This is a genomic window from Mycolicibacterium sp. CBM1, assembly GCF_054073305.1.
This window is the reverse complement of record NZ_JBSXPP010000011.1, coordinates 111809-167981: the sequence shown is the minus strand read 5'-3', so window position 1 is coordinate 167981 and position 56173 is coordinate 111809. Positions and strand designations below refer to the sequence as shown.

Genomic DNA, 56173 nt, shown 5'->3' with positions numbered 1-56173 from the left:
GGCCCGCCCAACGCCGAAGCGACGATCCAGCGGATGACGAACCAGGATGCCCGCGGCGAGGTGGCCTGCGCGGTAGTGCGCGCCGTACCCCACACCATCAACAGCACCGGCAGCAACGGCAGCACCGCCAGCTGGTGGCCGGCGATCGAAATCGGCACCTGGTGAACAGCCAGCCAGATGCTGGCAACGGCGCCCAACGTGCCGGTCATGTCGCTGTTGGCGATCACCAACTGCATCAACGTCACCGCGGCGATCACGCCCAGCGCGACGACCGACGGGCCGAAGGCGACCCGCACCAGGTCACGCGCCTGCCGGGCGCCGACGGGCCGCGTGTTCTCCATCCGTGTCACTCGACGCGCCAGCTAGGCGAGTTGCGCGAAGAGCGTCGGGTCAGGACGGGTTGGGGCCAGCCGACGGCGACGATGACGGCGCCTGCGACTGATGTTCCGGCTGTCCGGACGGCTGCTGGCCCGATCCGACCGAGGGTGGCGGGCTGAAGCTCGGGAATCCGGTCGGCGGGGTGGGCGGACCGCTCTGGGGTCCGTGGCCGCCGAAGCCGCCGGTGGACGGGCCTGAGGAGTACCCACCGCCGTACTGAGAGGGATAGCCCGGTCGCTGCGGCGGGCCTTGGGACGGGCCCGGCTGACCTGGCTGACCCTGCTGGCCGTAGTAACCACCCGGCGGGGGCCCGTACTGCCCGAACTGTTCGTAGCGGGGCCGCGGCGCCGGCGCGGTGATGATGCCGGCCTCCAACAACAAAGCCGCGACCGCGACGACGGCCTGGAACAGGACGAACGCCAGCACCAGCCACAGCGCCCAGCCGATCGAGAACCCGGCGGGCTTGCTCACCACCTGGGCGATGACCAGCAGGACCGCGAGCACCGACGCCGTGGCGACGATGCCGTCGTAGTTCTTCGCTTTCGGCAGCAGGCTGACAGCTGCCAGCAATGCCGCGATGAGCGCGGCGATCACCGGGTAGCCGCCACCGCTTCCGGTGAGTTCGGCGCCGCCGAACGGCCCCATCTCGGCGCTGACGGTGAACACCGGGCCGAAGCTGGCCAGGTACGCGGCCAGGCCGAGGACGACGACGGCGATCGTCAGGTACTGGGGCAGCTTGCTCGGTCCAGCCTCGGCCGGTGCGTACGACGGCCCGGGAGCGCCATAGGAGCCGGGTGGCTGCGACGGTGGGTAGCCCGGATTGGTGGGCGGGTAAGTCATGGCCTCTCCTTCAGCCTTGTCACGCCGCGCATCCCCGCGGCGCTGCGTCGGTTGTGGCGCGCGAACGGACCCGCAGGCCCGGTTCGCTCACCACGCTAGCGCACCGCGCCGCGGGGATGATGACCATCGGCGTGTCACACCGGCGGTCGGCGACCGGCGGTGTCGGCTCAAGCAGAAGCCAGCAGCGGCGCCCCCACCGAATCGCTTTCGGCTGACTCGATCTCGCGCACCAGGGGCAGCACCTTGGCACCGAAGTACTCGATCTCCTCCTGGAAGTGCAGGAAGCCGCCGAGAATGAGGTCCACCCCGCGCTTGCGATAGGTGGCGATGCGTTCGGCGATCTGTTCGGGGGTGCCGATGAGCTGGGTGCGGAATCCGTCGTTGTACTGAACCAGGTCCTCGAATGCGGAGCCGGCCCACATGCCGCGCTTGTCGCCGGTGGAGCTGCCGGCCTGCTGCACCGCCGCGTGAAAGCCTTCGACGGCGGGCCGGTCGGCCTTGGCGATGATCTCGCGCAGGACTTTCTTTGCCTCCTTCTCGGTGTCCCTGGCGATGATGAAGCCGTTGAGGCCGAACTTGACCTCGCGCCCCACGCCGCGGGCGTGCTCGCGCACGTCGACCAGCTGCTCGGTGACTCCGTCGAAGTCCTTGCCGTTGGAGAAGTACCAGTCCGCATACAGCCCGCCGTTACGGCGCGCCGCGGTGGAGTTGCCGCCCTGGAAGATCTCCGGGTTCGGGCGCTCGGCGGTGTTCAGCGGCTTGGGCTTGAGGGTGAAGTCGTGGATGCGGTAGAAGTCGCCGCGGAAGTCCACGTCGTCCTCGGTCCAGATCTTGCGCAGCACCTGCAGGAACTCGGCACTTCGCCGGTAGCGCTCGTCGTGCTCCAGCCAGGGTTCGCCCAGGTGGGTGAATTCGTCCTTGAACCAGCCGGAGACGACGTTGACGGCGAATCGTCCACCGGAGAGGTGGTCGGCGGTGGAGCCCAGCTTGGCCAATACCGCCGGTTGCCAGAGTCCGGGATGTACGGCGGCGATGAGCTTGAGCCGTTGCGTCGCCAGCAACAGCGCCAGCGAGAAGCTGGTGGACTCGTGCTGGTATTCCGCGCCGTAGCTCGCCTCGTAACGCACTTGGCTCAGCGCGTATTCGAAGCCGTTGTTCTCGGCGGTCTGCGCGAGCTTGACGTTGTAGTCGTAGTTCCAGTCGGTGCGCTGCTCGATGGTGCTGGTCACCAGGCCGCCACTGACGTTGGGCACCCAGTATGCGAATTTCACCTGATCGGCGATGCGTTCGGTCGTCATGGTGTTGCATCGTGACGACACCGCGCCTGCCGGTCACCCCTTTAACTCGCCGAGAGTGCAGGTGTTGCCCGAACGTCGCCTGTTGTCCGGACGTCGCCGCTGGTGGCGTGAGCGCGCCTCGGGTCTCGGCGAATGAAACGCTTCCTTGCCCGGGTCATTGCCACACGTTCTAATGCACCGCATGGACTACGGGCTCGTTCTGTTCACCAGTGATCGGGGCATCACCCCGGCCGCGGCGGCCAAACTCGCCGACGATCACGGGTTCACCACGTTCTACGTGCCCGAGCACACCCACATCCCGGTCAAGCGCGAAGCCGCCCACCCGACCACCGGCGACGAGTCGCTGCCCGACGACCGCTACATGCGCACCCTGGATCCGTGGGTCAGCCTGGGTACCGCGTGCGCAGTCACCTCCAGAGTCCGGCTCTCGACCGCGGTGGCGTTGCCGGTGGAGCACGATCCGATCACGCTGGCGAAGTCCATCGCCACCCTCGACCACCTCTCCGGCGGACGGGTCAGCCTCGGAGTCGGATTCGGTTGGAACACAGACGAGTTGACCGATCACAACGTACCGCCGGGCCGCCGCCGCACGATGCTGCGCGAGTACATCGAGGCCATGCGTGAACTGTGGACCAAGGAAGAGGCGTCGTTCGACGGCGAGTTCGTCAAGTTCGGCCCGAGCTGGGCGTGGCCCAAGCCGATCCAGCCGCACATCCCCGTTCTTGTCGGGGCGGCCGGCACCGAGAAAAACTTCAAGTGGATCGCCCGCAGCGCCGATGGCTGGATCACGACGCCGCGCGACTTCGACATCGACGCACCGGTGAAGTTGCTGCAGGACACCTGGGCGGGCGCCGGCCGGGACGGTACTCCGCAGATCGTGGCGCTGGACTTCAAGCCGGTTCCCGAGAAGCTGGCGCACTGGCGTGAAATCGGCGTCACCGAGGTGCTTTTCGGGCTGCCCGATAAGCCGGCCGACGAGGTCGCCGGCTATGTGGAGCGGCTGGCTGGCAAGCTCGCCGCGATGGACCTCTAGACCCCTGGCGTTGTTCTGCGCGATCAGGCCAGTGTCGCGCGGTTGATCCCATCCTCACCGGCGGTGACGGCGATGCCCACACCCAGCGGGTCGCCGTCTGTCATCAGGCTCAGCAGATCCTCGTCGGTGCTGATGGCCATGAAACGGCTTTCGTCGGCGTCCAGGCGGCCGACAATGACGCCGGTGCGCTCCGGCCAGTCATAGCGCACCGAGTACGTCTCGATCACCCCGGTACCGTCTGCATTGCGGGTGACGGGTACCTTCGGCAGTGCGGCGATGTCCGCCTGCAACACCTTGCTGCGATCCGGCGCCCAATCGACGGGGGTGGTCGAGTAGACGCCCACCGAGTACTTGCTCATGATGCCACCGTTGGCGCCGACAAGACCGAATACACCTGGCTTGTACCGCATTTCGGCGACGGTCTCGGCGATCGCGTGCAACGAGTAGCTGTTGCCGGGACCGCCGAAATACGGCAGGCCGCCGGTCAGGGTGAGCCCGCGCGGGTCGTCGGCGGCCAACCCGAAGTCGTCGCACACCGCGAAGACCGGGAACGGGAAGCAGCTGTACAGGTCGAGGGTGCTCACCTGGCCCATGTCGATACCCGCGACGCGAAGGGCTTCTGCCACAGCCTGTTGCGCCGAGACGCTGGTGCCGAGATCGACGCGATCGAGCATGTCCTGCTCGATCTGGTCGGCATGCCCGTGCAGGTACACCCACTTTTCCTCGGGCACAGCGAGTTTGCGTGCGGCCCCGACTGACATCACGATTGCTGCGGCCCCTTGGTTGACCGTGTCCCGAGCCACCATCAGCCGCGGATACGGGTCGCAGATCATCCGGTTGTCGGCGGTGACCGTGGCCAGCTCCTCGACCGAACGCTCGGCCAGCGAGGACGAGAAAGGATTCTTGGCAGCCACTTTCGAGAACGGTGCGAACAGTTCGGCCATCTTCAGCCGGTAATCGTCGACGCCCAAGCCCAGCCGGCCACGCCGGGCGTTGTCCAACAGGCCGTACTGCACCGGTGCGCCGGTGAGTCCGTGCTTGGCGGTGTACTCGCTCATGTACTGCTCGAAGCCGTATCCGCGGTCATCGAGCTGCCCGCCTACGGTCTCGCTGTGGTCGGGTGCATTGTCGCGACCGGCGAAGGTCTTCAGCGTCGAGCCGTTCTCCGAGCCGAGGATCAACGCCACCTCGATCTCGCCGGCGGCAATCAACCCGGCGAACTCCGTCACCAGTTTCTGCGGGCCGTTGCCGCCGATCGGCTCGAGCACCGCCCGCGCAGGATCCGAGCCGACCCGCGCCGCCACCGACCGGACGTAATTGTCGGAGGCACCCAGCGGCGGCTTGGTGAACGGCGTGCAGATCTCGAACTGCCGCAGCCCGGCGAACACCTCGATCGCCCGTGCGACAGCGGCAACGTCCGCTGCGGTGTCGGCCAGGGCGGCGCGAACCGCCTCGGTGGCCAGGTCCACCGACGACATCCCGTGGTAGGCCGAATCGCCGAGTCGCTCGGTGAACTGACCGACGCCGACGATGACGGGAGTGCGCGGATCGACCATAGTTCGACAGGCTAATAGAACACGTTACTGTTGCGCCAACTCGCGCCCGCGCTGCGCACCCCGATGGTCGGATATGAGCTGCCCGCCAGACGCAAATGTCCCCGACACGCCGGGGCGTGCGGGGACATTGCGTCTGCTCGCGCAGAGGAGTTGCTACAGGCTCTGCAGGATCTCTCGAGCCAGCTTGGCGGTCTCCGACGGCGTCTTGCCGACCTTGACCCCGGCGGCCTCGAGGGCTTCCTTCTTGCCCTGCGCGGTGCCCGCACCGTCGGAGACGATGGCGCCTGCGTGGCCCATGGTCTTGCCTTCCGGCGCGGTGAACCCGGCGACATATCCGACGACCGGCTTGGAGACGTTGGCCTGGATGTAGGCGCCCGCCTTCTCCTCGGCGTCGCCACCGATCTCGCCGATCATCACGATGATCTTGGTCTCAGGATCCTTCTCGAACGCCTCGATGGCGTCGATGTGGGTGGTGCCGATGACCGGGTCGCCGCCGATGCCGATGGCGGTCGAGAAGCCGAGATCGCGCAGTTCGTACATCATCTGGTAGGTCAGCGTGCCGGACTTCGACACCAGACCGATCGGCCCCTTGCCGGTGATGTTGTTCGGCGTGATGCCGACCAGCGACTCACCGGGGGTGATGATGCCGGGGCAGTTCGGCCCGATGATGCGGGTCTTCTCGCCCTTGTCGACGTTATAGGCCCACGCATAAGCGCTGTCCTGCACCGGAATTCCCTCGGTGATGACGACCAGCAGCGGGATCTCGGCGTCGATGGCCTCGATGATGGCGTCCTTGGAGAACGCCGGCGGCACGAAGGCGATCGACACGTCGGCGCCGGTCTCCTTCATTGCCTCGGCCACCGAACCGAACACCGGTAAATCGACGCTTTGGCCCTCTTTGTTCACATGCGACACCGTGGTGCCGGCCTTGCGCGCGTTGACGCCGCCGACCACCTGAGTGCCGGCCTTGAGCATCAGCGCGGTGTGCTTGGTGCCCTCGCCACCGGTGATGCCCTGGACGATGACCTTGCTGTCCTTGTTCAGAAAAATCGACATCTGTTGTGTCCCTTACTTGTTGGCCAGCTCGGCGGCCTTGTCGGCGCCGGCGTCCATGGTCTCGGCCTGGATGACCAGGGGGTGGTTGGCCTCGGCAAGAATGCGGCGGCCCTCCTCGACGTTGTTGCCGTCCAGGCGGACCACGAGCGGCTTGTTGGCTTCGTCACCGAGGATCTGCAGCGCCTTGACGATGCCGTTGGCCACCGCGTCGCACGCGGTAATGCCGCCGAAGACGTTGACGAAGACGCTCTTGACCTGGCTGTCGCCCAGGATCACGTCGAGGCCGTTGGCCATCACCTCGGCCGAGGCGCCGCCACCGATGTCGAGGAAGTTGGCGGGCTTCACGCCGCCGTGGTTCTCGCCGGCGTAGGCGACGACGTCCAGAGTCGACATGACCAGACCCGCGCCGTTGCCGATGATGCCGACCTCGCCGTCGAGCTTGACGTAGTTGAGGTCGTTCTCCTTGGCCTTCAGCTCGAGCGGGTCGGTGGCGTCGCGGTCCTCGAACTCGGCGTGGCCGGGCTGGCGGAAGTCGGCGTTGGCGTCGAGCGTGACCTTGCCGTCCAGCGCCAGGATCTGATCGTCCGGCGTGCGCACCAGCGGGTTGACCTCCACCAGGGTGGCGTCCTCGCCGACGAAGACTTCCCACAGCTTCTGGATGGTCACCGCGGCGGCGTCGAGCACCTCAGCGGGCAGGTGGCCCTTCTCGGCGATCTCGCGCGCGAAGGCCAGGTCGACCCCCTTGACGGCGTCGACGGGCACCTTGGCCAGCCGCTCGGGCTTGGTCGCGGCGACCTCCTCGATCTCCATGCCGCCCTCGACCGAGCACATGGCCAGGTAGGTGCGGTTGGAACGATCGAGCAGGAAGGAGATGTAGTACTCCTCGGCGATGTCGCTGGCCTCGGCCACCAGCAACTTCTTGACGATGTGTCCCTTGATATCCAGCCCGAGGATGTTCTGGGCGTGGGTGAACGCGTCATCGGGGGTGGCGGCGTACTTCACGCCCCCCGCCTTGCCGCGGCCACCGGCCTTGACCTGGGCCTTGACCATCACGGGCTTACCGATCTCCTCGGCGATGGCCTTCGCGTCCGCTGGGGAGTCGGTGACCCGGCCCGGGGTGGTGGGAACGTTGTGCTTGGCGAACAATTCCTTCGCCTGATATTCGAATAGATCCATGGGCTCACTGTCTGGTCGGCGCTGACTGCTTTTTGATGAGTTGGTTGAGGAAGTCGCTCCGGGGGAACTGTATCGAGAGGGTCCGGAGCCGCCCTCCTCGCCCACCACTCATGTGGCACATCTCACCGTGCGGTGCAAGTGATTCAACTCACAATCCACCGTGGAATAACCGCATGGGTTGCCACCCCCCGCGCATCTTCGTTACCGTCTTCGTGGTCTGAGATAACGCTTTGGTCACGACTAGAGGGACATTAGAGTTTTGACGCAGCATCGGTCGGCAGGATCTCTGTTCGGAGACAACCCGGCCTCGCGTGCCAAGACCGGGTCCTACGACCGCCCAGCGCCATCGAGCCGGGCCGCCGATCCCGACCGAGTCGACGTCACCGACATCATCCCGTTCAACGAATTCGGCGATCTCTGCGACATCGATCTCCGCGAGCACACCGCCTTCGACACCGAGTCCCGGGTCGTGCACTGCCCCGAGCTCGACGACATGCACGACGTCGACGACCTGAAGCCGCTGCGATTGGTGGTTCCCGCCGAGTTCGCCACCCCCGATGCCCGCCGCGACACCCGCCGCGCCGAAATACCGCGCTACAGCAACACCGAGAACACCGATGTGCTGCCCCGGACCCCGCAGCACCGCAGGCAGCCGACCGGCGCCGTCAAGGGCCGCGTGATGATCGCCGCCATGGCAGCCGGGGCCGCCGCTGCGGCCGCCTACACGGCCGTCAAGCCTGCCACCGAGGCCACCACGCAGACCGTGCTGGCCGCCGACATGACCCCGATGGACGGCACCTTCACCACGCCGCGCGGCATGCAGCTCGTCGCGGTCAAGCCCATCGCCGACGCTGCCGTCCACGGCGAAGAACTCGCCAACGGCGTGGCCTACGCCCAGGAACGGGCCGAGCGCGAAGCCCGCCTTGCGCGCCCCTTGTTCGTCATGCCCACCAAGGGGGTCTTCACCTCCGGCTTCGGTTACCGGTGGGGCGCGCTGCACGCCGGGATCGACCTCGCCGCCCCGATCGGCACGCCGATCGTCGCCGCCTCCGACGGTGTCGTCGTCGACGCCGGCCCGACAGCCGGGTACGGCGCCTGGGTCAAGATCCGGCACTCGGACGGCACGGTCACGCTGTACGGCCACGTCAACACCTGGCTGGTCCAGATCGGTCAGCGGGTCTTCGCCGGCGATCAGATCGCCACCGTCGGCAACCGCGGTAACTCCACCGGTCCGCACCTGCACTTCGAAGTCCTGCTGGGCGGCACCAACCGCACCGATCCGGTGCCGTGGCTGGCCAAGCGCGGCCTGGCCGTAGGGCCGTACGTCGGCTGACCCGGTGTCAGAACCGCACGACCCGCAGACCCGCATCATCCGGCGCCAGCCGTCCGGCCCCATTCCCAGGTCCGAAGAGCCCCGCACCAGCATCATCCGTCGCGCCCCGACCGGCCCGGTACCGCAGGCGGCCGAGGCGCAGACCACCAACATGCCGCGCCCGCCCGCCGACGACGTCCCCACCGGGCTGATCCGCCGCGCCGCACCGGTTGCCGTTCCGGCCCGTCCCGCCATCGTCGACATCGGCACCGGAGGCACCGCGATCGCGGCCAGCGCCGTGAGCATCATCGGCGGATGGGCGACCGCGGTGGTGGCCACCGACCTGGTCACCGGCTGGTGGCGTACCGACCGATTGTTCTGTCTCGCAGTCGGTTTCCTGACGGTGCTGTTCGGCGTCACGACGGTGTCGGGAGTGATCCTGCTGCTGCTTCGTCGGTCGGTGGGCCGCTATCTACTCGCGTTCGGCGCCGTCGTCGCGCTGCTCACGTTCGGCAGTGTTTTCGTCGCCGGGGCACGCACTCCCTGGCCGGTGTACCTGATCCCGGTGCTGCCGCTGGCCAGTCTGGCGCTGGCGTTCCACCCGTCGACACTCCGCTGGTGCCGGCTGCGCTGAGGCTAGAGCTTCTGGATCGGCGCGTGGTTGTGCATCAGCTTGACCCGGCCAGCGCTGCCGAAGTCGATCAGCGACATGGCCGATTCGCCAGCGCCGGAGACTTCCTCGACGCGGCCCAGACCGTACTTGTCGTGGTTGACCCGGTCCCCGGGTACCAGTGTGATCGGCGGCCGCTTGCTCCCGCCGGACGCCCGGTTCGGCGACGGTCGGCCGGTGCCACCCACCCCGCCGCCGGCTGAGAAGCCGCCCCCACCCGGCGAGTACCGGCCCGGTGCACTGAACGACGGGGCCGGATCGGTGCGGCGCCAGTCCAGGAGGTGCTCGGGAATCTCACGCAGGAACCGTGATTCGGGGTTGAGCATCGGCTGGCCCCACGAGGAACGGACCTTCGCCCTGGTGAGATAGAGCCGCTGGCGGGCGCGGGTGATGCCGACGTAAGCCAGCCGGCGTTCTTCGGAAAGCTCCCCCGGGTCGCCCAGCGCCCGCATGTGCGGGAACATTCCGTCCTCCCAACCGGTCACGAAGACCACCGGGAACTCCAGTCCCTTGGCGGTGTGCAGGGTCATCATCGTGACCACGCCGTGATCGTGCTCGGGAAGGTCGTCGGAGTCGGCAACCAGTGACACCCGCTCCAGGAATTCGGCGAGGATCCCGGTCTGCGGGACATCCTCGTCGTCGCTGTCGGCGCCTTCGTCCTCATCGGCCAGGGCGGCGGCGTTCGCGCGATCGATGCTGAATTCGTGTGCGACGCTGACCAATTCGTTCAGGTTGTCCAGTCGCGCCAGGTCCTGCGGATCGCCGGAGGACTCCAGTTCGCGGCGGTAGCCGGTGCGGTCGAGCACCGCCTCGACGAGGTCGCCGAGCTCGTCGTCGAGCTTGCCGCGCAAGTCGTCGAGCAGGTTGACGAAACTGGCGATCGCCTTCTCCGAGCGCGTGTTCAGCATCGGCACCTTGCCGGCTGCCGCGGCGGCCAGCGCGTCGGCGAAATTGGAGCCGGTGTTCTCGGCGTACACCGCCACGCACGCCTCGGCGCGATCCCCGATGCCCCGGCGGGGAGTGTTCAGGATGCGCCGCAGGCTCACCGCATCACCGGGGTTGTCCAACACCCGCAGGTAGGCAACGATGTCGCGAATCTCCTTGCGCTCGTAGAACCGAACGCCACCGACGACCTTGTAGGGGATGCCGGCCCGGATGAACACCTCTTCCAGCGAGCGCGACGAGTTGTTGGTCCGGTAGAACACCGCGAAGTCGTTGTAGGAGAACCCACCGCGATCGGCGAGCGCGTCGATCTCGCTCGCGACGAACCGTGCCTCGTCGTGCTCGTTGTCGGCCACGTAGCCGACGATCAGTTCACCCTCGCCCGCATCGGTCCACAGCCGCTTGTCCCTCCGGTTGGCGTTGCGGGAGATCACCGAATTCGCCGCCGACAGGATGTTCTGGGTGGAGCGGTAGTTCTGCTCGAGCAGGATCGTGGTGGCGTTGGGGAAGTCGCGTTCGAAGTCCTCGATGTTGCGGATCGTCGCACCACGGAAGGCATAGATCGACTGGTCGGCGTCGCCGACGACGCACAGCTCGCTGGGCGGCACGGTGTCGGTGTCGGGGGCGGCGGCGCCGACGAGTTCACGCACCAGCACGTACTGGGCGTGGTTGGTGTCCTGGTACTCGTCGACCAGGACGTGCCGAAAGCGCCTGCGGTAGTACTGGGCGATCTGCGGGTAGTTCTGCAGCACCGCGACCGTCTCGCCGATGAGGTCGTCGAAATCCAGAGCATTGGCACCACGCAGCCGGCGCTGGTATTCGCCGTAGACGCTGGCGACCGTTCGGGCCAGTTCGTCGGCGGCGGGCTCCAGCGCGGCGAGTGCGTCCTCGGGGCTGATCAGTTCGTTCTTGAGGTTGGAGATGGCATTGGCCAGCAGCCGCGGCGAATACCGCTTGAGGTCCAGGCCCATGTCCTTGCCGATCATCAGCAGCAGCCGGCGTGAGTCGTCGGCGTCGTAGATCGAGAAGTTGGAGTTCAGCCCGGGCAGCAGGGAGGCCTGGTTACGCAGGATCCGCACGCACGAAGAGTGGAAGGTGGAAATCCACATATTGCGGGCCCGGGGACCGACCAGCGAGACGACCCGCTCGCGCATCTCGGCGGCGGCCTTGTTGGTGAACGTGATGGCCAGCACCTGGCCCGGCCCGACGTCCCGGGCCGCCAGCAGGTAGGCGATGCGGCGAGTCAGCACCGCGGTCTTACCCGAACCGGCGCCGGCCACGATCAGCAGCGGGGACCCCTCGTGTAGCACCGACTGGCGCTGCTGCGGGTTGAGACCGTCGAGGAGTTCGGCTGCTTGGGCTGGGGGCTGGAAGTCCGTTACGTGCACACTCATGTCCGACCCAACTTACCGCTGCACGGCGACAGTTTTTTGCGAAGCCGGGCTTCGAGGTGGCAGACTCTATACGTGCTTTCTCCGCAGCGTCGATTTTTCTACGGGTACCGGTCCGCGGTGCCCGTGGGTGTCTAGCTGCTCAACCCGAGAGCCCCGCGGTCCGCATCCGGATCCGGGGCTCGTCTCTTGTGTGAGGCCCGGAATCGAATGAGACCAGACCCACACACGAGGAGAACGAAGCGATGACTTTGGAAATGGTCCCAGAAGCCGAACCCGACATCGACGCACTGCGCAAGGAGATCGACCGGCTCGACGCCGAGATCCTGGCCGCGGTCAAGCGCCGCACCGAGGTCTCCCAGGCGATCGGTAAGGCGCGGATGGCCTCCGGCGGCACCCGACTGGTGCATAGCCGCGAGATGAAGGTCATCGAGCGTTACGGCCAGCTCGGCCAGGACGGCAAGGACTTGGCGATGCTGCTGCTGCGGATGGGCCGCGGCAGGCTCGGGCACTGAGCCGTTTCTCGCCGCGAGCAGACGCAGAATCGCGCTCAACGCCCGCTGTTGCGGTGAGTTTGTGTCTGCTCGCCAGGCGCTGTCGGCTCAGCGCACGGCGTCGACGAGCCACGGCGCCAGCCAGGTGACCGCGTCCTTGGTCGGGTGCACGCCGTCGCTGCGTACCCGTACCCCGTTGATCTTGTCGGTGTAGACGCCGCCCGGCCCGAGCTTCTTGTTCAGGTCGAGCACCGTCACATCCGGTCGGTCGCCGACGACGTTGCGCAGCATGGTGTTCCAGCGTTTGACCCGGCTCGGCTGATCCTCCGGATACAGGTTGCCGTTCGCCTGTTCGCCGTGCCGGTTGAACGGCTCGGTGGTGACCACCACTCGCGCACCCGTGGACGTCAGGATCTTCAGCGCCCGCCGTAGTTCGCCGGTGAGGTAGTCGTCGTAGTCGGACTGCCCGATGTGGCTCCACTCCCCCCGCCACTTGCGGTCGACCACCTCCCAGCGGCCGACGACGAGCAGCACCACGTCGGGCCGGTCGTGGGCGATCCGCAGCGACCAGCGCTGCGGCCAGTCGTCGCACTCGTGCTTCTGTTCGAGGACCTTCCCGCTGTAGCGGTACGGACCGCCGCGGGCCAGCCCGCAGCCGATCGTGGTGCGGTCCAGAAACGTCATGCCCGGTGTCGGCGGCAGGTAGCGCATCATCGTCCAGGCCACCGAGTCGCCGAACACGGCCACGGTGTGCTGGCGCGGCCCGCGCTGGACCGGCGCCGCCATCCTGACCTGTTCGACCGGGGATGTCATCGCGGCCTGGGAGACGTCCGGGCCGGGCTCTGCGTCGAGCCGCGAACCCACCGGCACGGCGAGCATCGTCACGATGACGGCAGTGGCGACCGTCGCGCCGGCCAGCCGCAACGGTGGTACGTGCACCGGTTGCCAGCGACGCACCGGCTGCTCGATCAACCACCAGGACAGCCCTGCGACCGCGAGCGTGGCCGCACACCGGGCCGCGAACAGCGGATAACCCGCCCATCCGGTGCGCTCACCGTTGAGCAGCAGGAAGATCGGCCAGTGCCAGAGGTAGACGCCGTAGGAGATCAATCCGAGCCACACCAGCGGCGGTGCTGCGAACACGCGGGCCACCGGACCACTCGGGTCCAGCGCCACCGACGTGATCACCGCGGCGGCGGCGAGCGCGACGACAGTGAGCAGACCGTGGCGGAATTCGACGGCGCTGCCGGTGACGAAGTGGGTTGCCGCGGCCAGCACCGCCACCCCAGCCACCGGCAGGATGCGCACCAGCCAGCGGCCCCAGCGGGACCGGATCAACGACCAGCCGGCCATCGCCGCCGGCCAGTCCCGCACGAACAGTGCCGCCGTCGCGGCACCGATCAGCAGCGCCTGCGCGCGGGTGTCGGTACCGAAGTACACCCGGGTCAGTGCATCGTCCGAGGACATCACGACCGCGGCCGCGGCTGACGCGACTGCCGCGACCCCGGCCACCGAGATGACGGCCAGCCGTACCGCCCGAACGCTCACCCCGGTGTGCCGGCGCCGCGCGATCAGGACGAGCAGCAGCACGACGGACACGATCAGCACCGGCCACACCAGGTAGAACTGTTCCTCGACGCCGAGTGACCAGGTGTGTTGCAGCGGTGAGGGGGCGGCGCCCTGACTGAAGTAGTCGGTCTTGTGCGCGACGAAGGCCCAGTTCGACACCCACAGGAACGCCGCCACGGCGTCGGCGCGCAGCGTGCTCACCGAGTCCGGTGCGAACAACGGCCGGATGGCCACCACAGCCAGCCCCAGAAGCAGGGCGGCCGGCAACAGCCGCCTGGCCCGCCGAATCCAGAACGCTCCCAGGTTGATTCGGCCGACGCGGGTCAACTCCTCGAGCAGCAGCGAGGTGATCAGGAATCCGCTGAGCACGAAGAAGATGTCGACGCCGATGAATCCGCCGCCGAGACCGGGGATGCCACCGTGACCGACCAACACCAACGCGACGGCCACGCCGCGGATGCCGTTGAGGGCAGGGATTCCAGCGCCACGACCAGGGTCACGACGACGCGCCGGGCCGTGAGTCGCCGCGCTGGGCACGGCATCGACCCACCGGCGTCGTGCAGACAAACGCACCGGAGCCGCGGTCACCTCGCTCCCTCCAGTCCGGTCTGTGAGTTTAGGGGCAGACCGGCGCGAAGCCCGGTGGGCGCGCGGGTGCGATCAGCAGCGGGTCAGATTTTTGTCGACGATCTTGTAGCGCTGCGGAGGGTGCGGGAGGAGCTGGTCGAGGGCGAGCATGAGGCCGCCCACCGCTCCGGCGAGCTGAGCGACCACCAGTTCGGGCATTCCCCTGCGTTGAGTGCGACTCGCGACGTTCATAGCCGACTAGATACCCCATGCTTGCAATTGCAAGCATGGGGTAGGCCACAGCTAGCGTCAGTTGGTCAGCGCGATGTACTTGGTGTCGAGGTACTCCTCGATGCCCTCGTAGCCGCCTTCACGCCCGAATCCGGACTCCTTCACCCCACCGAACGGGGCTGCCGGGTCGGAGATCACCCCGCGGTTCACGCCCACCATGCCGGACTCGATCGCCTCGGCCACCCGCAGCGCCCGGTCGAGGGACTCGGTGTAGATGTAGGACGCGAGACCGTATTCGGTGTTGTTGGCCGCGGCCACGCCCTCTTCCTCGGTGTCGAAGCCGATGATCGGGGCGACCGGCCCGAAGACCTCTTCGGTGAGGATCCGGGCGTTCGGCGGGACGTCGGTGAGCACCGTGGCCGGGTAGAAGTTGCCCGGCCCACCGGGAGCCTGACCGCCCAAAGCGACCTTCGCTCCCTTATTCACGGCGTCGTCGACGAGTTCCTGGACCTTGGCCAGCTGCTTGGTGTTGACCAGCGGGCCGAGCTTGGCCGAGGGGTCCAGGCCGTTACCCAGATTGACCTCGCCCATGCGCTTGACGAACTTGTCGGTGAACTCCTCGATGACGGCGTTGGCGACGTGCAGGCGATTCGCTGCGGTGCAGGCCTCGCCGCCGTTGCGCATCTTGGCCAGCATCGCGCCTTCCACCGCGGCGTCGACGTCGGCGTCGTCGAAGACGACGAACGGCGCATTGCCGCCGAGTTCCATCGAGGTGCGCAGCAGCTTGTCGGCGGACTGGGCGACCAGGGCCTTGCCGACTCCGGTCGAGCCGGTGAAGGTGAGCTTGCGCAGCCGGCCGTCGTCGATCAGCGCCTTGGTGACGTCGCCGGGATGGCTGGTCGGCAGCACCGAGAGCACACCCTTGGGCAGGCCAGCCTCGTCCATCAGCTTGGCCAGCAGCAGCATGGTCAGCGGCGTCTCCTGGGCCGGCTTGACGATCATGGTGCAGCCGGCGGCGAATGCGGGCCCGATCTTGCGGGTGCCCATCGCCAGGGGGAAGTTCCACGGGGTGATGGCGTAGCAGGGGCCGACGGGCTGCTTGGTGACGATGATGCGGCCCGTGCCGGCCGGCGAGGGCGTGTAGCGGCCGCCGATGCGCACCGCCTCCTCGGCGAACCAGCGGAAGAACTCGGCGCCGTACTTCACCTCGCCCATGCTTTCCGCGACGACCTTGCCCATCTCCAGTGTCATCAGCGTCGCGAGGTCGTCGGCCTTGGCGATGATGGTCTCGAACACCGAGCGCAGGATCTCCCCGCGCTCGCGGGCCGGGGTGGCGGCCCAGCTGGCCTGCACTGCGCACGCGGCGTCGAGTGCGGCGACGGCGTCGGCAGCGGTCGCGTCGGCCACCGTGGTGATGACGGTGTCGTTCGACGGGTCGTAGACCTCGAACGTCGATGAGCCGGCCCGCTCCTCACCACCGATCCACAGTCCGGTCGGAACCGACGACAACAGCCGTTCAATGTCTGGGGTGCTCATGCCTCCATCATGTACACCTTTGGACATCTCGTCACACTAGGGTCGACGGAATGACTGGAGACATTTCCGCCACGCCGGAATGGAACGCACTGCGTCGCCACCATGACCAGATCGCCGGGAAACAGCTCCGCGAACTCTTCGCCGAGGATCCCGCCCGCGGCAGCGAACTCACCCTGACCGTCGGCGACCTCTACATCGACTACAGCAAGCACCGGGTGACCCGCGAGACGCTGGGCCTTCTGGTGGATCTGGCCCGCGCCGCGCACCTTGAGGAGCGCCGCGACGCCATGCTGTCCGGGGAACACATCAACACCTCCGAGAACCGCGCCGTGCTGCACACCGCCCTGCGGCTGCCGCGTGACGCCGAGCTGGAGGTCGACGGTCAGGACGTCGTCGCCGACGTGCACGAGGTGCTCGACGCGATGGGCTCCTTCACCGACAAGCTGCGCAGCGGCGAGTGGACCGGCGCCACCGGCGAACGGATCACAACCGTGGTGAACATCGGCATCGGCGGCTCGGATCTGGGCCCGGTGATGGTGTACCAGGCGCTGCGCCACTACGCCGACGCCGGCATCTCGGCGCGGTTCGTCTCCAACGTCGACCCAGCCGACCTGGTAGCCAAGCTCGACGGACTCGATCCGGCCACAACGCTTTTCATCATCGCTTCCAAGACGTTCTCGACGTTGGAGACACTGACCAACGCCACCGCCGCGCGCCGCTGGCTGACTGACGCCCTCGGTGATGCCGCGGTGGCGAAGCATTTCGTCGCGGTGTCGACCAACGCCAAGCTGGTCGACGGCTTCGGGATCGACACGGCCAACATGTTCGGGTTCTGGGACTGGGTCGGCGGCCGCTACTCGGTGGACTCGGCGATCGGCCTGTCGGTGATGGCGGTGATCGGCAAGGAGGCGTTCGCCGACTTCCTGTCCGGCTTCCACATCGTCGACCGCCACTTCGCGACCGCACCGCTGGAATCCAACGCGCCGGCTCTGCTCGGCCTCATCGGGCTGTGGTACTCCGACTTCTTCGGCGCCGAGACCCGCGCGGTGCTGCCGTATTCCAACGATCTGTCCCGCTTCGCGGCGTATCTGCAGCAGCTGACGATGGAGTCGAACGGAAAGTCGGTGAAGGCCGACGGGACCGCTGTAACAACCCCGACGGGCGAGATCTTCTGGGGCGAGCCGGGAACCAACGGCCAGCACGCCTTCTATCAGTTGCTGCATCAGGGCACCCGGCTGGTGCCGGCGGACTTCATCGGGTTTTCCGAGCCCACCGACGACCTGCCGACGGCCGACGGAACCGGCAGCATGCACGACCTGTTGATGAGTAACTTCTTCGCCCAGACCCAGGTGCTGGCGTTCGGCAAGACGGCCGAGGAGATCGCGGCCGAGGGCACCCCCGCTGATGTGGTGCCGCATAAGGTGATGCCGGGCAACCGGCCGTCCACGTCGATCCTCGCGAACCGGCTGACCCCGTCGGTGGTGGGTCAGCTGATCGCGCTCTATGAACATCAGGTGTTCACCGAGGGCGTGATCTGGGGTATCGACTCGTTCGACCAGTGGGGTGTGGAGCTGGGCAAGACCCAGGCCAAGGCGCTGCTCGGGGTGATCACGAGCGACGGCTCGCCGCCGGAGCAGACCGACAGCTCGACCGACGAGCTGGTGCGCCGCTACCGGCAGGCACGCGGCCGGGTTCGCTGAGCCGCCAGGCGAAGCGAGGCCCGGCCAACAACCGAGCCGGGTTCGCTGAGCCGCCAGGCGAAGCGAGGCCCGGCCAACAACCGAGCCGGGTTCGCTGAGCCGCCAGGCGAAGCGAGGCCCGGCCAACAACCGAGCCGGGTTCGCTGAGCCGCCAGGCGAAGCGAGGCCCGGCCAACAACCGAGCCGGGTTCGCTAGGCGAACGGCTTGGTAAACCGCGGCGGCAGCACCTTGAGCAAGGCCACCAGCGGGATCCACGGCCACCCCGGGACGATGGCCCGACCCTTCTCGCGTTCGATAGCGTCGACGATCTGGCGGACACCGGTCTCGTTGTCGACCATCAGCATGGTGCTGTTCGACTTCGCGGTCATCTCCGACTCGATGTAGCCGGGCTCGATGACGGTGACTTTGATTGGGCCCGAGGAGTATTCGCCCCGCAATGATGCGCCTAGCGACGAGACACCAGCCTTGCTGGCCGCGTAGGCGACCTTGACGCCGGGGACGCCCTTGTTGCCGAGCACGCTGGAGATCAGCACCAGATGCCCGGAGCCGGCCGCTTTGAACATCTCCAGCGCCGTCTCGGTCTGCACCAGCGCGGCGACGAGGTTGGTGTCGATGGTGGCCTTGTTGGCCCACAGCTTGCCCGACCCGAGTGGCGCTCCCTTGCCGATTCCGGCGTTGACGATCACCCGGTCGAGGCCGCCGAGTTCGTCGGCCAGCGCGGCGAACACCTTGGGCACCTGCTCGTGATCGGTGACGTCGAGGACCGCGACGGCGACGGTGATGTGCGGATAGCGCTGCGTGAGTTCGGCCTTGAGCTCATCGAGGCGGTCCCCCCGGCGCGCGCACAGCGCCAGGTCGCGGCCCTTGGCGGCGAACGCGCGGGCCATACCCGCCCCGAGTCCGGAACTCGCACCGGTGATGAGGATCTTCTGCCGGGTCATCCGGGCAGCTTAACGCCAGGCCGGACGGCTACTTCAGCAGCTTCGACATGCGCCGGTCGGCCAGTACCTTGCCGCCGGTCTGGCAGGTGGGGCAGTACTGGAACGACTTGTCGACGAAGGACACCTCGCGCACCGTGTCCCCGCAGACCGGGCACGGCAGTCCGGTGCGGGCGTGTACGCGCAGCCCGGATCGCTTCTCCCCCTTCAGCGTCGCGGCTTGCTGACCCACCGAGCGTTGCACCGCGTCGGAGAGCACCGAGACCATCGCGTCGTGCAGGGCGTCCAGCTGTGCGGCGGTGAGCTTGTTGGCGGTCGCGAACGGCGAGAGTTTCGCCACATGCAGGATCTCGTCGCTGTAGGCGTTGCCGATGCCGGCGATGACCTTCTGGTCGGTGATCACCGTCTTGATGCGTCCGCTGTGCGGTGCGAGGATGTGCGCCAGTTGCCCGGGGGTGATCTCCAGTGCGTCGGGTCCGAGGGTGGCGATGCCGGGCACCTTGGCGGGGTCGTCGACGATCCACACCGCCAGCCGCTTCTGGGTGCCGGCCTCGGTCAGGTCGAAACCTTCGCCACCGCCGAGGTGCACGCGCAAGGCAATGGGCCCCTTGCCGGGTTTGAGTGGGGCGGGGGCGAGTTTGTCCGACCACCGCAGCCAGCCGGCGCGCGACAGATGGGTGATCAGGTACAGGTCTCCCACCTGGAGTCCGAGATATTTGGCCCAGCGGTGCGCGCCGTTGACGGTCACTCCGTGCAGGGCCGACGTCGGCGGGTCGAAGGTCTTGAGTGCCGAGAGTGCGCCGATGTCGACCCGCTCGACGGTTTTCCCGACGGCGTGCCGGCGCAGGTGGTCGGCGAGGGCCTCGACTTCGGGCAGTTCAGGCATGTCCTCAGGCTAGCCGCGCAGCGTCATACCCGGTCGGCACTGCGAAATGCCAATGACAGCACCCAGCTGACGATTGACAGGACGATGGCGGCCCACACCGCGGTCCACCAGAAATTGTCGATCTGCAATCCCCAGTGCGTGGTGCGCTCGGTGATACCCGCCGTAATCCACAGCATCAGCGCATTGATGACGATGTGGATCAGCCCGAGCGTCAGGATGTACAGCGGCAGGGCGAGGAACTGCACGATCGGTTTGATGATCGCGTTCACCACTCCGAAGATGACGGCGACCACCAGGACGATGCCGGCCCGCTGCAGACCTGTCTGGCCCCCGACGAAGCTGATGCCGGGCACGAGCAGGGTGACGACCCAGAGTGCCAGTCCGGTCACCGCGGCACGAAGGAGGAAGGGTCCCATGCCTTGATCCTCCCAGACCGGACGGCGGTCAGGACGGTGACGCGAGCATCTGGTCGAGCCAGTCGAAGATCACCGCGTTGGACAGGGTGAGGTTGGCCAGCTGACAGTGGGTGTCCGCGCCCTCCTCGCCGGTGAAGGTCCGGCCGGTGACGGGTCCGCCGGCGCGACGACAGAACTCCTGGTATTGGCGGATCGGTTCGCTGCCTTCGCCGGTGCCGACGAGCGCCAGCGCCGGGCAGCGGATCTGCACCGGGTCGACGGTGAACTCCCGCAGATAGGCGAATGTTGCCAGAAAGGTGTCCTGGCCGAAACGGCGGATCAGCGAGCGCGACATCTCCTTGATCGTGGGTGGCATCTCCTCGTCGGGAATCTCGTCGATGTCGGCCGCGCTGAAATCGTCCTCCGCTGTCAGCACCTCTTCGGGGTCGCCGCCGAGGCCGGCGACGAACGCCACCATGTAGGCGCGCAGATCGATGACCGGTGAATTAGCCACCAGCGCAGCCACTCTGGTGTCGTGCGCCGCGGCGCGCGACGCGAAGTAGCCACCGAAGCTGATGCCGAGCAGGGCCAGCCTGCGCGGGTCGACGCCGGGTCGGTCGAGCGCCAGGTCGATCCAGGGCGACACCCAGGTCTCGGTGTCACCGACGAAGTGGGTGTCGGCTTCGGTTCGGGTGGTGTCCATCTGGCCGGGCCCGCAGATCAGCATCACGTTCCAGCCGCGCTGCCGGGCCGCCACGCCCACCTGGAAGTAGGTCTCCTCCAGTGTGCCGTCGAATCCGCTTGTCGCGAGCAGAGTTCCACGCGCGTTCGGTGTGCCGAACCAGTAGCCGGGCAGTCGCTGACCGTGCCAGGTCAGCCACAACTGCTCCATCTCGATATCGTCGCGCTCCATCGCTGCCAGGAAGGCGGCCCGGCTGGCCAGGCCGAGCTGCACATGGACCTCCGTTCCGAACGGCGCGAAGTACTCGGCGCTGCGAAAACTGTTGGCCGCGTGCAGGTAACGGTCACGCGCGCTGACGAGGTGGCCGGCTGCCGCGCGCGCGTCGGCGTCGGCACGCTGACGTTCGGCTAGGTCGGCGAACGCCGCACTCCACAGCCGGGCGCCACCATCGCGAATCTGCGCCGCCACCGCCAGGCACTCCCCCACCGACGCGCCACCGTAGACGGCAGAGCCGAGTTGGCGGAGCAACTGGAAGTCGAGCTCGGGATCGTCGAATCCGGCAACTCTGGTTGTGCTGCGTAGTGTTTCACCCACCCGCACGACGGTAGCCGACTACTACTCCCGCAGCAGGTAAGTGTCCATAATCCAGCCGTGGCGCGCGCGAGCGTCGGCCCGCAGCTGCGCGATCCGCTCGCCGACCTCACCGACAGTGCCCGACATCAGCAGCTCGTCGGGCGTTCCGAGGTAGGCACCCCACCAGATCCGGGTCTGCGGCGGGCAACCCAGGAACGAGCAGTCGCCGTCGAGCATGACCACCGCCGTCCCTGTCACGCCGCTGGCCCGCAGTTGACGTCCGGTGGTGATGAGGACCGGCTCGCCGACGTCGTTGAGCGGGATGCGGTGTCGTGCGGTCAGCGCCTGCACCGCGGTGACGCCGGGGATGACGTCGAAGGTGAACTCGACATGCTCGGTCACCTGGTCGAGGATGCGCAGTGTGCTGTCGTACAGCGAGGGATCTCCCCACGCCAGGAAGGCGCCGACACCGTCCGGGCCCAGTTCGGTTTCGATGGCCTGGGCCCACAGCCGAGCGCGGGCGGTGTGCCACTCGGCGACAGCCTGGCCGTAGTCGCCGTCGGCGGCGCGTTTCGGGTCCGGCAGTTCGACGAACCGGTAACCGGGCTCGGCGATGAACTGCCGGCAGATCTGCCGTCGCAGCGCGACGAGGTCGCTCTTGGCTTCGCCCTTGTCCATCGCGAAGAACACATCGGTGTCGTTGAGCGCGCGAACCGCTTGGGCCGTGACGTAATCGGGATCGCCGGCTCCGATGCCGATGACGTGGATGGCGCGCATGCCGGTGAGCCTATCGAGGTCGCCGAATGGCCAATGGAACCAGGAGCACCACCGCGAAGAAGGCGCCCGCCGCACCGGAGATCAGCAGCGGCAGGTGGCCGTCGGCGCCCCACAGCAGTCCCGCCCACACGCCGGCGACCAGAACCGCGATCCCGGTGGCACCCTGGAACACGCCTTGGGCGCCGGCCTGGTGGTCGGTGCCCGCGAGCGAGGAGATCCACGCCTTACCGACTCCGTCGGTGCATGCGGTGAACAATCCGTAGGCCGCCAGCAGCAGCCACGCGGTGACAGTGTCGGTGGTCAGGCCCAGTCCGATGTAGCCGACAGCGAAGAACACCAGCCCGATGCCGAACACGGCCGAGCGGGGCAGTCGGTCGGCCAGCACCCCGGCCGGGAAGCTGCCGAGCGCGTACACCAGGTTGTAGCCGACGTAGGCCAGGATCACCCCGACGACGCTGAAGCCGATCTCGTTGAGCCGCAACAACAACAGCGCATCGGGGAAGTTGACGACACCGAAGGCGACCAGCAGCGCGGTCACCCGCCAGTAGCGTCGTGGCAGTTCCCGCAGCCCGCGGAACACCGGTTGGCGTTCGGGCCGGGGGCCGGTCTTGGGGCGTTCGCGCACCAACACGACCAGCAGCACGGACAGCACCGCGGGGATGATCGCGATGTAAAGCAGCGGCGGGATCCGATGGTCCAGCAGTTCATAGCCGACGAGCCCGAGCAGCGGACCGACCACCGCCCCCAGGGTGTCCATCGCCCGGTGGAAACCGAACACCTTGCCGCGCGCGGACGCATCGATTCCCTCGACCAGCAGCGCGTCGCGGGGTGCGCCGCGGATGCCCTTGCCGAGGCGGTCGACGACCCGGCCGGCGAGCACCCCGGACCATGCGCCCGCGACGGCGATGATGATCTTGCCCAGCGCGGCCATGCCGTAGCCGGTGGCGATCAGCGGACGTTTGGTGAACCGGTCACCGAGTGGCCCGGCCACGAGCTTGGTCAGCGAGGCGGCGCCCTCCGCAGCACCCTCGATGGCGCCCACCACCGACGGCGGCGCGCCGAGTACGGCCGTGAGGTAGATCGGCAGCAGCGGATAGAGCAGCTCGCTGGCGGCGTCCTGCAGGAACGACACCGCCGAGAGCACCCGGACGTTTCGGGTCAGCCAGGACCTCACGTCTGGTCCGTGCCGTCGAGAAAAGCCGGCGCGAGCACGAAGAAGTTCTCCTCCTCCTGCACGAAGTGCAGACGCAACAGGGCATACAGGCCGTAGAGGCAGGCCAGCAGGTCGTCGCTCTGTTCGGGTCGCACCGCGCCGGCGGCGTCGGCCAGTTCCCGATGAGTGTGCAATCGCTGGGCCAGTCGGTGGATCTCGGCGTGCATCCGGCTCATGGTCGCGGTGGCTTCGCCGCTACCCAGCGGCCGGGCCAGCGCCGGATACAGCGCACTGTCTTCGGCCTCCTCGTGCGGCAGCAGAGTGTCCTGGAGGAACGCGTCGGCCGCGCGTAGCGACAACAGCGCACCGTCGAGCGATCCCGAGGCGATCTGGTGTGCGGCATCGCGTAGGACCGCAAGGTCGTCGCGCATCTGATCGTGCTCGGCGGAGAACCGCGCGACCAGCGCTTCGCCGTCTCGGCTCAGCGGCGGCGGCCCGCCGCGGTCGCCGCCGAGTGCGCGCAGGGCGTTGAGGATCACCGCCAGATCGATGCCTTCCTGCAGTAGTGCACCCGCGGCGGGCGGCAACCAGCCGAACGCCGCGAATCCCATGGCGACCAGCGACAGGCTCATCCCTACCACGGCACTCTGGACGGCGATACGCCGCGAGCGGCGCGCGATGAGTTTGGCGTCGGCGATGCGGTCGAGCCGGTCGGCGGTGAGCACGATGTCGGCAGCTTCGGAGCTGGCGGTCGCCCCGCGGGCACCCATCGCGATGCCGACGTCGGCGGCGGCCAGGGCGGGCGCGTCGTTGACGCCGTCGCCGACCATCGCCGTCACGGCCCGCTCGCTTTCGGCACGCACCCGCGCGACTTTGTCGGCGGGGGTCTGTTGGGCTGCCACCTCGTCGAGACCCAGCACGATCCCGATCTGTTGGGCGGGAGCGGGCTGGTCGCCGGTGAGCATCACCAGCCGCGTCATACCGGCCTCCCGCAGCCGGCGCAGGGTGCGGGGAGCGTCCGGCCGCGGCGGGTCGGTCAGCAGGATCGCACCGGCGAGATCGTCGTCGATGCGCACCCAGGCGATCATCGCGCCGTCGAGCGAGGCGCTGGAGACCACCGCGGCCGCCCAGTGCGGCAGCTCACCGCCGAGTGTGAGATTGCCGACGCTGACCCGTTTTCCGTCGACGACCGCCGACACGCCAGTACCGGCCTCCTCGGTGGTCGAGGTCGGTACCGTCAGCGGCAGCCCACGCGCCCGCGCTTCGCGGACGATAGCGGCGGCGAGCACGTGGGGCGAGAGTTGCTCGGCCGATGCGGCCAGGGCCAGGATCTCGTCGACGGTGCGACCCGGCGCCACCACAATGTCCGTGCCGCGGGGCCGCCCGGAGGTCAGGGTTCCGGTCTTGTCCAGCACCAGTGTGGTTGCCCGGCCGAGTGTTTCGAGTGCACCACCGCCACGGACCAGCACGCCGATCCGCGAGGTCCGGGACAGTCCCGACACGATCGCGACAGGGGCCGCCAAGAGCAGCGGACACGGGGTCGCGACCACCAGCACGGCGACCGCACGTTCGGCGGTTCCGCTGAAGATCCAGGCAAGGCCGGCAACGACGAGCGCAACGGGCAGGAACCACGCCGCGACGCGGTCGGCAAGTCGCACCACGGGCGCCGATTCGGCGGCCGCCTGCCGGGCCAGCCGGACGATACCGGCGTAGGTGCTGTCCGCAGCGCTCGCCGAGGCCCGCAGTTCCAGTCCGCCCCCGGCGTTGACGCTTCCGCTGCGGAGCTGGTCGCCGCGCGTGCAGCGGACGGGCACCGATTCTCCGGTCAGTGCCGAGTCGTCGAGCACGGCCGACTCCGAGAGGACGACGCCGTCGACGGGCAACACCTCCCCAGGGCCGACCAGCACGACGTCGTCGACGACGATGTCGTCGACCCCCACCACTTCGACGCCGTCACCCCTGCGTCGGCGCGCGGTCCGCGGGACCCGGTCCAGCAGGGCCCGAAGGTCTTTGGTCGCCCGGCGTTCCGCGGCCGCGTCGAGCGCCTGTCCGGTCGCGAGCATGACGCCGATCAGCGCGCCGGCCAGATACTCCCGCACCGCCAGCGCCCCGCAGAGGGACAGCACCGCGAGGACATCCACGCCGACCCGCCCGCCGCGCACCGCTGCCACCACCCACCACAGGGCTGGCACGACTGCAGCGACCGTCCCGGCGATCCAGCAGGCGTCGGCAACCGTGGCTGCCCCCATCAGCCAGGCGACGCCGCCGGCCAGCAAGGCGGTGAACGTCACCGCCAGGAGCGCCCAGCGCGTGAACCGGCCGAGCGCGTCCGCTTCGCGCGGCGTGGCGGAATCCATATCAGTCATTGTGAACCGGCATGTCTACTACATCGTATGTAGTATTCGCAGCCGAAGCGCTGCTTCCCCGTCAGGCAGGAGTACAAGTGTCGACTTTCAACGGCCTTCCCGCGCATGTGCTGTTCGTCCACTTCATCGTCGTTCTCGCCCCACTCACAGCGATTCTCGCGATCCTGTGCGCGGTGTGGCCGGCAGCTCGGCAGCGGCTGGTGTGGCTGGTGCTGGCGCTCTCGTTGGTCACTGCCGTGCTGACGCCGCTGACCACCGAGGCCGGCGAATGGCTCGAGCACCGCGTCGAGCGCTCACCGCAGTTACACACGCACACCGAGCTGGGTGACACGATGATCTTCTTCTCGGCGGCCCTGCTCGTCGCCGCGGTGCTGCTTGCCGTCATCCACGTCAGCGAGGGACGCGGCAAGTCGGTGTCGAAGGTGCTGTCGGTAATCGTCGCCGTCTTCATCGCCGCGGCCGGAGTCGCGACGATCGTGCAGGTGTACCGCATCGGCGACTCGGGTGCGAAGGCCACCTGGGCGGACGTTCCGATGGTGCCGTCCGGGCCTGGCGGCGACGACGACGATTAGGACGCCGAATAGTCAGCCGAAGATCTGACCGGCCGACTCCCCGGCTTCCGGGGCTATCCGGTCCTGGGTCAGGTCGGCGGCGACGACGACGTTGGTGCCGAGTGCTGCGACCACCGCCGCGGTCGCGATCAACAGCCACACCCGCTGCGGCCGGGGCCGCGGCCCTTGCAGCGCATCGACCCGGCGCACCACCTCGCCGGGCTGCCCGCCGATGCCGGGCCAGCCGGCCGGAGACGCCGCCGAACACAGCAACGCCACCCGTGCGATGGCCCGCAGTGCCGTGGGCCGGTCGTCGTGCGCGGCGCGTTCGTCGGCGGCCCGCTCGGCCGCGAAGCGCACCGCGTCGGTCCACGAGGTCAGGAGTGGATTGAGCTGTGCTGCCAGCGCAACCGCCTGGATGAGCAGCGGATGCCGACCGGCGAGATGGGTCCGCTCGTGGGCGAGCACCGCGCGTAGTTCGCGGGTGTCCAGCGCCGATACCAGGGCGCTGGTGACCACCACAACGCCGCGGCGGCCCGGCACCGCGAAGGCGTCGGGTATGTCGGAGTCGACGTACAGTACGTCACCCACGCGGGCGGGGCTGCGGCGAAACAGCCGGCCAGCTCGCATGTTGAGACCGACGCACACGGCATGCCGAATACAGCTCACCAGCGTCCACGCCAGGTAACCGCCCACGGCGACACCGACGGCGCGCGCTGCAATCGGCCCCGCGTCGACGGCGATGGTCGCCAGTGCCAGCGCCGACGTCCACGTCGCCAGCGCCACCGCCACACCGGTCGCGGCCAGGACTCGGGTCAGCCACTGCGGGGTGAACAGGCCCTGCACCCGCGGCAACCACAGCGTCAACAGCGCTGCCACCGTCCAGGGCGCGACCAGCACCGCCCACAGCATCATGACGTGCTGGAATCGTTGTCGGTCAGCAGCTTTCGCAGCACCGCCTCGTCGGCGGGGTCCAGCGCGGCGACGAAGCTGGCGAGTACTCCGGCCCGGTCCGGTTCGCGCCGGCGGTGCAGCTCGTTGCGCATCCTGATCGCCGAACGAAGAGCAGGCAGTTCCTGGGCGGGTGCGGCCAGGGCATAGACGTAGGCCCGGCCACTCTTGCGCCTGGTCACCAGCTGCTTGTCGGCCAGCCGCACCAGGGCGGTCATCACCGTGGTGTGGGCCAGGTCGCCGTCGAGCTCAGCGCGCACCTCGGCGACGCTGAGCCCGGGGTGGCGCCCCAGGACGGCGATGATGGCGTCTTCGAGACTGCCGGGTTGTCTGCGCACGGGTGATCCTCCATCGACAACAATAGGCAGCCGGCACGGTCCACACCGATTCTGATACGTCACGCCCAGATTCGAAGATCGAGCGCTGATCGGCGGCCAGTCCCTCGAGCATGGAAATCGTCGGCGCGATCTGTCGGGCGTGGGGTGCGCCACCAGGCCGGAGAACGCTCTGGCCGAACCGCGTCCAGCTAGGTAGAACGCGTTCTACTATCGCGGCATGCGATTCACCTACGCCGAGGCGATGACCGATCCGGCGTTCTACATTCCGCTGGCCAAGGCGGCCGAGGCCGCCGGCTATGACGCGATGACCATCCCGGACAGCGTCGCCTATCCGTTCGAGTCCGACTCGACCTATCCCTACACCCCGGACGGGAATCGCGAGTTTCTCGACGGAAAGGCGTTCATCGAGACGTTCGTGCTGACGGCCGCGCTGGGGGCGGTGACCTCGACGCTGAAATTCAACTTCTTCGTCCTCAAACTGCCGATCCGCCCGCCGGCCCTGGTGGCCAAGCAGGCCGGGTCGCTCGCGGCGCTGATCGGCAACCGGGTGGGCCTAGGCGTCGGCACCAGTCCGTGGCCCGAGGACTACGAGTTGATGGGTGTGCCGTTCGCCAAGCGCGGCAAGCGCATGGACGAGTGCATCGACATCATCCGTGGGCTGACCAGCGGTGACTACTTCGAGTACCACGGCGAATTCTTCGACATCCCCAAGACCAAGATGACACCCGCACCGACCGAGCCGATCCCGATTCTGATCGGTGGGCACGCCGACGCGGCGCTGCGCCGGGCCGCGCGCAACGACGGCTGGATGCACGGCGGCGGCAACGAAGACCTCGACGAGCTGCTGGCCAAGCTCAAGCGCTTCCGCGAAGCGGAGGGCACCGCCGACAAAGACTTCCAGATCCACGTCATCTCGATCGACGGGTTCACCGTCGACGGCGTCAAGCGGTTGGAGGACAAGGGCGTCACCGACGTGATCGTCGGATTCCGGGTGCCCTACGTCAAAGGCCCGGACACCGAGCCACTGGACGCCAAGATCCGCAACCTGGAGTGGTTCGCCGAGAACGTCATCGCCAAGACCTAGGTCTCACAGCGGGTCCCACCTCGGCGCGCGCTTCTCGCGGTGGGCCATCGCGGCCTCACGGGGGTTGTTGGTGAACCCCGTCAGCACCTGCGTGCGGTTCTCGATCTCCTTGGCGTGCCGCAGACTCGGGGCGTCCAGCGCGGCGTTCAAGCCGGTCTTGGTCTGCCAGACTCCGAAAGCGTTGTTGGCGGCGATGTTTCGTGCCATCACCAGGGCGGCGTCGGCGAGCTGGTCGTCGGGCACCACCTCGTGCACCAGGCCGATGCGGTAGGCCTCAGCCGCATCGATGATCCGTCCGGTGAGCATCAGCTCTCGGGCGGCACCCGCGCCGACGATCTTCGGCAGTAGGTAGCTGGTCCCCATGTCCATCGAGGAGAAGCCCGCCTTGATGAACACCGACCCGAACCGCGCCGATTCCGAGGCGATCCGGATGTCGCAGTGCAGCGCGTAGGCGAGCCCGCCGCCGACGGCCACCCCGTTGACCGCGGCAATCACCGGGACAGGCAGCTCGTAGAGCCGGGTCATCTGATCGGCCAGCCGCACCTGGGCGTCGTAGGTGGTTTTGAACGGAGCACCGGCCGGTTCGGTCCACGGCTGCCCGGTGCCGCTGAGATCGGCGCCCGCGCAGAACCCGCGGCCGGCGCCGGTCAGGACGGCCACGCGGTACTGCCAGGAGCTCAACGCGTCGAGCGCCTCGTCCAGCCCGTCGAGCAGGGCGCCGTCGATTGCGTTGAGCAGGGCGGGCCGGTTCAGCGTGACCCCGGCGATGCCGTCTTCGAGTTCGGAAAATTCCACAGCGGACATTCGTGCACGTTAGCGGTGGCACGCGATGGGGTATAGGCCGCCCATGGCGACCGTCGACGTATCCGTTCCCTCCGATGTCACGCCGCAGCAAGCCTGGAAGCTGGCCTCGGATCTGGGCCGCTTCGACGAGTGGATGACGATCTTCGGGGGCTGGCGCAGTCCACTGCCCGAGCAGATCGGTGAGGGCACCGAGGTGTCGTCGCTGATCAAGGTCAAGGGCTTCCGCAACACCATCAACTGGCGCGTCACCAGCTACCACGAGCCCCATTCGATCGAGCTGGCCGGCACCGGCTGGCCAGGCATCAAGATCTACATCACCATGAAGGTGAAGGATGCCCGGGATCGCACTTGCTTTCACCTGGTCGCCGACTTCTCCGGTGGGGTGCTCAACGGTCCGGTCGGCCGGCTGGTAGCCAGGATCCTCGAGTCCGACGTCCGCATGTCCGTCACGAATCTGGCAGCGCTGGCCTGACGCGCCGCTTGGCGCAGAACTGCGTGCGTTCGGCGACAAAACCCCCGGGGCTGAGACTTGGGCCACGCCCGCGCGCTACCGTGCTCTCACCCAACGACGGGAAGGAGCCGGTATGGGCGCATATCGCAGACTGTTCGACGCCAGCGTCGCCGATCCCGCGGAGTTCTGGGCGCAGGCCGCCCGCGCGGTGACGTGGACCCGGGCACCGCAGCGGATCCTCGATGACAGCAACCCGCCGTTCTACCGGTGGTTTCCCGACGCCGAGCTGAACACCTGCGCCAACGCGCTTGACCGGCACGTCACAGGGGGTCGCGCCGGTCAAGCCGCGCTGATCTACGACTCCCCGGTAACCGGCACTAAGCGCGCATATACCTACCGCGAATTGCGGGATGAGACAGCATGTTTCGCCGGCGCCCTGCGTGATCTCGGCGTCGGCAAGGGTGACCGCGTGGTGCTCTACATGCCGATGATCCCCGAAGCGGTGATCGCCATGCTGGCATGCGCGCGCCTCGGTGCGGTGCACTCGGTGGTGTTCGGCGGATTCGCCGCTCACGAGCTGGCCACCCGGATCGACGACGCGCAGCCCGTGGTCGTGGTCTCCGCGTCGTGTGGCATCGAGCCGACGCGGGTCGTGCAGTACAAGCCCATGCTCGACCATGCCCTGGAGCTGGCCGCGCACAAGCCCGATGCGTGCGTGATCGTCCAGCGCGAGCAACAGCCGTGCGACCTGGTCGCCGGCCGGGACGTGGCCTGGACCGACGTGATGACGACCGCCTCACCCGTCGACCCGGTGCCGGTCGCCGCGACCGACCCGCTCTATGTGCTCTACACCTCGGGCACGACCGGCAAGCCGAAGGGCATCGTCCGCGACAACGGCGGCCATGCCGTCGCGTTGCTGTGGAGCATGAAGCACATCTACGACATCGAGCCCGGCGACGTGTTCTGGGCGGCCTCCGACGTCGGCTGGGTGGTCGGCCACTCCTACATCGTCTACGCGCCGCTGCTGGCCGGCGCGACGACTGTGCTGTACGAGGGAAAGCCCATCGGCACACCGGATCCCGGCGCGTTCTGGCGGGTTTGTTCCGAGTACGGGGTCAAGGCATTGTTCACTGCGCCGACCGCGATCAGGGCGATCCGCAAGGAGGATCCCGACGGCTCGCACATCGGCCGCTACGACCTGTCGGGGCTGAAGCATCTGTTCCAGGCGGGCGAGCGCCTCGATCCGGACACCTATGCGTGGGCGTCGGCGCAGCTGGGCGTGCCGGTGGTCGACCACTGGTGGCAGACCGAGACCGGCTGGGCGATTGCCGCCAATCCTGTTGGTATCGAGCAGCTTCCGCTCAAGCCCGGCTCACCGACGGTGCCGATGCCCGGGTACGACGTGCAGATTCTGCAGGTCGACGGTTCACCGTGCGCACCGGGCGAGGAAGGTGCGATCTGCATCAGCCTTCCCCTGCCGCCCGGCACGCTCCCAACGTTGTGGGACGACGACGCCCGCTACGAGGCGTCGTATCTGTGTGAGCACCCCGGCTACTACCTGACCGGCGACGGTGGCTACATCGACGACGACGGCTACCTGTTCGTGATGGGCCGCATCGACGACGTGATCAACGTTGCCGGACACCGGCTCTCGACGGGGTCGATCGAGGCGGTGTTGGCCGCGCATCCCGCGGTGGCCGAGTGCGCGGTGATCGGTGTGGCCGACGAGATCAAGGGCCAGGTACCGCGCGGTTTCGTCGTGCTCAAGGCCGGGGCGTCGGCCGAGGGGCTGGCCGAGGAACTGGTGGCCTCGGTGCGCGAGGAGATCGGTGCGGTGGCGTGTTTCCGGCTGGTCGACGTGGTGCCCGCGTTGCCGAAGACCCGGTCGGGCAAGATCCTGCGCAAGACGATGCGCGGGATCGCCCACGGCAAGGACGAGCCGATGCCGTCGACGATCGAGGACCCGGCGGTGCTGGATACGTTGCGGCCGATCCTGCAGGGCTAGTCGACGAGAGGACGGTGGTTGCGGCGATACTCGCGAGGACTCACGCCATAGGTCCGCCGGAAGGCCCAGGCGAAGTTGGACTGGTCGGAAAAGCCCCAGCCGGAAGCGATTTCGGCGATATTCGACGCAAGTACATGCATTCGTTCCCGTCTGGCCACGTCACCGCGTGCGGGACATTGCTCGGGATGATCGCGGTATGCCTCGGCACCGGACGCAGTCGAGTCGCGCAAGCAGCGCTGGCAGTTCCAGCTGTGACCGGAGTCTTGTTCGTCGCCGTCCTGGCCTTGCACAGCCGCGCCCACATCTTCACCGACGTCCTGGGCGCCATGGTTCTTGCCACGGCCATCGTGGCCGCGGGCGCGGCCGCTCTGGGTCCGCCGAAGCCCAGTCGTGTGCGGACATAATTGTCAAAGCTGCTCTGTGCGAGAGCTTTCCACAGATCCTGATTGATCCACAGGGCACCGATTTTAGTCGGTAGGGTGCGATAGCATTCGAACATGCGTTCTATGCTGGCGGTTCTCGACGACCTCGACGCCCTTGTCGCCGAACTCGCTGCCGCTGACCTGGACGCAGTGGAGGCGGTTCAGCGCTACCGGGTCCTCGACCGGCTCGAAATCGCTCGGCGCCGCCAGATCGCAATCAGCCACGATCACCTGGCCCGGTTGGAGCACATTCCGGGCTGCCCGCCGCCACCGATCAGCCTGGCCGACATGCTGCGGATCAGTCGCACCGAAGCCCGCCGACGGCTCAAGGATGCCGAACAGCTCGCGGCGCGCACCACACTGACCGGTGAACCACTACCGGCACTGCTACCCAAGACCTCGGCAGCCTGGCACGACGGCCTGCTCGACGCCGAGCACCTACGGGTAATCCAGAAGTTCTTCCGCGAACTGCCCGACCACGTGGGGTCCGCCGAGATCGAGAAAGCCGAACGATCGTTGGCTGAACACGCCACGAGCCTGCGTCCCGATCAACTGGAGAAAGTGGCTAGCCAACTCGCCCTGATGCTCAACCCCGATGGCAACTTCTCCGACGACGATCGCGCTCGCAAGCGCGGGTTCAGCTGGTGCGGCGGACAGCGCCCCGACGGCATGAGCGTCGGCAAACTCATCGCCAACCCCGAACTGCGCGCCATGCTCGATGCCTGGTTCGCCAAATTCGCCGCCCCCGGCATGTGCAACCCCGACGACCACACCCCCACCGTCACCACCGAACCCCCCGACCAGGTCGCCGAACGCGACGCCCGCAGCCACCCCCAACGCCAACACGACGCCCTCAGCGCCCTGGTCCGCGGACAACTCGGCAACCCCACCCTCGGCCAACACAACGGCCTCCCGGTCACCGTCATCGTCTCAGCCACCCTGCAGGACATCCAAGCCCAGACCGGACACGCCGTCACCGCCGGCGGCACCCTGCTACCGATCCCTGATGTGATCCGGATGGCTACCCACGCCTACCACTACCTCGCGCTGTTCGACAAGGCCACCGGCCAAGCGTTGTGGCTGGGTCGCAGTAAACGCATCGCCACCGGGGATCAACGAATTATGCTGCACGCCAAGGATCGTGGCTGCACGAGGCCCGGCTGCGACGCCCCCGGCTACCGCACCGAAGTCCACCACATCGACGAATGGGCCAAAGGTGGGCTGACCAACATCGACAAACTCACCCAAGCCTGCCCACCCGACCACAAACTGCTCGACGAAGGCTGGAGCACACGACAACGCGCCGACGGCACCACCGAATGGATTCCACCACCCCAACTCCCCTTCCTCGGCAGCGGCATCAACACCTACCACCACCCCGAACGATTGCTCGAAGACCGCGAAGGGCCCTGAGCCTGTCCTGGGTGTGATGATGTCGGCATGACAGTCAGCGTCGATGAGCTTCTGGTCGCCGACCCGGCCGACGCGTGGCGACAAGCAGGGTTCGATGTCGACGCCGACTCGGTATGCCGGGTCGGTGGGGTTCGGCTGCGACTCGTCGGGCGCGACCGCGGCGCCGGCATCATCGGCTGGTTCCTGAGCGGTATCGAACGAACCGGTGACCTCGACGGCATCCCGACGACGACCTCCAACACCGCACCCGCGGACCCGGGCACTCATCCCAACGGTGTCACCGGAATCGACCACGTCGTGCTGCTGTCCCCCGATCTGAGCCGCACCGTCGAGTCGCTGGCCACGATCGGGGTGCTACCCCGCCGGGAACGCGACACGGAGATGGGCGGGCGGCCGATGCGGCAGATCTTCTTCCGCCTCGGCGAGGTGATCGTCGAGGTCGTCGGCTCGCCGGACACGGCGGGTGACGGCCCATCCAGCCTGTGGGGCATCACGTACGTCGTCGACGACATCGACGCGACAGCCGAATTCTTCGGGGACCGGACCCTGCCGGTTAAGGACGCCGTCCAGCCCGGGCGCCGGATCACCACGCTGCGGCACAGCGACCTCGGGATCTCGGTGCGCTCGGCGATGATCTCGGCGCGCCGGTGAGCGACGCACCGCAGTTGATGCCTATTCTCGCGGGCATGCAAGACGACATCGTCGTCATCCACACCGACGGTGGATGCCGCCCCAACCCAGGCCCGGGAGGCTGGGGCGCGGTGCTGCGCATGCGTGAGCACGTCCGGGAGATGTGCGGCGGCGAACCCAGCCAGACCAGCAACAACCGCATGGAGCTGACGGCGCCGATCATGGCGTTGGAAGCGCTCACCCGCACCGTGAGCGTGCACCTCTATACCGACAGCACCTACGTCCGTAACGGCATCACGAAGTGGGTGCACGGCTGGGAGCGCAACGGCTGGCTGACCGCAGCCAAGGAACCGGTCAAGAACGTCGACCTGTGGCAGCGGCTGCAGATCGCCTGCGCGCGCCACCGGGTCGAGTGGTTCTGGGTCAAGGGCCACTCCGGTGTCGGCGACAACGAACTGGCCGACGCCCTGGCGACCCGCGGTCTGCAGGAGGCGCTGGCGCTGAGTTCCACTGGTATCCAAGGCTTCTGAGGGAATTCTAGTTAACGTTCGCATCATCGGCCGATCACCGACTCCCTTGACTTGGCATTGAGCCACTAAGGGATCCTGACGAGACGAGCAGTTGCCGCGACGCTCGGTTCGTTTGGAACGTGACGTCCTCTAGATTCTGCCGAGATATGGGCATTCCAAGCCGAATGGGCAAACCCGCACACCTTGTCGCAATACGTCGGTATTGTCCCGCTCGGAAATAGCCGCCAGGGCATCTGGCCAGGTCATCGGGGAGACGAGAGTATGCCACTTGCTGGTTGGTACCCAGATCCTTGGAGGCATGCCCCCCTACGTTGGTGGGACGGGCATCAGTGGACGTCCGCAACACATGGGGCACACCCGATAGCAGCCGCACCGCAGCATGGTCTCCACCGACTCATGGGCGATGCCGACCGCATAGCGGTCGTAGACGTCGAAGCCACGGGCTTGTACAACAAGGACCGCGTGGTCGAGATCGCTATCGTCACCCTGGACGGTAATGGCACGGTCACGGACGAGTTCGACACCCTCATTAACCCCTCGCGCGACGTGGGTCCGACGTGGATACACCAAATCACCCCGTCGATGGTCAGCAACGCGCCCACATTCGACCAGGTTGTTGGCCACATCGCCGCCCGACTCCATGGTGCTGTTTGCGTCGGTCACAATCTGAAGTTCGACTCTCGCATGATCGGGGGTGAGCTTCAGAGAGCAGGTGTCGAAATCGACTGGGGCTGGGGCCTCGACACGCTGTCGGTCACAGGATGCAAACTCGGCCAAGCATGCAGCGAACATGGAGTGCAACTGGATAACGCGCACCGCGCACTGGCTGACGCTCGAGCTACGGCGCGCCTAATGGTCGCCGTCGCTGATTACTTCAACCAGGAAAGCAGGGCAGCACGCGCCCATCCGATCCAACTCGCTCCGATTCGGATCTGCACACGCGATGGCCACAGCAATGCGGATGCGCCCGCCCCTTATTTAGCGCAGCTCGCCGCGGGCATGCATACTCAGCCTGACATCGCTCCATACGTTGCACTCCTCGACTCTGCACTCGCCGATCTTGCGCTCACCCACGACGAACGAGACGAACTGGCCTCGTTGGCGACGCAACTCGGACTCAATGACCACCAGATCCGTTTAGCACATCGCACTTTCCTCGACGGTCTCGTAAACGCAGCGCTAGAAGATGCGGTTGTAACCGACGATGAGATCGATCAATTGTGCAGAGCCGCAGCACTGCTGGGCCTTGATCTGGAACTTGTCACCAAGCGCACCGACACGTTCCGAACAGTCTCCGACAGCATCCAACTTGAATCAGGGCTAGAGGTCTGCTTCACCGGGTCGGCTGTAGACGAGTACGGGAACGAGCTTGATCGCACTCGGCTCGAGTCTCTTGCTGCTAGCCACGGCCTGATTCCAAAATCTTCGGTAACAGCGAAAGGTTGCCAACTAGTGGTCGCCGCAGACACAGCATCCAGATCCGGCAAAGTGGAACAGGCACGACGCTTCGGCATCCCGATCGCAAGTGTCGGCGACTTCGTGATGGCGATACGGACCAACACTCCTCTCGATGTCATTCGACTCGAGGCCGCCGGCGTTGCCCTGGTATGCGTGAATTGCGGTCATTCGTGGGTTGGCAAGCGCCGCAAGCGTGAACCGCTCTGTACGACTTGCACTACGTAGGCAGATCATCCTTCCCTAACGGGCACACGCAAACTTCTTAGGTCCGAGCCAGTCGGCGTCATAGGTGCAGGAAGATGACCGGAACGCACCGCGCAACGTTGAGCGTGACGCTACTTCTCGACGACTACATCGGCAGGCTCCTTGTCCGGCCGCAGGCCGCGCCAGCTCGGGTGGCGCAACCGGCCGTCCGAAGTCCACTCGCCGTAGCGCACCTCCCCCACCAGTTCCGGTCGCACGTAGGTCACACCTTTGGCGTCGAGCCTGGGAAGTACTGTGGCAAAGGGTGATTCGTCGGTGTGCAGCGGCGCGAGGATCTCCTTCAGCCGCGCCAGCTCCTTGTCGGAGAAACCTGTGCCGACCCGGCCGACGAAACGCAGTCCGCCGTCGTCAGGAATGCCGAGCACCAACGCACCGATACCGCTGGAGCGTTCGCCGTTGCCCGCGCGCCACCCGCCGATCACGACCTCTTGGGTGTTCCAGTTCTTGTCTTTGATCCAGGCGGCCGACCGCCGTCCCGGCTGATAAGTCGAGTCCCACCTCTTGGCGACGACACCCTCCCACTTCCTCTTGCGGGAAAACTCGATCGCATCCGGTCCGTCACCGTCGATCAGCGGTGGCACGATCAAATTGGTTCCCTCGGCGAAGGCGTCCAGCACCTGGCGCCGGTCGCGGTACTTCGCCTTCAGCAACGAGCGGCCGTCGAGCCGCAGGATATCGAACGCCCAGAACTCGATCCTGGTCGCGCGCACCCGGTTCTGCATCTCGCCGAAATTCGGTACCCCGTCGGCGTCGAGCGCCACCACCTCGCCGTCGAGGATGACATCGTGATCGGCGAGATCCGCAGCCAACGACTGCAATTGGGGATAGTCAGCGGTGAAGTCTCGTCCACTGCGCGACTGCAACCGCAACCGACCGTGGTCGGCCTCCAGGAGCAGCCGGTAGCCGTCGAACTTGCCCTCGAACCCGTACTGCGCCGCAGTCAGTTTCTCGACCGAACCCAGTGTCGCCAGCATCGGCGAGTAGTCCGCCAGCCTGGGTCTGGGCTGTTCCTTCATCCGATGCGCCAACCATTGGTCGCCCTTGGTCTGGATCAGCGCGTAACGCCCCGAGATCCGCGCACCGTGCAGATCGACGATCACCTCGCCACCCTTGTCGGCACCGGAGTCCCTGAACTTCTCCGCCTCGTACGTGCCGGAATCCCAGATGGTCACCGTGCCGCCGCCGTACTCGCCCTTCGGGATCTCCCCCTCGAACGTCGCGTACTCCAGCGGGTGATCCTCCGTATGCACGGCCAGATGATTGACCGCTGGGGTGTCCGGCAGGTTCTTGGGCACCGCCCACGACACCAGAACGCCGTCGCGCTCCAGCCGGAAGTCGTAGTGCAGCCGACGGGCGTGGTGCTCCTGGATGACGAAGCGGTCATTGTTGCCGACCACCGGTGGCGGCGTGGGCACCGGTTCAGGCGTCTTGGCCGAATCACGCATGCTGCGGTAGGTACTCAGCCGGTCTTCTCGTGGGACGTCAGCATCCAGGTCGGCCAAGAGATCACCGTGCTCGGCCACCCGCGCCAGCACCTCGGTGTAGTCCAGGTGGCGCAACCCGGGATCGCCGATCTCATCCCACGTGCGCGGCGCCGCAACCGTCGGATGATCCCGGCCCCGCAGCGAGTACGGCGCGATGGTGGTCTTGGATCCGTTGTTCTGGCTCCAGTCCAGGAACACCTTGCCTGCCCGCAGGCTCTTGGTCATCGTCGCGGTCACCAGTGTGGGCATGGTCTGCTCGAGCTGCTGGGCCGCCCGACGGGCCAGCACCACCGCACCCTTGCTGCTGACCGGCTCGGCCAGCGGTGCGTAGAGATGCAAACCCTTGCTACCGCTGGTGAGTGGATACACCGTCAACCCGATGTCCTCCATCAACTCACGCACAGCGTTGGCGACCTCGCACATCTGCGGCATAGTCACCCCTTCACCGGGGTCCAGGTCGAACACCAACCTCGTTGCGGGCCCGGGCTTTCCCGCGGAGGTGAATCGCCATTGCGGCACATGGACTTCCAGCGAAGCCTGCTGCGCGATCCAGGCCAATCCGGTCGACGAGTCGATGATCGGGTAGGTGGTGGTGCCCGATCGGTGCACCACCGTGGCGCGGTTCAGCCAGTCCGGTGCCGAACTGGCAAGCTGTTTTTCGAAGAATGCCGGCTCGGACACGCCGTTGGGCCAGCGCTTGCGGGTGACCGGGCGCCCCGCGATATGCGGCAGCATCACCTCGGCTATTGCGGTGTAGTACCCGAACACGTCGGCCTTGGTGGTGCCGGTCGCCGGGTAGAGCACTTTGTCGGGGTTGGTCAGCGCAACACGGGGTCCGCGCGTCGCTCCCGGCGGCCACACCTCATTCACCATCCCACGGTAGTACCCGCTGCTAGGTTGGACTAGTGACCAAGAGGGTGGTGGCAGCACTGATGGCGCTGCCCGCACTGATCGGCGTGCCGCAGGCCGGCGCCGATCCCGAGGATCACGTGCCCTACTGCTCGGGCGACCAGACGCCGATGAACAGCAACTGTCGGCTCGCGCCGTCGCAGAGCAACGGGGGCAGTGCGCCGGGGGCCAACCCGGACCTACCCGTCGGGGTGAATCCGGGAGTGCAACCCGCCGTCTGACCCCGGTTCGGCCCGTCTCGCCTGCATACTGGACTTATGCGTTCCATCTGGAAAGGCTCGATCGCCTTCGGTCTGGTGAACGTCCCGGTCAAGGTGTACAGCGCCACCGAAGACCACGATCTGAAGTTCCATCAGGTGCACGCCAAGGACAACGGCCGGATCCGCTACAAGCGGGTGTGTGAGGTATGCGGCGAAGTCGTCGAATTCCGCGACATCGCCAAGGCCTTCGAGTCCGACGACGGACAGACCGTCGTGATCACCGACGAGGACATCGCCACCCTGCCCGAGGAACGCAGCCACGAGATCGAGGTGGTCGAGTTCGTGCCGGCCAGCGAGATCGACCCGCTGATGTATGACCGGAGCTACTTCCTCGAGCCCGACGGCAAGTCGCCGAAGTCCTATGTGCTGCTTGCCAAAACACTCGCCGATACCGACCGGGTGGCGATCGTCCACTTCGCACTGCGCAATAAGACACGGTTGGCGGCGCTGCGCGTCAAGGACTTCTCCAAGCGCGACATCATGGTGGTGCACACCCTGTTGTGGCCGGACGAGATCCGCGACCCAGATTTCCCGGTGCTCGACAAAGAGGTGGAAATCAGGCCGGCCGAGTTGAAGATGGCCGGCCAGGTGGTGGAGTCGATGACCGACGACTTCCACCCCGAGCAATTCCGCGACACGTATCAGGAACAGCTCAAGGAATTGGTCGAGGCCAAGCTGGCCGGCGGCGAAGCGTTCACCTCCGAGGACCAGCCCGCCGAACTCGACGAAACCGAAGACGTCTCCGATCTGCTGGCCAAACTCGAAGCCAGCGTCAAACGCCGGCGCGCACAGTCGGGCGCTTCCGAGGACGACTCCGACGACGCCGTGGCGAAGAAAGCCCCCGCCAAGAAGGCACCGGCAAAGAAAGCTCCCGCGAAAAGGGCTCCCGCCAAGAGGGCCGCCACCAAGAAATAACTCGCCCCAAACCCGTTCGTGACCGAATTAGAACGTGTTTCAATTGGCTTCCGAAATCGGGGCCATCCGATCCCCCGGTCTTGTTACGGTGTTCGGCGACAAGGGAAGAGACACACGTGATCCTCGATAAGTTCCGCCTTGACGGTCAAGTTGCAGTAGTCACCGGCGCCGGCCGCGGGCTGGGCGCGGCGATCGCCGTTGCCTTCGCCGAGGTCGGCGCCGACGTGGTCATCGGCTCCCGCACCCAATCCGAGTTGGAGGCCGTCGCCGCTCAGATCGAGGCCGTCGGACGCCGTGCCCACATCGTCGTCGGCGACCTCGCCCACCCGGAGACGACGGCCGAGCTGGCCGGAAAAGCGGTCGAGGCGTTCGGCAAGCTCGACATCGTCGTCAACAACGTCGGCGGCACCATGCCCAACGCACTGATGAACACCAGCGTCAAGGACATGAAAGACGCGTTCACCTTCAACGTCTTGACCGCCCACGCCCTGACGCTCGCGGCTGTGCCGCTGATGCTGGAGCATTCCGGCGGCGGCAACATCATCAACATCACCTCGACCATGGGCCGGCTGGCCGGTCGCGGGTTCGCCGCGTACAGCACTGCCAAAGCCGCGCTGGCGCACTACACCCGGCTCACCTCACTGGATCTGTGTCCGAAGATCCGGGTCAATGCCATCGCCCCGGGATCCATCCTGACCTCGGCGCTTCAGATCGTCGCCTCCAACGACTCACTGCGCGACCCGATGGAGAAGGCCACCCCCATGCGCCGCCTCGGCGATCCGCTCGACATCGCCGCCGCGGCGGTCTACCTGGCGTCACCGGCGGCGAGTTACCTCACCGGCAAGATGCTTGAGGTCGACGGCGGTCTCATCGTTCCCAACCTCGACCTTCCGATCCCCGACCTGTAAGGAGCGCCATGCCCATCCGCGTCGCACAGATCGGCACCGGCAACGTCGGTGTCCACGCCCTGACCGCCCTGATCAGCAACCCCGAGTTCGAGCTGACCGGCGTCTGGGTGTCGTCGGAAGCCAAAGCGGGCAAGGACGCCGCGGAGTTGGTCGGGCTGGCCGGCTCCACTGGCATTACCGCGACCACCGATCTCGACGCGGTACTTGCGACGAAGCCGGATTGTGTCGTCTACAACGCCTTGGCGGACAACCGGCTGCCCGAGTCGCTGGAGGACTACCGGCGCATTCTGGCTGCCGGCGTCAACGTCGTCGGCAGCGGCCCGGTGTTCCTGCAGTGGCCGTGGCAGGTGATTCCCGACGAGATGATCAAGCCGTTGGAAGATGCTGCCCAGCAAGGAAATTCGAGCCTTTTCGTCAACGGCATAGATCCCGGCTTCGCCAACGATCTGCTGCCACTGGCGCTGGCCGGCACCTGCCAGAGCATCGAGCAGATCCGGTGCATGGAGATCGTCGACTACGCCACGTACAACAGTGCCGCGGTGATGTTCGAGGTGATGGGCTTCGGCAAGCCGCTCGACGAGATCCCGATGCTGTTGCAGCCCGGTGTGCTGAGCCTGGCCTGGGGCTCGGTGATCCGTCAGATCGCGGCCGGCCTCGGCCTCGAACTCGACGGCATCGAAGACATGTACGTGCGCGAGCCCGCACCCGAGGACTTCGACATCGCCTCCGGCCATATCGCCAAGGGCACCGCCGCGGCACTGCGATTCGAGGTGATCGGATTGGTCGGCGGCGCCCCCGTCGTCGTCCTCGAACACGTCACCCGGCTGCGCGAAGACTTGTGCCCGGACTGGCCGCAACCCGCGCAGGAGGGCGGCAACTACCGCATCGAGATCACCGGCGAACCTTCGTACGCCGTGGATGTCTGCCTGAGCTCACCCAACGGCGACCACAACCACGCCGGGCTGGTCGCCACCGCTATGCGACTCGTCAACGCCATTCCGGCCGTCGTCGCAGCACCGGCGGGCATCTGCACGACCATCGACTTGCCGCTGGTCACGGGCAAAGGGCTGTACGCTGCTGGGTAGGGGACCAACCAGGAGGGACAGACCTATGCGGCTCACAATCGGCTACGCGTTTGCGATCGTCATCGCGGCCGGTGGCGCAGCGGGCGTTCTCGCTCCGCAGGCACTGGCCGACACCACCCTGATCGCCCCCTCAGTACCCAATTGCGTCGAGACCGGCGGCAGCTCCGTCATCGGTGGCAACTCCACCGAGTGCGGCACCCCCGGCAACGTCCAGCTCAACGCCACCCCGGAAGTGCCCGAAGACTTCGCCTACCCCTGGGGCGACGAGTTCTACGGTCCCGCACTGATTTTTGGCGCCCCCGGCGCTGGAGGCGGCGGCGGCGCCCACGGCGGCGGCGGTCGCTAGCTCCTTCACTGCGCGGCCACTTAGGAGGCCCACCATGCGTGCCACGATCGTTCTCAGCGCCCCGATACTGATTGCCGCGGCTGTTCTGCTCGCTGCCCCGGCAGCAGCGGCACCACCGCAGTGCGTCGACACCGGACCGAACACCACGGTCTGCCAGACTCCGGGCCACTCCCAGATCACCACCTCACCGAACCCCGCCCTGCAGAACCCGCTCGCCGGCTGGGGCTTCGGCGGCATCGGGATCGGGCTGGGCGGAGTGTTCATCGGGCTGTGACGCCGCCCGCCCTCCCCCGGTAGCCGGTCGCCTTCAGGCTCTGGGTAGATTTCGGTAGACCTTACTTTTTACTTCGTCGTCCCGGACAGAAAGCGCGACGGTTGGCATTGGTCACCCGCTTCCCCAAGGTGGGCTGGTCCCTGTTGGGCCCCGCCTTCGTCGCCGCCATCGCCTACGTCGATCCGGGCAATGTCGCCGCCAACGTCAGCGCGGGCGCCCAATTCGGCTTCCTGCTGGTTTGGGTCATCGTGCTGGCCAATGCGATGGCCGCCCTGGTGCAGTACCTGTCGGCGAAACTGGGACTGGTCACCGGCCGTTCGCTGCCCGAAGCCGTTCGCGACCACACCCGCACACCCACCCGCATCGCCTTCTGGCTTCAGGCCGAGCTGGTCGCGGTGGCCACCGACCTCGCCGAGGTGGTCGGCGGCGCGATCGCACTGCACCTGCTCTTCGGGCTGCCCCTGCTGCTCGGCGGCGTGGTGACCGGCGCGGTGTCCCTGGTGCTGCTCGCGATCCAAGACCGCCGCGGGCAACGGGTCTTCGAACGGGTGATCACCGGCCTGCTGTTGGTGATCGCCATCGGATTCCTGTCCAGTCTGTTCGTCCACACACCGCCGGCCCGAGACGTCATCGACGGGCTGGTCCCCCGCTTCGACGGCCCGGAGAGCCTTCTGCTGGCCACCGCAATGCTCGGCGCGACGGTGATGCCGCACGCGGTGTACCTACATTCCGGCCTGGCCCGTGATCGCCACGGGCATCCCGCTGCAGGGGCGGCACGCTCACGGCTGCTGCGCGTGACGCGCTGGGACGTCGGGATCGCCATGCTGGTCGCCGGCGCAGTCAACATGGCGATGCTGCTGGTTGCGGCCACCAATCTGCAGGGTCGTCCCGACACCGACTCGATCGAGGGTGCGCACGCGGCGGTCCGCGACACCCTCGGACCAACCGTCGCACTATTCTTCGCCATCGGGCTGCTGGCCTCCGGCCTGGCGTCGACGTCGGTGGGGGCCTACGCCGGCGCAATGATCATGCAGGGGCTGCTGCGTAAATCCTTCCCCCTGCTGCTGCGCCGGGTGGTCACCCTGATCCCCGCGCTGGTGGTGTTGGGGGCCGGCGTCGACCCGAGCCGCGCGCTGGTCATCTCCCAGGTGGTGCTGTCCTTCGGTATCCCGTTCGCGCTGGTCCCGCTGGTGCGACTGACCAGTAAGCCGACGCTGATGGGCGCCGACGTGAACGCGCGGCTGACGTCGGCCTTCGGCTGGACCGTCGCCGCGGTCATTACGCTGCTGAACGTGGTGTTGATCTATTTGACCCTCGCCCGCTGATCGCGGCCCCGATGTCGCCGGCCCAGTGGCCCCTCCCGAGGCACCCGTACTTCGCTTACGGGTCGAACCTCTGCGTGCAGCAGATGGCCCGGCGCTGTCCCGAAGCCATCGACCCGCGCCCAGCCGTTCTCACCGACCACGACTGGCTGATCAACGAACGCGGGGTGGCCACCGTCGAACCCTTCGCCGGCGGCACCGTGCACGGTGTGCTGTGGTGGGTCTCCGACCACGACCTGGCGACGCTCGACAGCGCCGAAGGCGTCCCGGTCCGCTACCGACGCGACCGGCTGACCGTGCACACCGACAGCGGTCCGGCACCGGCCTGGGTCTACATCGATCACCGGACCGAACCGGGCCCGCCCCGGCCCGGCTACCTCGAGCGCATCGTCGACGGCGCGCTGCACCACGGTCTGCCGCGACGCTGGATCGATTTCCTGCGCCGCTGGGACCCGGCCCACTGGCCCGGCTCCAGAGTCGCGAATGATCATGGCCCGCAGACACTTTCCGAACTCCTCGCCGATCCGGCAGTGACCGAGGTGAGCCGGTTGCGATCCCGGTTCGGGTTTCTGGCCATCCACGGCGGCGGTCTGGAGCAGATGACCGACGCCATCGCCGAGCGCGCCGCCGACGCCGCCGGCGCATCGCTGTACCTGGTGCGCCATCCCGAGGACTACCCCCACCACCTGCCGTCGGCGCGCTACCTGGCCGCCGAATCGGAGCGGCTGGCCGAATTCCTGGACCACGTCGACGCGGCGGTGTCGGTGCACGGATACGGCCGCATCGGACGAAGCACCCAGCTGCTGGCCGGCGGTAGCAACCGGGCGCTGGCCCGGCATCTGGCCGCCACCATCGAACTGCCCGGCTACCAGATCGTCGCCGACCTCGACGACATCCCCGCCGAGCTGCGCGGCCTGCACCCGGACAACCCGGTCAACCGGGTTCGCCACGGCGGAGCACAGCTGGAACTGCCGGCACGGGTGCGGGGCACCAGCCCGCGCAGCCAACCACCCGAGCGCGACGGACTGTCCGCGGCGACGTCGGCGCTGGTCGCAGGGTTGGCCGCGGCCGCGCGATCCTGGCAGTAGAAAACTCCGCACGGCCACCCATCCATCGCGGCGGGTGCTCCGAATACCGGTTGTGGAACCGATGAGCACCCGTGGAGGCCCTCCGATGATGACCCCTGCGCTGTACCGGACCCGGATCACCCACCTGCGCAGGTCGCCGGTGCATCACTACGCCGAACATCGCAGCTACGCCTGGTACGTCGACGTAGACGAGCTGCCCCAGCTGCCCCGGTGGCTGCGACCCTTCGCCCGCTTCGAGGCGGTCGACCACTTCGACGGCGGCCCGCAGGACACCCTGCGGCAGCGCGTCGACAAGGTACTCGCCGAGCACGGCATCCATCTGGCCGGCGGGCGCGTCACCGCTTTGCTCATGCCGCGCGTTCTCGGCCGTGCATTCAATCCGCTGAGCCTGTACTGGTGCCACGACGGCGACGGCACGCTGCGCTGTGCGATTGCCGAAGTCCACAACGACCACGGCGAGCGGCATGCGTATCTGCTTCCCCCCGAAGAAGATTCGCCGGTCATGGTGATGAAGGAGTTCTACGTCTCGCCGTTCACCGGCGTCGACGGCTACTACCTGGTGAAGGCGCCGCGGCCCGACCAGAAATTGGACCTGACGTTGTCGCTACACCGGGAGAACCAGCCCGCGCTGGTGGGCACCGTGCGTGGGACCCGGCGGCCGGCCACGGCCGGTCAGGTCCTGCGCATGCAGTTCAGCGCACCGCTGGCGCCGCAGGTGGCCGCCCTGAGCATGCGCATGCAGAACCTCATCCTGCGGCTGCGTGGGGTACCCGTCGTTCCGCGCCCGGCGCACGACATGCCGCGGGTTCCGCAGTCCGTCAGCGTCCAGCCGGCCACTCCCGGCTGGACCACGCCGAATTGCTCGTGGATGCCATCGTGACCTCCGTGGTTGACGCGCCCGCTACGCTACGGCTCGATGCCAGTGACAACTTGCGGACAGCGGCGTTGACCACTGCCGAACTCGACGTCCTGCTGCGCCGGGTGGCGCAGCGGGACGCGGATGCCTTCGCTGCCCTGTACGACGCCACCCGGTCGCGGGTCTACGGCCTGGTCACCAGGGTGCTGCGGGACCCCGGCTACAGCGAGGAAACCACCCAGGACGTCTACCTGCAGGTGTGGCGGACGGCCGAGAGTTACGACCCCGCATCGGGTAGCGCCCTGGCCTGGCTGCTCACAGTGGCGCACCGTCGCGCCGTCGACCGGGTGCGCTCCGAGCAGGCCGCCACGCAACGGGAGTCCCGCTACGGCGCGGCGACGGTGGAGACACCCTCGGATCACGTTTCCGACGACGTCATCAGTGCGGACGAGCGTCGCCAGGTTGCCACCTGCCTTGACGGCCTGACCGAGGTGCAGCGCGAGTGCATCGACCTCGCCTACTACCAGGGGCTGACCTACGTGCAGGTGTCCGAACGGCTGGCGGCCAATCTGGCCACGGTGAAATCGCGCATGCGCGACGCACTGCGCGGCCTGCGCAATTGTCTGGGCGTGCGATGAGGGTGCTGCGATGACTCGACCACACGGGAGCTCAGGAGGCTCCGACGGCTCCGGCGACTCGGACAGCGGGGACCTGCTGGAACTGGCGGTGCCGTATGCCCTGCATGCGGTGTCCGACGCCGAACGCGACGAGATCGAGAGTCAGCTTGCCCGCGCCGGGCGCGAACAGGCTGACGCGTTCTACGACGAGGTGCGGGCCGTGCGCGAAACCATGGCCGTGGTGTCGTCGGTCAGTGCCACCGAACCGCCGTCGGCTCTGCGCCAGCGGCTGCTGTCCGCTGTCGCCGACGGCAACGTGCGCACGTTGCCGGTCCCCGAGCGGCCATCCCCGGCCGGCCGCAGTCGACGCACAGCGCTGCTGTCGGTCGCGGCGGCGCTGGTGATCGGTCTCGGCGCCGTCGGCGTCGGGCTGTCGCTGCGGCCAGAGCAGGCGGCGCCGTCGACGGCACAACAGGTGTTCGCCGCACCGGACGTGCACACCGTCTCCGGCGCCATCCCGGGTGGCGGCACCGCCACCGTGGTGTTCTCGCGCGAGAAGAACGCCGGCGTGCTGGTGATGAACGACGTGCCGAAGCCCACCCCCGGCACCGTCTATCAGATGTGGCTGGTCAGCGACAAGGGTGACACCTCGGCCGGGACGATGGACGACAAGGCGGTGACGCCGTCGACGACGGCCGTACTGCCCGACCTGGGCAACTCCAAGGCCTTGAAGTTCACCGTCGAGCCGGGCAGCGGCTCCACCCAGCCGACCGGCCAGGTGGTCGCCGAACTGCCGCTGGTCTAGCCGAATTCCAGCGTCGCCGCCGCTGGGGACATTCACGATGTGCGGGCATGCCCGCGCGGGTTGCGCGCCGAACCTGGTACGGCGCGCGATGCCGCAGACCGGGACCGCTGCTGTCGGCGCGTGATGCCGCGGCCCTAGCATTCGCCGATGGGCAGAGACTTTCGCTTCGGTATCGGTGTCCGATCGGTGAAGTCGGCACAACGGTTGCGCGAGACCGTGAAACGGTTCGAAGACCTCGGCTTCGACGTGTTGCACGTGCCCGACCATCTCGGGCGCTTCGGAGTTCCCGCGCCGTTTCCCACCATGGTGGCCGCCGCCGAAGCCGCCAAGACCATGCGGGTCGGCACGTTCGTGATCAACGCGGCCTTCTACAAGCCGGCGCTACTGGCCCGCGACGCGGTGGCCGTCGACGTCCTGACCGACGGCCGCCTGGACTTGGGCCTGGGCACCGGGTATGTCCGCGAGGAGTTCGAGGCCGCCGAGATGCCGTACCCGAGCGCCGGGCAGCGGGTCGACCATCTTCGGCACACCACCGAGTACCTCAAAGCCACCGCGCCGACCATCCCGATCCTGGTCGCCGGCAATGGCGATCGCGTGCTGCGCATCGCCGCGCGGCACGCCGACATCATCGGACTGACCGGTGGCGGGGTGCCCGAACACCCCGGCCACGACCCGCTGGCCGAGCGCATCGAGTTCGTCCGCGCCGCCGCCGGTGACCGGTTCGACGAACTGGAACTGAACATCGCGATCACCGGGGTGCCGACCGATTCGTCGGGAATCCCGGATCTAGCCTTGACCCGTGGCTACGCGCCCGAGGCCACCGAGGACCAGCTAATGGCCCTGCCGACGGTGCTGACCGGAACTCCCCGTGACATCGCCGCCACCCTGCGCGACCGTCGGGATCGCTACGGCATCACCTACTTCACCGTGCAGGATTACCACGCCGAGTACTTCGCGAAGGTCATCGCCGAATTGCGGTGAGCCGCACGTTGTTCAGCGTTGTTGGCGCTCATCTGTATAGTACGGGGCGCGCCCGACGCGCGAGGAGATCAGCGACAGCACCACGCCCGCCAATGCCAGTCCGACCCCGAACGTGAGCTCGATACCGGTCAGCGATCCGGTGGCGATGGCGTAGACGATGACGAACGCCATGAACAGCGCACCCAACCCCGGCAGTAGCCCACCCAACACGAAATCGGTTGCCGAGGCGGTGATTTGACGGCGGTAGCACCAGATCGCGGTGGTGGCTGTCAGCAGGTAGAACATCGCCGCCATCAGCCCCAGGGTGCTGACGATATTGGACAGGGCATCGCCGATCGCGCCGATCAATGTCGAGCCCCACAGGAAGACGATGTTCAGTAGGCCGAACAGAATGGTGGCGTTGAACGGGGTGCGGAACGGCGCTCGCACTCGGCCGAACCACGACGGGATGACTCGGTCGCGGCCCATCGCGTAGCCGATGCGCGAGGCGCTGACGATCGCGGCCAGCAGTGAGGCCAGCGTTCCGCCGAGCACCGCGACGATCATGACCTTGCCCCAGAACGAGCCGCCGAGCCGCTCGCCGATGAAGGCCAGGATGTTGGCCGCATGGTCCTGCATGTCCTGCATCGAGGCGACGCCCTGGAAGGCCAACACCGACACCGAGTAGATGACGAAGAGGATGACGACACTGGTGACGGCGGCGCGCCCGGCCTTCTGTCCGGAGGACTCCTCGCCGACGTAGGCGGCGGTGTCCCAGCCGGAGTAGAGGAACACGGCCAGCAGGATTCCCGAGACCAGTGACTTGAAGCCGCCCGCGCCGCTGATGGTGAACCAGTCCGCGTTGGGGGTGACGACGTCGGGGTGGCCGTGGGCGATGTAGACGATCGCCGCCACGGCGAAGCCGATCAGCAACGCGTATTCGAAGATGGCCCAACCGAGTTGGAAACGCGCCGAGAGCGATGCGCCGAGGGCCGCCACGGTCATCACGACGAGGTTGAAGACGGTGCCCACCGCCGCGACCGCGACGGTGTTGTTGGCGGCGTCGTCAGAGAACAAGCTCAGCAGGTAGCTGCCCAACGGGATGGTCAGGCTGGTGGTGCCGACGGTGTAGTAGAGCAGCATGATCCAGCCGGCGAAGAAGCCCGCGTGAGGGCTGAGGACCCGGCCCACCCACGAGTAGGTGGCTCCGGCGCTGGGTTGCCAGGCGTGCAGTCGCTGGTAGCCCAGCGCGATGCCGAGCATCGGCACGAAGCAGATCAGGATGGGCAGGAAGCCCGCGTAGGCCACCGTCGCGAGGATCGCCGCCATCGAGACGGCCACGCTCTGAATCGGCCCGGAGCTGGCCAGGGCCATGACGACGACGTCGACGCCGCGCAACGCTCCAGACTTGAGGCCGACCGCGTCCTGACCGCCTTCTGCTGTTTCCGCTGACACTGCGCCTCCGCTCGCGATGGATGTGCGCGGCGGGTTCACCGCGATCACCTACTGTGCATACTTTGTATGTTAAGCGTGTTTCACATAGGTCAATTTTGGAGAATCCTTCCTCTTCACAGGTGGTTGGTAGGCGTCAGGGCAGGTGGGTATACAGAGGGGCGTCGACGTCGTTCCCTGATCGCCCTGCGTGGGACGGGTTCATCTCGCCGCGGGGCGGGTATCGATCCCCGATTGTCCGATGCGAGCCTTGGCGAAGGAGGCAGCCATGATTCGACACCCCGTGTCCACGGCGGCCGCGGCAGGCGCTAGCCCCCTGCGCCCCTGCCACCATGGGCGGGCGCCCGGTGCACGGTAAGCTGCCACCCGGGTCAGCCCCCGTAGCTCAGGGGATAGAGCACGGCTCTCCTAAAGCCGGTGTCGCAGGTTCGAATCCTGCCGGGGGCACTTTGTGACTGTTTGACCTCGGCTGATGCTTGACGCGATGAGTTTCGTCGTCCACCGGAGTCTCTCCCAGGGCGACCGACGCAATTCTCAGCCGGATGGAGGCCCCGTGCCCAGAACCAATCTCTCGATGTCGATATCCGCCGACGGCTACGTGGCCGGACCCGATCAGAGCGAAGAACACCCGCTCGGCCGTGGCGGCGAGGCGCTTCATCACTGGCACCTGGGACCCGCCCAAGACCACCCGGTCAACCGCCAGGTGGTCGCCGACATGCTCGACGGGATGGGTGCGACGATCATGGGCCGCAACATGTTCGGGCCGGTCCGTGGCCCATGGGGTGACTCCGACTGGACCGGTTGGTGGGGCGATACCCCGCCGTACCACTGCCCCGTGTTCGTCTTGACCCATCACCCGCACGACCCCATCGAGATGCGGGGCGGCACCACCTTCCACTTCGTCACCGACGGCATCGAATCCGCCTACGCCCAAGCCGAGGAAGCGGCCGCGGGACGGCCCATCTCGATCGCCGGCGGCGCCTCCTGCGCGCGGCAGGCGATCGCCGCGGGCCTGGTCGACGAGATAGATCTGCAGATCAGTCCGGTGCTGCTCGGATCCGGGGAGCGACTCTTCGACGGATTCGACGCGGGCAGGCCCACGCTCGAGCTGGCGCGGGTGCTCGAAGCGCCCGGCGTCGCCCACCTGCGCTACCGCGTCGTGCGCTGACTTCGCAGAAGTGCCGACCCCGTCACCACGCCGCTGCAAAACCCTTCGTGCAGTATAGTTTTCGTCGCCGCAGACAGCCGAAGAAAGTTCTGCACGCAGAACATCTGCGCCAACCGGACCCGGGTGGCTCGCCACTACCGGCGGCACCGCTCCGGCTAGTCCCCGCGGGTCTCGATCACCCGGGTCGCGATGTCCACCAGGCGGGTGTTGGTGGTCTGGGAGAGTTCCCGCAACATCTCGAAGGCCCGCAGCGCGTCGACCTTGAACCGCTCCATGATCACGCCCTTGGCCTGCCCGATGGTGTCGCGCGTACTCAGCGCCGATTCCAGTTGTTCGCCGTGGCGGCTGGCAATGATCGCCGAGGCGGCATGCGCGGCGAGCACCGAACCGATCGCCTCGGACTCCCCGTTGAACGCGTGCGGCCGCAGGCTGAACAGGTTCAGCGCGCCCGCGGTCGTATCGCTGGTATAGAGCTTGAACGACAGCCCGCTGCACACGCCCAGTTCGGCGACCTCGCGACTGTACGAGGGCCAGCGGCGTTCGGTGGTGAAGTCGTCGGTCCGCACGATCAATTCGTCGACGGCAGCCTCGATGCAGGGTCCCTCACCGCACTTCTCCTGCAGTTCGTCGATCCGGTAGATCAGATCCGAGGTGCCGAACAACGATTCGAACTTGCCGCCTTTACCGATCAGCAGGACGCCACACGTATCGGTGCCGGGGATCATCTCGATCGCGGCCGCAGTCACCCCGGCAAGCACCTCGTCGGCCTTGCGGGGCGGCGCGGTCGCTCTGGCCAGCTCGGCCATCCGCACCGCCAGGTCGTGGTTGGGCGAAGACATGTTCCAAGAGTTCCCCACCGGCGGGAAATTAACGCCAGCGCCTTCCCGTCGGCACGTTTGCCGATTCACAGGCGGGGCAATGCTGCGCCCAGGCGGACATGGCTGTCGACAGCTACGCCCGCCGAGGTCCCGTCGGTTCAGACCGCGAGCCGGCGGGACCGCCTGGTTTGGCCAGCTCCTGAAAATCCGGCCCGTCACTCTCTTAGTTGTAGTAATTTCGGCGGGATGGCGCGCAACGACGGCGGGGCAGGCAACGTCTGGATCCTGGGTGGATACCAGAGTGACTTCGCGCGCAATCTCACCCGGGAAGGCGGCGATTTCGCCACCCTGACCGGCGAGGTCGTCGACCTGGCCCTGGCCGACGCGATGATCGACGCCGCCGATATCGAGGTGGTGCACGTTGCCAACGCGTTCGGCGAGATGTTCGCCGCCCAGGGGCACCTCGGGGCGATGCCGGCCACTGTGCACGACGACTTGTGGGATGTCCCGGCCACTCGCCACGAGGCGGCGTGCGCGTCGGGAAGCGTGGCCGCCCTCGCGGCGATGGCCGACCTGCGAGCCGGTAACTACCGCACGGCTCTGGTCGTCGGTCTCGAGCTGGAGAAGACTGTGCCCGGCGACACCGCCGCGGGGTATCTGGGCGCCGCAGCGTGGACCGGTCACGAAGGGGCCGACGCCAGATTCCTGTGGCCGTCGATGTTCGCCGAAGTCGCCGATGAGTACGACCGCCGGTACGGCATCGACGACGCCCATCTGCACGCCATCGCGGCGCTGAACCTGGCCAACGCCCGCCGTAACCCCAATGCCCAGACCCGCGACTGGCAGATCCCCGACCTGGCCACCCGCGGCGGCGACGACGCGGTCAACCCGCCCGTCGAGGGCCGAATCCGCCGATACGACTGCAGCCAAATGACCGACGGAGCGGCCGGCATCGTGTTGGTCGGCGACGACTTCCTGCGCGATCATCCCGGGGTGCGCCCGATCGGTCTGATCGAGGGTTGGGGACACCGCACGGTCGGGCTCGGGCTGCGCCAGAAGCTCGACCGCGACGCCGCCGATCCTTATGTGTTGCCGCATGTGCGTACCGCCGTGCACGACGCATTCGGCCGGGCCGGTGTCGGACTGGCGGATCTGCACGGCTTCGAGGTCCACGACTGCTTCACACCCAGCGAGTACCTCGCCATCGACCACATCGGCCTCACCGGTCCGGGTGAGTCCTGGAAGGCGATCGAGAACGGCGAGATCGAGATCGGGGGCAGGCTGCCGATCAACCCCAGTGGCGGTCTCATCGGCGGCGGTCATCCCGTCGGCGCCTCCGGTATCAGGATGATGCTCGACGCCGCCAAACAGGTCAGCGGCCTCGCCGGTGATTACCAGGTGGACGGCGCCAGCCGCTTCGGCACCCTCAATTTCGGTGGAAGTACTTCCACCACAGTCAGTTTCGTGATCAGATCGGCAGAAGATGAACACTGAGATCGTCGGGAAGTTCCTCTCGACACTACCCGAGGACGACGACCATCCCTACCGCACCGGGCCGTGGCGACCGCAGACCACCGAATGGCGCGCCGACGACATCACCGTCGTCGAAGGTGAACTGCCTACCGACCTCGATGGCGTCTACCTGCGCAACACCGAAAACCCGCTGCACCCGGCTCTGAAGGCCTACCACCCCTTCGACGGCGACGGCATGCTGCACATCGTCGGCTTTCGTGACGGAAAGGCGTTCTACCGCAATCGTTTCGTCCGCACCGACGGGTTCGAGGCCGAAAACGCGGCGGCCGGTCCGTTGTGGCCCGGGCTGGCCGAACCGCTGTCGCTGGCGAAGGTCGACTACGGCTGGGGCGCGCGCACGCTGATGAAGGACGCGTCCAGCACCGACGTGGTGGTGCACCGCGGCACCGCGTTGACGAGCTTCTATCAGTGCGGTGACCTGTACCGCGTCGACCCGTACTCAGGGGAGACGTTGGGCAAGGAGACCTTCAACGGTGCCTTCCCGACCGACTGGGGCGTGTCGGCACATCCCAAGGTCGACGACCGCACCGGCGAGATGCTGTTCTTCAACTATTCGAAGTCCGCGCCCTACATGCACTACGGCGTCGTCGACGACAACAACGACCTGGTGCACTACCGCGACGTGCCGCTACCCGGTCCCCGCCTGCCCCACGACATGGCGTTCACCCGAAACTACGTCATCCTCAACGACTTCCCGCTGTTCTGGGATGCAGATCTGCTGGAGCGCAACGCGCACGTCGCCCGCTTCCACCGCGACATGCCGTCACGTTTCGCGGTGCTGCCGCGCCGCGGAGACGGGCCCATCCGGTGGTTCGAGGCTGAGCCCACGTACGTGTTGCACTTCACCAACGCCTACGAGGACGGCGATGAGATCGTGCTCGACGGCTTCTTCCAGGGCGACCCCGAACCCACGGACAACGGCACCGGCACCAAATGGCAACGCGCGTTTCGGTTCCTGGCGCTGGACCGGATGCAGGCCAGGCTGCACCGCTGGCGACTGAACCTGGTCACTGGCGGACTCACCGAAGAACCGTTGTCCGACAACATCACCGAGTTCGGAATGATCAACTCCGGGTACGCCGGCGAGCCGTATCGCTACACCTATGCGGCGAGCGGCAAGCCCGGCTGGTTCCTGTTCGACGGCCTGGTGCGCCACGACCTCCACACCGGCATCGAACAGCGGCACAGCTTCGGCGAGGGGGTCTACGGCAGCGAGACGGCGATGGCTCCGCGCGTCGGTAGCCGCGCCGAGGACGACGGTTACCTCGTCACCCTCGCCACCGACATGACCGCCGACGCCTCCTACTGCCTGGTGTTCGACGCCGCCCGGGTCGACGACGGTCCGGTGTGCAAACTCCGCCTGCCGGAACGGATCTCGAGCGGTACCCATTCGACGTGGGTGGCTGGCGACGCACTACGCCACTGGCGCACGACCGACTCGGCGGCCGAGGCGATCGGGCTGTAGTGGTTGACGTCATCGATGCCGAGACGCCCACCGTCCTGGCCGCCGACGGCCCGAATGCCATCGGACGGATGTTGGGCTTGCTCGGCGACGAGTGGAACCTGCTGATCGTCCAGCAGGCGCTGCTGGGCGCGAGCCGCTACAGCCAGTTCATGGCGCGCTTGCCGATCTCCAACTCGGTGCTCACCAGTCGGCTACGGACCCTGGTCGCCGAGGGACTGCTGGCCCGCAAGACACACGCCGCGACTCGCGCCCGCACCGAATACCTGATCACCGCGCGCGGCCGGACGCTGTGGCCGACCATGCTGTCCATCTGGAATTGGGAACGCAACTGGGTGACCGACCGCCGCGAGACGCTGCCGGCCATGCGGCACGAGGCGTGCGGGTCTCACTTCGCACCGCTGTTGCGGTGCGGAACCTGCCAGGCCGGGGTGAGCGACACCGAAGTGGCACTGGCGCTGGGACCGAGTGGAACCTGGGAGCGCTCGGCGCCGGCCGCGGCGACGCGGCGGCGCTCGGAGTCGGAGTTCGCCGGCCGCCTGGCGGGCCTGTTCCCAGAGACGATGAGTGTCTTCGGCAACCGGTGGGCCGCCGCTCTGCTGGTCGCGGCGTTCCTGGGCAGCACCCGCTTCACCGACTTCCAGAACCAATTGGGTGCCCCGCCGAGCCTGCTCGCCGAACGGCTCCAGACGTTCTGCACCATCGGGGTGCTCACCACGACGCCGGCCAAGCGCACCGGACCCGAACGCGCCGCCTACCTGTTGACCGACAAGGGCCGTTCGCTGTTCCCGGTGCTCGTCGCCGCCCTGCAATGGGCGCAGTGGTGGTTCCAGGCACCGGAGGGTCCGGCGGTCGTGATCATCCACCGCGGCTGTGGTGCGGAGTTCACCGGGGAGTTGGCGTGTGACGGCTGCGCCGCGCGGCTGACCGGCAGGGAAGTCGCCGTGGTGGCCTAACCGTCCTCACCGAGCCTGCTTCACTTGGGCGGCAGGACCTGGAAACCCTTGATGATCGTCGCGGAATCGGCGGCGTAGGTGGGGTTGTCGGCGTTGATCGCCTGGACGGTCAGGGTCGTGACGTAGTTGACGTCGCCGGCTTGGTAGACCGCGGCCACCGATACCGCCTTGCGGGCGGGAATCTTGCCCATCGCGGGCGCAGTGTAGGAACTGGTCTGCGCGGGCGAGCCGCACACCTGCGCCGGAGTGGTCTTGAGGTCGGTCACCTTCAGCTTGGCCTTCAACTGCTGGTTCTGGGCGTCGAAGATCTGCTGCGACTTGCCCATGTCGGCCCCGACCTTCTGCAAGGTCACCACCGCATTAGGGGTGAACCCGTCCGAGCTCATCGCCGGGTTGCGGATGGCGAACCGGATGGTCTCGGAATCCAGCTTCGTGGTGCGCTCCCAGCCCTGCGGCTGCGGCACCCGCAGGCGCGGCTCCTGGTCGGTCCGGGTGGCGATGTCGGCCATCGACGCCGACACCTCCTCGCACTTG

The 56173-nt window shown here is 67.3% G+C and carries 55 protein-coding genes, 1 tRNA gene and 2 pseudogenes (2 of these 58 cut by a window edge); 33 read left to right on the top strand and 25 right to left on the bottom strand.

Translation table 11 applies throughout. The features are described 5' to 3' along the window. The 3 genes from ACXDF8_RS16390 to sfnG form a co-directional block, all read right to left on the bottom strand. Positions 1 to 341, bottom strand: partial view of a cell division protein PerM gene (locus tag ACXDF8_RS16390; protein ID WP_457224319.1) — the 5' portion only. It extends 1096 nt beyond the left edge of the window; 341 of the gene's 1437 nt are visible here — the first part of the coding sequence; its start codon is at positions 339 to 341; the stop codon falls past the left edge of the window. Positions 342 to 390: 49 nt separating this feature from the next. After that, positions 391 to 1218, bottom strand: coding sequence for a DUF5336 domain-containing protein (locus tag ACXDF8_RS16385; protein ID WP_457224318.1), 828 nt, complete (start codon positions 1216 to 1218; stop codon positions 391 to 393). A gap of 167 nt (positions 1219 to 1385) precedes the next feature. Continuing rightward, positions 1386 to 2516 (bottom strand): dimethylsulfone monooxygenase SfnG, encoded by a 1131-nt coding sequence (gene sfnG / locus ACXDF8_RS16380; protein ID WP_457224317.1) that lies wholly within the window; start codon positions 2514 to 2516, stop codon positions 1386 to 1388. Between the two features lie 181 nt (positions 2517 to 2697). Between sfnG and ACXDF8_RS16375 the strand changes: the two genes are divergently transcribed. After that, the gene (locus ACXDF8_RS16375; RefSeq protein WP_457224316.1) at positions 2698 to 3549 is read left to right on the top strand and encodes an LLM class F420-dependent oxidoreductase; all 852 of its coding nucleotides are present in this window, start codon (positions 2698 to 2700) and stop codon (positions 3547 to 3549) included. Positions 3550 to 3572: 23 nt separating this feature from the next. On the opposite strand, the gene ACXDF8_RS16370 is transcribed toward ACXDF8_RS16375, so the two are convergent. The 3 genes from ACXDF8_RS16370 to sucC form a co-directional block, all read right to left on the bottom strand. Next, positions 3573 to 5105, bottom strand: a complete 1533-nt coding sequence (locus tag ACXDF8_RS16370) for an acetyl-CoA acetyltransferase (protein ID WP_457224315.1) — start codon at positions 5103 to 5105, stop codon at positions 3573 to 3575. A gap of 153 nt (positions 5106 to 5258) precedes the next feature. Beyond that, positions 5259 to 6161, bottom strand: a complete 903-nt coding sequence (gene sucD / locus ACXDF8_RS16365; RefSeq protein WP_457224314.1) for a succinate--CoA ligase subunit alpha — start codon at positions 6159 to 6161, stop codon at positions 5259 to 5261. A gap of 12 nt (positions 6162 to 6173) precedes the next feature. Next, the gene (sucC, locus tag ACXDF8_RS16360; protein ID WP_457224313.1) at positions 6174 to 7337 is read right to left on the bottom strand and encodes an ADP-forming succinate--CoA ligase subunit beta; all 1164 of its coding nucleotides are present in this window, start codon (positions 7335 to 7337) and stop codon (positions 6174 to 6176) included. A 259-nt stretch (positions 7338 to 7596) separates the two neighbouring features. Here sucC and ACXDF8_RS16355 point away from each other — a divergent pair, with 259 nt between their 5' ends. Both ACXDF8_RS16355 and ACXDF8_RS16350 read left to right on the top strand, forming a co-directional pair. Then, a complete protein-coding gene (locus ACXDF8_RS16355) occupies positions 7597 to 8670 on the top strand; it encodes a M23 family metallopeptidase (RefSeq protein ID WP_457224312.1) in 1074 nt (357 codons plus the stop codon). Positions 8671 to 8674: 4 nt separating this feature from the next. After that, the gene (locus ACXDF8_RS16350; protein ID WP_457224311.1) at positions 8675 to 9283 is read left to right on the top strand and encodes a hypothetical protein; all 609 of its coding nucleotides are present in this window, start codon (positions 8675 to 8677) and stop codon (positions 9281 to 9283) included. A 2-nt stretch (positions 9284 to 9285) separates the two neighbouring features. On the opposite strand, the gene pcrA is transcribed toward ACXDF8_RS16350, so the two are convergent. After that, positions 9286 to 11655, bottom strand: coding sequence for a DNA helicase PcrA (pcrA, locus tag ACXDF8_RS16345; RefSeq protein ID WP_457224310.1), 2370 nt, complete (start codon positions 11653 to 11655; stop codon positions 9286 to 9288). A gap of 207 nt (positions 11656 to 11862) precedes the next feature. On the opposite strand from pcrA, the pseudogene ACXDF8_RS16340 reads away from it, so the two are divergent. Then, positions 11863 to 12167: pseudogene (locus ACXDF8_RS16340) on the top strand (chorismate mutase). Positions 12168 to 12254: 87 nt separating this feature from the next. On the opposite strand, the gene ACXDF8_RS16335 reads toward ACXDF8_RS16340, so the two are convergent. The 3 genes from ACXDF8_RS16335 to ACXDF8_RS16325 form a co-directional block, all read right to left on the bottom strand. Beyond that, positions 12255 to 14303, bottom strand: coding sequence for an acyltransferase family protein (locus tag ACXDF8_RS16335; protein ID WP_457224309.1), 2049 nt, complete (start codon positions 14301 to 14303; stop codon positions 12255 to 12257). 72 nt (positions 14304 to 14375) lie between these two features. Next, positions 14376 to 14501 (bottom strand): hypothetical protein, encoded by a 126-nt coding sequence (locus ACXDF8_RS16330; RefSeq protein WP_457224308.1) that lies wholly within the window; start codon positions 14499 to 14501, stop codon positions 14376 to 14378. Positions 14502 to 14591: 90 nt separating this feature from the next. Continuing rightward, on the bottom strand, positions 14592 to 16049 hold the full coding sequence (locus ACXDF8_RS16325) for an NAD-dependent succinate-semialdehyde dehydrogenase (protein WP_457224307.1): 1458 nt from the start codon (positions 16047 to 16049) through the stop codon (positions 14592 to 14594). A 50-nt stretch (positions 16050 to 16099) separates the two neighbouring features. Here ACXDF8_RS16325 and pgi point away from each other — a divergent pair, with 50 nt between their 5' ends. After that, positions 16100 to 17749, top strand: a complete 1650-nt coding sequence (gene pgi, locus ACXDF8_RS16320; RefSeq protein WP_457224306.1) for a glucose-6-phosphate isomerase — start codon at positions 16100 to 16102, stop codon at positions 17747 to 17749. 192 nt (positions 17750 to 17941) lie between these two features. Here pgi and ACXDF8_RS16315 read toward each other — a convergent pair whose 3' ends face one another. Genes ACXDF8_RS16315 through ACXDF8_RS16285 form a run of 7 tightly spaced genes read right to left on the bottom strand, consistent with a single transcriptional unit; the run spans position 17942 to position 25511 of the window. Then, positions 17942 to 18691 carry an SDR family oxidoreductase gene (locus ACXDF8_RS16315; protein WP_457224305.1) on the bottom strand — a complete coding sequence of 250 codons (750 nt, stop codon included), beginning with the start codon at positions 18689 to 18691 and terminating at the stop codon, positions 17942 to 17944. A 28-nt stretch (positions 18692 to 18719) separates the two neighbouring features. Further along, positions 18720 to 19574 carry an Fpg/Nei family DNA glycosylase gene (locus tag ACXDF8_RS16310; RefSeq protein WP_457224304.1) on the bottom strand — a complete coding sequence of 285 codons (855 nt, stop codon included), beginning with the start codon at positions 19572 to 19574 and terminating at the stop codon, positions 18720 to 18722. 23 nt (positions 19575 to 19597) lie between these two features. Further along, on the bottom strand, positions 19598 to 19990 hold the full coding sequence (locus tag ACXDF8_RS16305) for a phage holin family protein (RefSeq protein ID WP_457224303.1): 393 nt from the start codon (positions 19988 to 19990) through the stop codon (positions 19598 to 19600). A 28-nt stretch (positions 19991 to 20018) separates the two neighbouring features. Beyond that, positions 20019 to 21245: an alpha/beta hydrolase family protein gene (locus ACXDF8_RS16300; protein ID WP_457224302.1), complete on the bottom strand. Its 1227-nt coding sequence runs from the start codon at positions 21243 to 21245 to the stop codon at positions 20019 to 20021. A gap of 21 nt (positions 21246 to 21266) precedes the next feature. After that, positions 21267 to 22001 (bottom strand): precorrin-6A synthase (deacetylating), encoded by a 735-nt coding sequence (gene cobF, locus ACXDF8_RS16295; RefSeq protein WP_457224301.1) that lies wholly within the window; start codon positions 21999 to 22001, stop codon positions 21267 to 21269. A 10-nt stretch (positions 22002 to 22011) separates the two neighbouring features. Then, a complete protein-coding gene (locus ACXDF8_RS16290; protein WP_457224300.1) occupies positions 22012 to 23175 on the bottom strand; it encodes an MFS transporter in 1164 nt (387 codons plus the stop codon). Continuing rightward, on the bottom strand, positions 23172 to 25511 hold the full coding sequence (locus tag ACXDF8_RS16285; RefSeq protein WP_457224299.1) for a heavy metal translocating P-type ATPase: 2340 nt from the start codon (positions 25509 to 25511) through the stop codon (positions 23172 to 23174). Before ACXDF8_RS16285 ends, ACXDF8_RS16290 begins: the two co-directional genes overlap by 4 nt. An 86-nt stretch (positions 25512 to 25597) precedes the next feature. Between ACXDF8_RS16285 and ACXDF8_RS16280 the strand changes: the two genes are divergently transcribed. Beyond that, the gene (locus tag ACXDF8_RS16280) at positions 25598 to 26092 is read left to right on the top strand and encodes a DUF2231 domain-containing protein (protein ID WP_457224298.1); all 495 of its coding nucleotides are present in this window, start codon (positions 25598 to 25600) and stop codon (positions 26090 to 26092) included. A 12-nt stretch (positions 26093 to 26104) separates the two neighbouring features. On the opposite strand, the gene ACXDF8_RS16275 is transcribed toward ACXDF8_RS16280, so the two are convergent. Both ACXDF8_RS16275 and ACXDF8_RS16270 read right to left on the bottom strand, forming a co-directional pair. Then, a complete protein-coding gene (locus tag ACXDF8_RS16275; protein ID WP_457224297.1) occupies positions 26105 to 26986 on the bottom strand; it encodes a M48 family metalloprotease in 882 nt (293 codons plus the stop codon). Next, positions 26983 to 27360, bottom strand: a complete 378-nt coding sequence (locus tag ACXDF8_RS16270) for a BlaI/MecI/CopY family transcriptional regulator (protein WP_457224296.1) — start codon at positions 27358 to 27360, stop codon at positions 26983 to 26985. Before ACXDF8_RS16270 ends, ACXDF8_RS16275 begins: the two co-directional genes overlap by 4 nt. 217 nt (positions 27361 to 27577) lie before the next feature. Here ACXDF8_RS16270 and ACXDF8_RS16265 point away from each other — a divergent pair, with 217 nt between their 5' ends. Then, positions 27578 to 28444, top strand: coding sequence for a TIGR03619 family F420-dependent LLM class oxidoreductase (locus ACXDF8_RS16265; RefSeq protein WP_457224295.1), 867 nt, complete (start codon positions 27578 to 27580; stop codon positions 28442 to 28444). Between the two features lie 3 nt (positions 28445 to 28447). On the opposite strand, the gene ACXDF8_RS16260 is transcribed toward ACXDF8_RS16265, so the two are convergent. Next, entirely contained in the window at positions 28448 to 29248 is an 801-nt protein-coding gene (locus ACXDF8_RS16260) for an enoyl-CoA hydratase/isomerase family protein (protein ID WP_457224294.1), read from the bottom strand. A 43-nt stretch (positions 29249 to 29291) separates the two neighbouring features. Here ACXDF8_RS16260 and ACXDF8_RS16255 point away from each other — a divergent pair, with 43 nt between their 5' ends. Then, on the top strand, positions 29292 to 29720 hold the full coding sequence (locus ACXDF8_RS16255) for a type II toxin-antitoxin system Rv0910 family toxin (RefSeq protein ID WP_457224293.1): 429 nt from the start codon (positions 29292 to 29294) through the stop codon (positions 29718 to 29720). Between the two features lie 112 nt (positions 29721 to 29832). Further along, positions 29833 to 31704, top strand: a complete 1872-nt coding sequence (locus ACXDF8_RS16250; protein WP_457224292.1) for a propionyl-CoA synthetase — start codon at positions 29833 to 29835, stop codon at positions 31702 to 31704. Here ACXDF8_RS16250 and ACXDF8_RS16245 read toward each other — a convergent pair. Continuing rightward, entirely contained in the window at positions 31701 to 31862 is a 162-nt protein-coding gene (locus ACXDF8_RS16245; RefSeq protein ID WP_457224291.1) for a helix-turn-helix domain-containing protein, read from the bottom strand. The genes ACXDF8_RS16250 and ACXDF8_RS16245 overlap by 4 nt on opposite strands. On the opposite strand from ACXDF8_RS16245, the gene ACXDF8_RS16240 reads away from it, so the two are divergent. The 6 genes and pseudogenes from ACXDF8_RS16240 (at position 31839) to ACXDF8_RS16215 (ending at position 36382) form a co-directional block, all read left to right on the top strand. Next, the gene (locus ACXDF8_RS16240; protein WP_457224290.1) at positions 31839 to 32108 is read left to right on the top strand and encodes a phosphatase PAP2 family protein; all 270 of its coding nucleotides are present in this window, start codon (positions 31839 to 31841) and stop codon (positions 32106 to 32108) included. The genes ACXDF8_RS16245 and ACXDF8_RS16240 overlap by 24 nt on opposite strands. Positions 32109 to 32201: 93 nt before the next feature. After that, on the top strand, positions 32202 to 33539 hold the full coding sequence (locus ACXDF8_RS16235; RefSeq protein WP_457224289.1) for an HNH endonuclease signature motif containing protein: 1338 nt from the start codon (positions 32202 to 32204) through the stop codon (positions 33537 to 33539). Positions 33540 to 33566: 27 nt separating this feature from the next. Next, positions 33567 to 34190, top strand: a complete 624-nt coding sequence (locus ACXDF8_RS16230) for a VOC family protein (RefSeq protein ID WP_457224288.1) — start codon at positions 33567 to 33569, stop codon at positions 34188 to 34190. A gap of 35 nt (positions 34191 to 34225) precedes the next feature. After that, a complete protein-coding gene (rnhA, locus tag ACXDF8_RS16225; protein ID WP_457224287.1) occupies positions 34226 to 34699 on the top strand; it encodes a ribonuclease HI in 474 nt (157 codons plus the stop codon). A gap of 261 nt (positions 34700 to 34960) precedes the next feature. Then, positions 34961 to 35047 (top strand): annotated as a pseudogene (locus tag ACXDF8_RS16220) (DUF2510 domain-containing protein); the annotation flags it as partial. A 48-nt stretch (positions 35048 to 35095) separates the two neighbouring features. Continuing rightward, complete coding sequence (locus tag ACXDF8_RS16215) at positions 35096 to 36382, top strand: exonuclease domain-containing protein (RefSeq protein ID WP_457224351.1); 1287 nt, start codon at positions 35096 to 35098, stop codon at positions 36380 to 36382. A 110-nt stretch (positions 36383 to 36492) separates the two neighbouring features. On the opposite strand, the gene ACXDF8_RS16210 is transcribed toward ACXDF8_RS16215, so the two are convergent. Beyond that, complete coding sequence (locus tag ACXDF8_RS16210) at positions 36493 to 38778, bottom strand: ATP-dependent DNA ligase (protein ID WP_457224286.1); 2286 nt, start codon at positions 38776 to 38778, stop codon at positions 36493 to 36495. Positions 38779 to 38810: 32 nt separating this feature from the next. Here ACXDF8_RS16210 and ACXDF8_RS16205 point away from each other — a divergent pair, with 32 nt between their 5' ends. From ACXDF8_RS16205 to ACXDF8_RS16150, 12 genes are all read left to right on the top strand, one after another. Beyond that, positions 38811 to 39035: a hypothetical protein gene (locus ACXDF8_RS16205; RefSeq protein WP_457224285.1), complete on the top strand. Its 225-nt coding sequence runs from the start codon at positions 38811 to 38813 to the stop codon at positions 39033 to 39035. 36 nt (positions 39036 to 39071) lie between these two features. Continuing rightward, positions 39072 to 39989: a non-homologous end joining protein Ku gene (gene ku, locus ACXDF8_RS16200; RefSeq protein ID WP_457224284.1), complete on the top strand. Its 918-nt coding sequence runs from the start codon at positions 39072 to 39074 to the stop codon at positions 39987 to 39989. A gap of 116 nt (positions 39990 to 40105) precedes the next feature. Continuing rightward, positions 40106 to 40897, top strand: a complete 792-nt coding sequence (locus tag ACXDF8_RS16195) for an SDR family oxidoreductase (protein WP_457224283.1) — start codon at positions 40106 to 40108, stop codon at positions 40895 to 40897. Between the two features lie 8 nt (positions 40898 to 40905). Next, positions 40906 to 41982 carry an NAD(P)H-dependent amine dehydrogenase family protein gene (locus ACXDF8_RS16190; RefSeq protein WP_457224282.1) on the top strand — a complete coding sequence of 359 codons (1077 nt, stop codon included), beginning with the start codon at positions 40906 to 40908 and terminating at the stop codon, positions 41980 to 41982. 25 nt (positions 41983 to 42007) lie between these two features. Further along, on the top strand, positions 42008 to 42328 hold the full coding sequence (locus ACXDF8_RS16185) for a hypothetical protein (RefSeq protein WP_457224281.1): 321 nt from the start codon (positions 42008 to 42010) through the stop codon (positions 42326 to 42328). A gap of 34 nt (positions 42329 to 42362) precedes the next feature. Then, positions 42363 to 42602 carry a hypothetical protein gene (locus tag ACXDF8_RS16180; RefSeq protein WP_457224280.1) on the top strand — a complete coding sequence of 80 codons (240 nt, stop codon included), beginning with the start codon at positions 42363 to 42365 and terminating at the stop codon, positions 42600 to 42602. A gap of 101 nt (positions 42603 to 42703) precedes the next feature. After that, the gene (locus ACXDF8_RS16175; RefSeq protein ID WP_457224279.1) at positions 42704 to 43927 is read left to right on the top strand and encodes an Nramp family divalent metal transporter; all 1224 of its coding nucleotides are present in this window, start codon (positions 42704 to 42706) and stop codon (positions 43925 to 43927) included. Between the two features lie 11 nt (positions 43928 to 43938). Then, positions 43939 to 45012: a poly-gamma-glutamate hydrolase family protein gene (locus tag ACXDF8_RS16170; protein ID WP_457224278.1), complete on the top strand. Its 1074-nt coding sequence runs from the start codon at positions 43939 to 43941 to the stop codon at positions 45010 to 45012. Between the two features lie 85 nt (positions 45013 to 45097). Next, positions 45098 to 45892, top strand: coding sequence for a DUF1365 domain-containing protein (locus ACXDF8_RS16165; RefSeq protein ID WP_457224277.1), 795 nt, complete (start codon positions 45098 to 45100; stop codon positions 45890 to 45892). Between the two features lie 50 nt (positions 45893 to 45942). Further along, positions 45943 to 46506: a sigma-70 family RNA polymerase sigma factor gene (locus ACXDF8_RS16160; RefSeq protein ID WP_457224350.1), complete on the top strand. Its 564-nt coding sequence runs from the start codon at positions 45943 to 45945 to the stop codon at positions 46504 to 46506. A gap of 10 nt (positions 46507 to 46516) precedes the next feature. After that, a complete protein-coding gene (locus ACXDF8_RS16155; RefSeq protein ID WP_457224276.1) occupies positions 46517 to 47290 on the top strand; it encodes an anti-sigma factor in 774 nt (257 codons plus the stop codon). 147 nt (positions 47291 to 47437) lie between these two features. Further along, positions 47438 to 48271 (top strand): LLM class F420-dependent oxidoreductase, encoded by an 834-nt coding sequence (locus ACXDF8_RS16150; RefSeq protein ID WP_457224275.1) that lies wholly within the window; start codon positions 47438 to 47440, stop codon positions 48269 to 48271. Between the two features lie 12 nt (positions 48272 to 48283). Here ACXDF8_RS16150 and ACXDF8_RS16145 read toward each other — a convergent pair whose 3' ends face one another. Beyond that, positions 48284 to 49705 carry an APC family permease gene (locus ACXDF8_RS16145; protein WP_457224274.1) on the bottom strand — a complete coding sequence of 474 codons (1422 nt, stop codon included), beginning with the start codon at positions 49703 to 49705 and terminating at the stop codon, positions 48284 to 48286. 371 nt (positions 49706 to 50076) lie between these two features. On the opposite strand from ACXDF8_RS16145, the gene ACXDF8_RS16140 reads away from it, so the two are divergent. The 3 genes from ACXDF8_RS16140 (at position 50077) to ACXDF8_RS16130 (ending at position 51029) form a co-directional block, all read left to right on the top strand. Beyond that, a tRNA-Arg gene (locus ACXDF8_RS16140) sits at positions 50077 to 50149 on the top strand. A 106-nt stretch (positions 50150 to 50255) separates the two neighbouring features. After that, entirely contained in the window at positions 50256 to 50870 is a 615-nt protein-coding gene (locus tag ACXDF8_RS16135) for a dihydrofolate reductase family protein (protein ID WP_457224273.1), read from the top strand. Positions 50871 to 50903: 33 nt separating this feature from the next. Next, a complete protein-coding gene (locus ACXDF8_RS16130) occupies positions 50904 to 51029 on the top strand; it encodes a CGNR zinc finger domain-containing protein (RefSeq protein ID WP_457224349.1) in 126 nt (41 codons plus the stop codon). Here the strand turns inward: ACXDF8_RS16130 and ACXDF8_RS16125 are convergent. After that, the gene (locus tag ACXDF8_RS16125; protein ID WP_457224272.1) at positions 51026 to 51709 is read right to left on the bottom strand and encodes an ANTAR domain-containing protein; all 684 of its coding nucleotides are present in this window, start codon (positions 51707 to 51709) and stop codon (positions 51026 to 51028) included. The two genes, ACXDF8_RS16130 and ACXDF8_RS16125, sit on opposite strands and share 4 nt — an antisense overlap. A 225-nt stretch (positions 51710 to 51934) precedes the next feature. Between ACXDF8_RS16125 and ACXDF8_RS16120 the strand changes: the two genes are divergently transcribed. From ACXDF8_RS16120 to ACXDF8_RS16110, 3 genes are all read left to right on the top strand, one after another. Next, the gene (locus ACXDF8_RS16120) at positions 51935 to 53182 is read left to right on the top strand and encodes an acetyl-CoA acetyltransferase (RefSeq protein ID WP_457224271.1); all 1248 of its coding nucleotides are present in this window, start codon (positions 51935 to 51937) and stop codon (positions 53180 to 53182) included. Next, complete coding sequence (locus tag ACXDF8_RS16115) at positions 53172 to 54686, top strand: carotenoid oxygenase family protein (protein ID WP_457224270.1); 1515 nt, start codon at positions 53172 to 53174, stop codon at positions 54684 to 54686. Before ACXDF8_RS16120 ends, ACXDF8_RS16115 begins: the two co-directional genes overlap by 11 nt. 68 nt (positions 54687 to 54754) lie before the next feature. After that, positions 54755 to 55639, top strand: a complete 885-nt coding sequence (locus ACXDF8_RS16110; protein ID WP_457224348.1) for a winged helix-turn-helix transcriptional regulator — start codon at positions 54755 to 54757, stop codon at positions 55637 to 55639. 20 nt (positions 55640 to 55659) lie between these two features. Here the strand turns inward: ACXDF8_RS16110 and ACXDF8_RS16105 are convergent, their stop codons facing one another. Further along, positions 55660 to 56173: the 3' portion of an LpqN/LpqT family lipoprotein gene (locus tag ACXDF8_RS16105; protein ID WP_457224347.1), read on the bottom strand. The gene runs 83 nt beyond the window's last position; the window shows 514 of its 597 coding nt (coding positions 84–597); its start codon lies off the right edge, out of view; the stop codon is at positions 55660 to 55662.

Excerpts from the sequence above, each read along its gene's own strand:
- ACXDF8_RS16375 (WP_457224316.1), top strand. The coding sequence starts at position 2,698 with ATGGACTACGGGCTCGTTCTGTTCACCAGTGATCGGGGCATCACCCCG.
- ACXDF8_RS16230 (WP_457224288.1), top strand. The coding sequence starts at position 33,567 with ATGACAGTCAGCGTCGATGAGCTTCTGGTCGCCGACCCGGCCGACGCG.
- ACXDF8_RS16325 (WP_457224307.1), bottom strand. The coding sequence starts at position 16,049 with ATGAGCACCCCAGACATTGAACGGCTGTTGTCGTCGGTTCCGACCGGA.
- sfnG (WP_457224317.1), bottom strand. The coding sequence starts at position 2,516 with ATGACGACCGAACGCATCGCCGATCAGGTGAAATTCGCATACTGGGTG.
- ACXDF8_RS16155 (WP_457224276.1), top strand. The coding sequence starts at position 46,517 with ATGACTCGACCACACGGGAGCTCAGGAGGCTCCGACGGCTCCGGCGAC.
- ACXDF8_RS16255 (WP_457224293.1), top strand. The coding sequence starts at position 29,292 with ATGGCGACCGTCGACGTATCCGTTCCCTCCGATGTCACGCCGCAGCAA.
- ACXDF8_RS16250 (WP_457224292.1), top strand. The coding sequence starts at position 29,833 with ATGGGCGCATATCGCAGACTGTTCGACGCCAGCGTCGCCGATCCCGCG.
- rnhA (WP_457224287.1), top strand. The coding sequence starts at position 34,226 with ATGCAAGACGACATCGTCGTCATCCACACCGACGGTGGATGCCGCCCC.
- ACXDF8_RS16260 (WP_457224294.1), bottom strand. The coding sequence starts at position 29,248 with ATGTCCGCTGTGGAATTTTCCGAACTCGAAGACGGCATCGCCGGGGTC.
- ACXDF8_RS16170 (WP_457224278.1), top strand. The coding sequence starts at position 43,939 with ATGTCGCCGGCCCAGTGGCCCCTCCCGAGGCACCCGTACTTCGCTTAC.
- ACXDF8_RS16115 (WP_457224270.1), top strand. The coding sequence starts at position 53,172 with ATGAACACTGAGATCGTCGGGAAGTTCCTCTCGACACTACCCGAGGAC.
- pgi (WP_457224306.1), top strand. The coding sequence starts at position 16,100 with ATGACTGGAGACATTTCCGCCACGCCGGAATGGAACGCACTGCGTCGC.
- ACXDF8_RS16285 (WP_457224299.1), bottom strand. The coding sequence starts at position 25,511 with ATGGATTCCGCCACGCCGCGCGAAGCGGACGCGCTCGGCCGGTTCACG.
- ku (WP_457224284.1), top strand. The coding sequence starts at position 39,072 with ATGCGTTCCATCTGGAAAGGCTCGATCGCCTTCGGTCTGGTGAACGTC.
- ACXDF8_RS16190 (WP_457224282.1), top strand. The coding sequence starts at position 40,906 with ATGCCCATCCGCGTCGCACAGATCGGCACCGGCAACGTCGGTGTCCAC.
- ACXDF8_RS16235 (WP_457224289.1), top strand. The coding sequence starts at position 32,202 with ATGCGTTCTATGCTGGCGGTTCTCGACGACCTCGACGCCCTTGTCGCC.
- ACXDF8_RS16315 (WP_457224305.1), bottom strand. The coding sequence starts at position 18,691 with ATGACCCGGCAGAAGATCCTCATCACCGGTGCGAGTTCCGGACTCGGG.
- ACXDF8_RS16185 (WP_457224281.1), top strand. The coding sequence starts at position 42,008 with ATGCGGCTCACAATCGGCTACGCGTTTGCGATCGTCATCGCGGCCGGT.
- cobF (WP_457224301.1), bottom strand. The coding sequence starts at position 22,001 with ATGCGCGCCATCCACGTCATCGGCATCGGAGCCGGCGATCCCGATTAC.
- ACXDF8_RS16180 (WP_457224280.1), top strand. The coding sequence starts at position 42,363 with ATGCGTGCCACGATCGTTCTCAGCGCCCCGATACTGATTGCCGCGGCT.
- ACXDF8_RS16275 (WP_457224297.1), bottom strand. The coding sequence starts at position 26,986 with ATGATGCTGTGGGCGGTGCTGGTCGCGCCCTGGACGGTGGCAGCGCTG.
- sucD (WP_457224314.1), bottom strand. The coding sequence starts at position 6,161 with ATGTCGATTTTTCTGAACAAGGACAGCAAGGTCATCGTCCAGGGCATC.
- ACXDF8_RS16215 (WP_457224351.1), top strand. The coding sequence starts at position 35,096 with ATGGGCGATGCCGACCGCATAGCGGTCGTAGACGTCGAAGCCACGGGC.
- ACXDF8_RS16330 (WP_457224308.1), bottom strand. The coding sequence starts at position 14,501 with ATGCCCGAACTGGTGGTCGCTCAGCTCGCCGGAGCGGTGGGCGGCCTC.
- ACXDF8_RS16310 (WP_457224304.1), bottom strand. The coding sequence starts at position 19,574 with ATGCCTGAACTGCCCGAAGTCGAGGCCCTCGCCGACCACCTGCGCCGG.
- ACXDF8_RS16305 (WP_457224303.1), bottom strand. The coding sequence starts at position 19,990 with ATGGGACCCTTCCTCCTTCGTGCCGCGGTGACCGGACTGGCACTCTGG.
- ACXDF8_RS16240 (WP_457224290.1), top strand. The coding sequence starts at position 31,839 with ATGCATTCGTTCCCGTCTGGCCACGTCACCGCGTGCGGGACATTGCTC.
- ACXDF8_RS16150 (WP_457224275.1), top strand. The coding sequence starts at position 47,438 with ATGGGCAGAGACTTTCGCTTCGGTATCGGTGTCCGATCGGTGAAGTCG.
- ACXDF8_RS16120 (WP_457224271.1), top strand. The coding sequence starts at position 51,935 with ATGGCGCGCAACGACGGCGGGGCAGGCAACGTCTGGATCCTGGGTGGA.
- ACXDF8_RS16265 (WP_457224295.1), top strand. The coding sequence starts at position 27,578 with ATGCGATTCACCTACGCCGAGGCGATGACCGATCCGGCGTTCTACATT.
- sucC (WP_457224313.1), bottom strand. The coding sequence starts at position 7,337 with ATGGATCTATTCGAATATCAGGCGAAGGAATTGTTCGCCAAGCACAAC.
- ACXDF8_RS16370 (WP_457224315.1), bottom strand. The coding sequence starts at position 5,105 with ATGGTCGATCCGCGCACTCCCGTCATCGTCGGCGTCGGTCAGTTCACC.
- ACXDF8_RS16110 (WP_457224348.1), top strand. The coding sequence starts at position 54,755 with ATGTTGGGCTTGCTCGGCGACGAGTGGAACCTGCTGATCGTCCAGCAG.
- ACXDF8_RS16165 (WP_457224277.1), top strand. The coding sequence starts at position 45,098 with ATGATGACCCCTGCGCTGTACCGGACCCGGATCACCCACCTGCGCAGG.
- ACXDF8_RS16210 (WP_457224286.1), bottom strand. The coding sequence starts at position 38,778 with ATGGTGAATGAGGTGTGGCCGCCGGGAGCGACGCGCGGACCCCGTGTT.
- pcrA (WP_457224310.1), bottom strand. The coding sequence starts at position 11,655 with ATGAGTGTGCACGTAACGGACTTCCAGCCCCCAGCCCAAGCAGCCGAA.
- ACXDF8_RS16125 (WP_457224272.1), bottom strand. The coding sequence starts at position 51,709 with ATGTCTTCGCCCAACCACGACCTGGCGGTGCGGATGGCCGAGCTGGCC.
- ACXDF8_RS16385 (WP_457224318.1), bottom strand. The coding sequence starts at position 1,218 with ATGACTTACCCGCCCACCAATCCGGGCTACCCACCGTCGCAGCCACCC.